52 protein-coding genes and 1 tRNA gene (1 of these 53 running past the window's edge) are annotated in these 57,239 nt (G+C 57.5%); 17 read left to right on the forward strand and 36 right to left on the reverse strand.

Going from position 1 to position 57,239, the window contains the following annotated elements:
- The first annotated feature begins 249 nt into the window (after positions 1–249).
- Positions 250–1,023 (forward strand): hypothetical protein, encoded by a 774-nt coding sequence (locus HZB29_07850; protein ID MBI5815510.1) that lies wholly within the window; start codon positions 250–252, stop codon positions 1,021–1,023.
- An 81-nt stretch (positions 1,024–1,104) separates the two neighbouring features.
- On the opposite strand, the gene HZB29_07855 is transcribed toward HZB29_07850, so the two are convergent.
- The 4 genes from HZB29_07855 to HZB29_07870 form a co-directional block, all read right to left on the reverse strand.
- Entirely contained in the window at positions 1,105–1,929 is an 825-nt protein-coding gene (locus tag HZB29_07855; GenBank protein ID MBI5815511.1) for an HD domain-containing protein, read from the reverse strand.
- Between the two features lie 69 nt (positions 1,930–1,998).
- The gene (gene proB / locus HZB29_07860) at positions 1,999–3,147 is read right to left on the reverse strand and encodes a glutamate 5-kinase (GenBank protein ID MBI5815512.1); all 1,149 of its coding nucleotides are present in this window, start codon (positions 3,145–3,147) and stop codon (positions 1,999–2,001) included.
- On the reverse strand, positions 3,144–4,157 hold the full coding sequence (gene trpD / locus HZB29_07865; protein MBI5815513.1) for an anthranilate phosphoribosyltransferase: 1,014 nt from the start codon (positions 4,155–4,157) through the stop codon (positions 3,144–3,146). Before trpD ends, proB begins: the two co-directional genes overlap by 4 nt.
- A 57-nt stretch (positions 4,158–4,214) precedes the next feature.
- Positions 4,215–4,778, reverse strand: a complete 564-nt coding sequence (locus HZB29_07870) for an aminodeoxychorismate/anthranilate synthase component II (GenBank protein MBI5815514.1) — start codon at positions 4,776–4,778, stop codon at positions 4,215–4,217.
- 105 nt (positions 4,779–4,883) lie between these two features.
- Here HZB29_07870 and HZB29_07875 point away from each other — a divergent pair, with 105 nt between their 5' ends.
- The 3 genes from HZB29_07875 (at position 4,884) to HZB29_07885 (ending at position 8,534) form a co-directional block, all read left to right on the forward strand.
- The gene (locus HZB29_07875) at positions 4,884–5,474 is read left to right on the forward strand and encodes a class I SAM-dependent methyltransferase (protein MBI5815515.1); all 591 of its coding nucleotides are present in this window, start codon (positions 4,884–4,886) and stop codon (positions 5,472–5,474) included.
- Between the two features lie 9 nt (positions 5,475–5,483).
- Positions 5,484–7,688, forward strand: a complete 2,205-nt coding sequence (locus HZB29_07880; GenBank protein MBI5815516.1) for a PAS domain S-box protein — start codon at positions 5,484–5,486, stop codon at positions 7,686–7,688.
- An 81-nt stretch (positions 7,689–7,769) separates the two neighbouring features.
- A complete protein-coding gene (locus HZB29_07885) occupies positions 7,770–8,534 on the forward strand; it encodes a slipin family protein (protein MBI5815517.1) in 765 nt (254 codons plus the stop codon).
- A gap of 64 nt (positions 8,535–8,598) precedes the next feature.
- Here HZB29_07885 and HZB29_07890 read toward each other — a convergent pair whose 3' ends face one another.
- Both HZB29_07890 and HZB29_07895 read right to left on the reverse strand, forming a co-directional pair.
- Positions 8,599–9,024 carry a hypothetical protein gene (locus HZB29_07890; GenBank protein ID MBI5815518.1) on the reverse strand — a complete coding sequence of 142 codons (426 nt, stop codon included), beginning with the start codon at positions 9,022–9,024 and terminating at the stop codon, positions 8,599–8,601.
- On the reverse strand, positions 9,021–10,871 hold the full coding sequence (locus HZB29_07895) for a YgiQ family radical SAM protein (GenBank protein ID MBI5815519.1): 1,851 nt from the start codon (positions 10,869–10,871) through the stop codon (positions 9,021–9,023). The genes HZB29_07890 and HZB29_07895 overlap by 4 nt, the downstream gene beginning before the upstream one ends.
- Before the next feature lie 210 nt (positions 10,872–11,081).
- Here HZB29_07895 and gatC point away from each other — a divergent pair, with 210 nt between their 5' ends.
- Entirely contained in the window at positions 11,082–11,369 is a 288-nt protein-coding gene (gene gatC, locus HZB29_07900; protein ID MBI5815520.1) for an Asp-tRNA(Asn)/Glu-tRNA(Gln) amidotransferase subunit GatC, read from the forward strand.
- Between the two features lie 6 nt (positions 11,370–11,375).
- Positions 11,376–12,836: an Asp-tRNA(Asn)/Glu-tRNA(Gln) amidotransferase subunit GatA gene (gene gatA, locus HZB29_07905; GenBank protein ID MBI5815521.1), complete on the forward strand. Its 1,461-nt coding sequence runs from the start codon at positions 11,376–11,378 to the stop codon at positions 12,834–12,836.
- On the opposite strand, the gene hemL is transcribed toward gatA, so the two are convergent.
- From hemL to HZB29_07930, 5 genes are all read right to left on the reverse strand, one after another.
- Positions 12,831–14,111, reverse strand: a complete 1,281-nt coding sequence (gene hemL / locus HZB29_07910; GenBank protein MBI5815522.1) for a glutamate-1-semialdehyde 2,1-aminomutase — start codon at positions 14,109–14,111, stop codon at positions 12,831–12,833. The two genes, gatA and hemL, sit on opposite strands and share 6 nt — an antisense overlap.
- Positions 14,112–14,130: 19 nt before the next feature.
- Positions 14,131–15,000: an S-methyl-5'-thioadenosine phosphorylase gene (gene mtnP / locus HZB29_07915; protein ID MBI5815523.1), complete on the reverse strand. Its 870-nt coding sequence runs from the start codon at positions 14,998–15,000 to the stop codon at positions 14,131–14,133.
- Between the two features lie 123 nt (positions 15,001–15,123).
- A complete protein-coding gene (locus tag HZB29_07920; GenBank protein ID MBI5815524.1) occupies positions 15,124–16,971 on the reverse strand; it encodes a PAS domain-containing sensor histidine kinase in 1,848 nt (615 codons plus the stop codon).
- Complete coding sequence (locus HZB29_07925; protein ID MBI5815525.1) at positions 16,964–17,518, reverse strand: hypothetical protein; 555 nt, start codon at positions 17,516–17,518, stop codon at positions 16,964–16,966. Before HZB29_07925 ends, HZB29_07920 begins: the two co-directional genes overlap by 8 nt.
- A gap of 376 nt (positions 17,519–17,894) precedes the next feature.
- On the reverse strand, positions 17,895–18,578 hold the full coding sequence (locus HZB29_07930) for a DedA family protein (GenBank protein ID MBI5815526.1): 684 nt from the start codon (positions 18,576–18,578) through the stop codon (positions 17,895–17,897).
- A gap of 167 nt (positions 18,579–18,745) precedes the next feature.
- Between HZB29_07930 and HZB29_07935 the strand changes: the two genes are divergently transcribed.
- From HZB29_07935 to HZB29_07955, 5 genes are all read left to right on the forward strand, one after another.
- Positions 18,746–19,999 (forward strand): MFS transporter, encoded by a 1,254-nt coding sequence (locus HZB29_07935; protein ID MBI5815527.1) that lies wholly within the window; start codon positions 18,746–18,748, stop codon positions 19,997–19,999.
- Positions 20,000–20,017: 18 nt separating this feature from the next.
- Positions 20,018–21,127, forward strand: a complete 1,110-nt coding sequence (gene dprA, locus HZB29_07940; protein ID MBI5815528.1) for a DNA-protecting protein DprA — start codon at positions 20,018–20,020, stop codon at positions 21,125–21,127.
- A gap of 20 nt (positions 21,128–21,147) precedes the next feature.
- Complete coding sequence (gene topA / locus HZB29_07945; protein MBI5815529.1) at positions 21,148–23,418, forward strand: type I DNA topoisomerase; 2,271 nt, start codon at positions 21,148–21,150, stop codon at positions 23,416–23,418.
- Positions 23,379–24,743 (forward strand): methylenetetrahydrofolate--tRNA-(uracil(54)-C(5))-methyltransferase (FADH(2)-oxidizing) TrmFO, encoded by a 1,365-nt coding sequence (gene trmFO, locus HZB29_07950; GenBank protein ID MBI5815530.1) that lies wholly within the window; start codon positions 23,379–23,381, stop codon positions 24,741–24,743. Before topA ends, trmFO begins: the two co-directional genes overlap by 40 nt.
- A gap of 274 nt (positions 24,744–25,017) precedes the next feature.
- Positions 25,018–25,347 carry a type II toxin-antitoxin system HicB family antitoxin gene (locus tag HZB29_07955; GenBank protein ID MBI5815531.1) on the forward strand — a complete coding sequence of 110 codons (330 nt, stop codon included), beginning with the start codon at positions 25,018–25,020 and terminating at the stop codon, positions 25,345–25,347.
- A gap of 49 nt (positions 25,348–25,396) precedes the next feature.
- Here the strand turns inward: HZB29_07955 and smpB are convergent, their stop codons facing one another.
- The 20 genes from smpB to HZB29_08055 all read right to left on the reverse strand — a co-directional run bounded on the left by smpB (position 25,397) and on the right by HZB29_08055 (position 47,413).
- Entirely contained in the window at positions 25,397–25,897 is a 501-nt protein-coding gene (smpB, locus tag HZB29_07960) for an SsrA-binding protein SmpB (protein ID MBI5815532.1), read from the reverse strand.
- A 6-nt stretch (positions 25,898–25,903) separates the two neighbouring features.
- On the reverse strand, positions 25,904–26,212 hold the full coding sequence (locus HZB29_07965) for a phosphoribosyl-ATP diphosphatase (GenBank protein ID MBI5815533.1): 309 nt from the start codon (positions 26,210–26,212) through the stop codon (positions 25,904–25,906).
- Positions 26,205–26,984, reverse strand: coding sequence for an imidazole glycerol phosphate synthase subunit HisF (hisF, locus tag HZB29_07970; protein ID MBI5815534.1), 780 nt, complete (start codon positions 26,982–26,984; stop codon positions 26,205–26,207). The genes HZB29_07965 and hisF overlap by 8 nt, the downstream gene beginning before the upstream one ends.
- Positions 26,981–27,715, reverse strand: coding sequence for a 1-(5-phosphoribosyl)-5-[(5-phosphoribosylamino)methylideneamino]imidazole-4-carboxamide isomerase (gene hisA, locus HZB29_07975; GenBank protein MBI5815535.1), 735 nt, complete (start codon positions 27,713–27,715; stop codon positions 26,981–26,983). Before hisA ends, hisF begins: the two co-directional genes overlap by 4 nt.
- Before the next feature lie 87 nt (positions 27,716–27,802).
- The gene (gene ispD / locus HZB29_07980) at positions 27,803–28,504 is read right to left on the reverse strand and encodes a 2-C-methyl-D-erythritol 4-phosphate cytidylyltransferase (GenBank protein MBI5815536.1); all 702 of its coding nucleotides are present in this window, start codon (positions 28,502–28,504) and stop codon (positions 27,803–27,805) included.
- Positions 28,501–31,452, reverse strand: coding sequence for a DEAD/DEAH box helicase (locus tag HZB29_07985; protein MBI5815537.1), 2,952 nt, complete (start codon positions 31,450–31,452; stop codon positions 28,501–28,503). The genes ispD and HZB29_07985 overlap by 4 nt, the downstream gene beginning before the upstream one ends.
- Position 31,453: 1 nt before the next feature.
- On the reverse strand, positions 31,454–32,521 hold the full coding sequence (aroC, locus tag HZB29_07990; protein MBI5815538.1) for a chorismate synthase: 1,068 nt from the start codon (positions 32,519–32,521) through the stop codon (positions 31,454–31,456).
- 2 nt (positions 32,522–32,523) lie between these two features.
- A complete protein-coding gene (locus tag HZB29_07995) occupies positions 32,524–33,090 on the reverse strand; it encodes a hypothetical protein (protein ID MBI5815539.1) in 567 nt (188 codons plus the stop codon).
- Between the two features lie 37 nt (positions 33,091–33,127).
- Positions 33,128–34,603 (reverse strand): glycosyltransferase family 39 protein, encoded by a 1,476-nt coding sequence (locus HZB29_08000; GenBank protein ID MBI5815540.1) that lies wholly within the window; start codon positions 34,601–34,603, stop codon positions 33,128–33,130.
- A 2-nt stretch (positions 34,604–34,605) separates the two neighbouring features.
- Complete coding sequence (gene sppA / locus HZB29_08005) at positions 34,606–35,526, reverse strand: signal peptide peptidase SppA (protein ID MBI5815541.1); 921 nt, start codon at positions 35,524–35,526, stop codon at positions 34,606–34,608.
- A 50-nt stretch (positions 35,527–35,576) separates the two neighbouring features.
- The gene (locus HZB29_08010; protein MBI5815542.1) at positions 35,577–37,367 is read right to left on the reverse strand and encodes a 30S ribosomal protein S1; all 1,791 of its coding nucleotides are present in this window, start codon (positions 37,365–37,367) and stop codon (positions 35,577–35,579) included.
- A 56-nt stretch (positions 37,368–37,423) separates the two neighbouring features.
- Positions 37,424–38,128 carry a (d)CMP kinase gene (locus HZB29_08015; GenBank protein ID MBI5815543.1) on the reverse strand — a complete coding sequence of 235 codons (705 nt, stop codon included), beginning with the start codon at positions 38,126–38,128 and terminating at the stop codon, positions 37,424–37,426.
- A gap of 93 nt (positions 38,129–38,221) precedes the next feature.
- Positions 38,222–38,794 carry a transposase gene (locus HZB29_08020; GenBank protein MBI5815544.1) on the reverse strand — a complete coding sequence of 191 codons (573 nt, stop codon included), beginning with the start codon at positions 38,792–38,794 and terminating at the stop codon, positions 38,222–38,224.
- Between the two features lie 43 nt (positions 38,795–38,837).
- Positions 38,838–39,626 (reverse strand): GIY-YIG nuclease family protein, encoded by a 789-nt coding sequence (locus HZB29_08025; protein MBI5815545.1) that lies wholly within the window; start codon positions 39,624–39,626, stop codon positions 38,838–38,840.
- A 33-nt stretch (positions 39,627–39,659) separates the two neighbouring features.
- A complete protein-coding gene (locus HZB29_08030) occupies positions 39,660–40,505 on the reverse strand; it encodes a prephenate dehydrogenase/arogenate dehydrogenase family protein (protein ID MBI5815546.1) in 846 nt (281 codons plus the stop codon).
- Positions 40,506–40,541: 36 nt separating this feature from the next.
- Complete coding sequence (gene pheA / locus HZB29_08035) at positions 40,542–41,612, reverse strand: prephenate dehydratase (protein MBI5815547.1); 1,071 nt, start codon at positions 41,610–41,612, stop codon at positions 40,542–40,544.
- A 63-nt stretch (positions 41,613–41,675) separates the two neighbouring features.
- The gene (locus HZB29_08040; GenBank protein MBI5815548.1) at positions 41,676–42,332 is read right to left on the reverse strand and encodes an outer membrane lipoprotein carrier protein LolA; all 657 of its coding nucleotides are present in this window, start codon (positions 42,330–42,332) and stop codon (positions 41,676–41,678) included.
- Between the two features lie 59 nt (positions 42,333–42,391).
- Entirely contained in the window at positions 42,392–43,030 is a 639-nt protein-coding gene (gene purN, locus HZB29_08045) for a phosphoribosylglycinamide formyltransferase (GenBank protein MBI5815549.1), read from the reverse strand.
- Positions 43,017–45,071, reverse strand: a complete 2,055-nt coding sequence (gene lpxC / locus HZB29_08050; protein MBI5815550.1) for a UDP-3-O-[3-hydroxymyristoyl] N-acetylglucosamine deacetylase — start codon at positions 45,069–45,071, stop codon at positions 43,017–43,019. Before lpxC ends, purN begins: the two co-directional genes overlap by 14 nt.
- Before the next feature lie 14 nt (positions 45,072–45,085).
- A complete protein-coding gene (locus HZB29_08055; GenBank protein ID MBI5815551.1) occupies positions 45,086–47,413 on the reverse strand; it encodes a HAMP domain-containing protein in 2,328 nt (775 codons plus the stop codon).
- Between the two features lie 997 nt (positions 47,414–48,410).
- Here HZB29_08055 and HZB29_08060 point away from each other — a divergent pair.
- From HZB29_08060 to HZB29_08075, 4 genes are read left to right on the forward strand one after another with little or no spacing between them, the layout of a single operon-like run.
- The gene (locus HZB29_08060; protein MBI5815552.1) at positions 48,411–49,007 is read left to right on the forward strand and encodes a YkgJ family cysteine cluster protein; all 597 of its coding nucleotides are present in this window, start codon (positions 48,411–48,413) and stop codon (positions 49,005–49,007) included.
- Between the two features lies 1 nt (position 49,008).
- Positions 49,009–50,307, forward strand: a complete 1,299-nt coding sequence (gene mtaB / locus HZB29_08065; GenBank protein MBI5815553.1) for a tRNA (N(6)-L-threonylcarbamoyladenosine(37)-C(2))-methylthiotransferase MtaB — start codon at positions 49,009–49,011, stop codon at positions 50,305–50,307.
- Position 50,308: 1 nt separating this feature from the next.
- The gene (locus HZB29_08070; GenBank protein MBI5815554.1) at positions 50,309–51,112 is read left to right on the forward strand and encodes an SAM-dependent chlorinase/fluorinase; all 804 of its coding nucleotides are present in this window, start codon (positions 50,309–50,311) and stop codon (positions 51,110–51,112) included.
- Entirely contained in the window at positions 51,069–52,289 is a 1,221-nt protein-coding gene (locus HZB29_08075; protein ID MBI5815555.1) for an MltA domain-containing protein, read from the forward strand. Before HZB29_08070 ends, HZB29_08075 begins: the two co-directional genes overlap by 44 nt.
- A 4-nt stretch (positions 52,290–52,293) precedes the next feature.
- Here HZB29_08075 and HZB29_08080 read toward each other — a convergent pair whose 3' ends face one another.
- The gene (locus HZB29_08080) at positions 52,294–52,956 is read right to left on the reverse strand and encodes a hypothetical protein (protein ID MBI5815556.1); all 663 of its coding nucleotides are present in this window, start codon (positions 52,954–52,956) and stop codon (positions 52,294–52,296) included.
- Positions 52,957–53,115: 159 nt separating this feature from the next.
- Here HZB29_08080 and HZB29_08085 point away from each other — a divergent pair.
- Positions 53,116–53,192 (forward strand) — tRNA-Pro (locus HZB29_08085).
- Positions 53,193–53,195: 3 nt separating this feature from the next.
- Here the strand turns inward: HZB29_08085 and HZB29_08090 are convergent.
- The 3 genes from HZB29_08090 to HZB29_08100 form a co-directional block, all read right to left on the reverse strand.
- Positions 53,196–54,491: a TolC family protein gene (locus tag HZB29_08090; GenBank protein ID MBI5815557.1), complete on the reverse strand. Its 1,296-nt coding sequence runs from the start codon at positions 54,489–54,491 to the stop codon at positions 53,196–53,198.
- 131 nt (positions 54,492–54,622) lie between these two features.
- Complete coding sequence (nirK, locus tag HZB29_08095) at positions 54,623–55,654, reverse strand: nitrite reductase, copper-containing (protein MBI5815558.1); 1,032 nt, start codon at positions 55,652–55,654, stop codon at positions 54,623–54,625.
- Positions 55,655–55,714: 60 nt separating this feature from the next.
- Positions 55,715–56,191 (reverse strand): c-type cytochrome, encoded by a 477-nt coding sequence (locus tag HZB29_08100; protein ID MBI5815559.1) that lies wholly within the window; start codon positions 56,189–56,191, stop codon positions 55,715–55,717.
- Between the two features lie 272 nt (positions 56,192–56,463).
- Between HZB29_08100 and HZB29_08105 the strand changes: the two genes are divergently transcribed.
- Positions 56,464–56,757: an acylphosphatase gene (locus HZB29_08105; GenBank protein ID MBI5815560.1), complete on the forward strand. Its 294-nt coding sequence runs from the start codon at positions 56,464–56,466 to the stop codon at positions 56,755–56,757.
- A 233-nt stretch (positions 56,758–56,990) separates the two neighbouring features.
- Here HZB29_08105 and HZB29_08110 read toward each other — a convergent pair whose 3' ends face one another.
- A protein-coding gene (locus tag HZB29_08110; protein ID MBI5815561.1) for a response regulator transcription factor crosses the window boundary here: on the reverse strand, positions 56,991–57,239 show its end. It continues 459 nt past the right edge of the window; only the last 249 of its 708 coding nucleotides appear in the window; its start codon lies off the right edge, out of view — the gene reads right to left on this strand; the stop codon is at positions 56,991–56,993.

Consider the following 57,239-nt stretch of genomic DNA (forward strand, 5'->3'; position numbering starts at 1 on the left):
AATCCATTCTTCCCTTGCCAGTTTTCCCGTTACCGTTTACTCTTTTCATGTGACCTCCTTGCTTTCCGTTGTTTTCGTTCAAAAACATGGTAGCAGGTGAGGTCATACCTTCGTTTCAACTAAGTTTAGGACACTTTCCCGCGCATTTCACAAATAATAGTTTTCCTTTGATCTCAAGCGATTCGGCAGTTTATGTTATGGTACATCTTTGAATAACAAATCGATATTAACAACTATTCGGGTCAGGCAATGAAAAAGATTCTTGGAGTATTGACGGTCATTTTTGTGCTTGGATTCTCCGGAGCAGCTGACGCAACGCCTTCCACTCAAATCTGGATACCATCCACCGATATCCAGGGATTTCTTGTCCCGCATTTTGGAGTTGACACTTACAATACTCTCGGCGAAAAATCCATCCCGAACGGCGGCAAGGGGTTCAACACGATAAACTACGGCCTGACAGTGGGCATTTCGCCTCCCGGCATTTCCGATAAAATTGGAATCGAGGTGGGCGTTGATTACCGTGATGTTTCCGGCGACAGCGAAAACCCCTGGTACTGGAACGCCAAGCTTGGACTGGCCGAAGGGGCGTTTGGAGATATTTCGCCCGCCATTGCCGTCGGCGCGTACGACATGGGGAACAAAGACGGCGTAAATGATTACAACATCGTATACGGTCTTGTGGCCAGGACATTCGGCGAGTTGGGACGTCTTAGCGTGGGAGGTTTTTCCGGCAATGACAAACTGCTGCTCGACGGAGAGGGGAAAAAGGATAACTCCGGCGTTCTGGCCTCGTGGGACAAGGCAATCAACGACAAGTGGTGGGTTGCGGCCGACTACATGGGCGGCAAAAGCGGATACGGAGCGCTAACGCTGGGCTTCTGTTATTATATATTGCCTTCGACCAGCTTTATCGTCGGCTACGATATTTATAATAACAGCGACATCAAGCCGACCCTGACTTTCCAGTTGGACATAAATTTCGACGGCTTGACGCATCCGCATCACGCTCATAAAGACTAAACGCCGCAGCTTGTGGCGCGCCGGAAATGACCCAAGGTAAAAACATCCTTTCCTGCGCGCTTCATAAAATGCATTCCAGGTTTATTCCCAGGCTATGCTCCTGCCGTATTTTTCCGGGTCTTGCAAAAAAGCGTTTTTGCACGCCTCCGAACAAAAATGAAATGTTTTCTTTCCTGTGATGGCGTATATCTTCCTGACGCCGGGCATGCCGCACACCGGATCGAGCATTTGAGATCCCATCCCGGCTTCATATCTTAAGAACAGGTCCACGATGCTCGGATCAAACTGCTTGCCGCTGTTTTCAACCAGTATTTGACGCGCCCGCTCGGGGGTGAGCGCCTTGCGGTAAGCGCGGTCTGAAGTCATCGCGTCATACGCGTCAATTACCGAAATAATCCGTGCGCCTATAGGTATGGCCTCGCCAGCCAAACCGTCTGGATAACCTCCGCCGCCGTACGCCTCATGGTGATGGCGGATGATGGTTGCCGCCTTTTTCAATCCCCTGATGGATTTAAGGGCGTCCGCCCCGAGAGCGGGATGCGCCTTTATAAGGGCAAACTCGTTTTCATCAAGTTTGCCCGGCTTTTTCAAAACGCTGTCCGGCACGCCGACTTTGCCTATGTCGTGAAGAGCTCCGGCGGCGGCGAGATCGTTTAGCCCGCTTCTTGAAAGTTCCAGCCAAGCGCCTATTTGGCTTGAGGCGCCCCGCACACGGGCGCAATGCCCCTCGGTGTAGCCGTCTTTAAGTTCGATCAAGGACGACAGGGAGATCAGCATTCCCATGAATTCTTCATCCTTTTCCCGTGACAGGCGAAAAAGAAACATGGCCAGGCCAGCCAGCGCTATCGCAAGAAGCGCCTCTGATATGACAAGCAGGTGCATTACTGTTTCAGTGTCCGCCAGCATGACCACCTTCTTTTGGAAAAGTCAGCGTTTTTTCCGGAAATAATCAGGGTTTGATTATATTGCGCAGGTTTAACCGCAAAAAGCCATGTCATCCCTATGGATTATTTCGTCGTACGCTTTATAGCCCAATAAATTTTCTATCTGGTTCGAGCGCGCACCCTTTATCCTCTCAATCTCTCTCGACGGGTAATTAACAAGCCCTTTGGCGAACTTTTCGCCGTCCGGCCCAAAAATGTTCACCGCCTCGCCCGCATCGAAATCCCCCGCCACTTTCGTTATGCCGGACGCCAGCAGGCTGCGCCCTTTTTTCAGGATCGCCTCCTTCGCCCCGGCGTCCACATGGATTTCCCCGGATGACTTGAGGGTGAACTCTATCCAGTGCCGCTTGCTGTCGAGCCTGTCTTCATGGGGGGAAAAGAACGTCCCCACCGGCTTCCCGGCCAACGCCGCAAGCAGGGAGCCTGTGACTGTCCCCGGCAATATGATAGTGGGGGTCCCGAACCGGGCCGCTTCCGCCGCGGCGCGCACCTTGGAGGCCATCCCTCCTAACCCTGTCCGTGACGACGAATCACCGGCGACTGAGAGGATGGATTCGTCCACCTCTTCCACGAAATCTATCCTGGCCGCGTTCTTGTCCTTGCGCGGGTCGGCCTGGTATAGACCGTCCACGTCGGACAGCACCGCCAGAAGGTCCGCCTCCACAAGGTTTGTGACGCGGGCTGAAAGCGTGTCATTGTCGCCGAACTTTATCTCGTCCACCGCCACGGTGTCATTCTCGTTTATTACCGGGACAACCCCCAGGTCGAACATGGCGTTCATGGTGTTGCGGGAGTTTATGAAACGCTTCCTGTCCGAAAGATCGTCATGGGTCAAAAGCGCCTGCCCCGCCTTCACCCCGTGCGCCGCCAGATGGCGCGCCCACAGCGCGATAAGGCTCCCCTGCCCCAGCGCGGCGGCGGCCTGCTTGACCGGGATGGAAAGGCCGTGGCGAGGCACGTTGAGCATTTTGGCCCCTATGGCCACGGCGCCGGAGGTCACCACCGCCACCTTGCGCCCGCCTTTGGAAATATCCGCCACCTGCCGGGCGATCTCCTCAATCACGGCGTCGTCCACCGTGGTATATCCCCCGCCGGTAAGCACTCCGCTGCCGATCTTCACAACTATCCGCCTGGCTTGCGAAAGGAGCTTTAAGCGCCGCTCCGCCTGATCAGGCGTCATGCTCCGCACACCTTCACGAGCGCATCCAGCTTTCCCGCGGCGGCCCCGGAATCTATCGATTTTTCGGCCAACGCAATGGCGTCATCGATGAATTTTGACAGCCCCCCGGCGCAAATCACCGCCGCCGCGTTGAGTATGGTGATGTCCCGGTGCGCCCCCTTCTGGCCGGCGAGCACGTCGCGGGTGATCCTGGCGTTATGCTCCGCGTCCCCCCCCTTGATGGAATCCGGGTGGTGGATCGGCATGCCGAACTGCTCCGGGGTGACGGTGAATGTCTTCACGCGGCCATCTTTTAGCATGGCCACGTCGGTGGCGGTGGTGACGGTTATTTCGTCCAGCCCGTCGTGGCCGTGGACCACGAAAACATGGACCGCCCCAAGCTTGGAAAGCACGAGGGCTATCGGCTCCACCAGTTTGCGGTCATATACACCGATCACCTGGTTTTTGGCCCCCGCAGGGTTCGTCAAAGGCCCCAGCAGGTTGAATATGGTGCGCACGCCGATGTCCCTGCGGGCCGGCATCACGTATTTCATTGCGCTGTGCATCAGCGGGGCGAAAAGAAAACCGATGCCGACTTGCGCCAGGCACTTCTCCACTTTGGCCTGCTCGGCCTCCACGTTCACCCCCAGCGCCTTCAATACGTCCGCCGAGCCGGATCTGGACGATATGGCCCTGTTTCCGTGCTTTGCAACGGTCAATCCCGCTCCAGCCGCCACGAAGGCGGCAGTGGTGGAGATGTTGAAAGTGTGCGCCCCGTCGCCGCCTGTGCCGCAGGTGTCCACCACAATTCCGGAGCCTGCGTTGACCTTCAGCGCTTTCTCCCGCATCACCCGGGCCGCGCCGGCGATTTCCTCCACCGTCTCCCCTTTCATCCGAAGGGCGGTCAGCAGCGAGGCGATTTGCGCGTCCGAAGCCCCCCCGGTCATGATCTGTCCCATGACCGCGGCCATTTCGTTTTCCGTAAGGCCGTTGCGTTCGATTACTTTTGCGATGGCGTCCTTTATGGTCATTTCAATTTTCTTCCGATATTGTCCAGGTAATAATAATCAAAATGCGGCTGTCCCGCCCTAAAAAGAGAGGAAATTCCTCAATAAATCCTTCCCCACTTCCGTCATGATGGACTCGGGATGGAACTGCACCCCCTCCATCGGGGCGGTCTTGTGGCGTATCCCCATGATCTCCCCGTCCTCCGACCGGGCGGTTATCTTGAACACGGACGGCAGGCTGGCCTCCTCCGCCACCAGCGAATGGTAACGGGTGGCGGTGAACGGGTTCTTTATCCCTTTGTATATCCCCTCGCCGTCGTGATGTATCTGGCTGGTCTTGCCGTGCATCAGGGTCTTGGCCTTGATGATGCGCCCGCCAAACGCCGCCGCCATGGACTGGTGCCCAAGGCATACCCCCAGGATGGGAAGTTTACCCCCGAACTCCTTGATAACTTCCATGGATATCCCCGCCTCGTTGGGGGTCTTGGGCCCGGGGGATATGACGATCCGCGAAGGCGCCATCGCCTCTATCTGGCCGATTGAAAGCGCGTCGTTTCGCGAAACGTTCACCTCCTCGCCCAGTTCGATGAGATATTGGGCCAGGTTGTAGGTGAACGAGTCATAATTGTCTATAAGCAAAAGCATCCTGCACACTCCGAAAAGTCACGCTGGATAGTATATGACTTAAGCGGTACAATTAAAAGTCGTGGAGGATGCTTTTTCGTTCCATAACATCACATTCTGGTCAATATGCATGACAATGGCGGCGGCCACGGCGCGCACGTGTTCGATCCCAAAAGCTGGATGAAGCTTGAATCGCCCGAGCGGCGGGCGAAAATGGACCCTGAAAAGCTGGCGGATATCATGGGATTGACAGGCGAAGATGTTGCGCTCGACATCGGTTGCGGGACCGGATTTTTCGCCCAGTCCGTGGCGCCGCGCGTTAAAAACTATTATGGAGTGGACATTTCCGAAGATCTGCTCGATGTGTTCCGCTCCAAAATACGGGACGGGGTGATGGGGAATGTGGTCCTGAAAACCGGGAACGCCACGGCCATGCCTGTTGAAAGCGGCTGTTGCAGCCTGGCCTTTCATGTGACGCTGTTCCATGAAATAGAGTCTCCGGAGGTTTTCCACGCAGAGATACGGCGGGTCTTAAAGCCCGGCGGCAGGCTTTTCGCGGTGGACTGGCACGCCCGGGACACAGGATGGGGGCCGCCTGTGGACCATCGGCGCTCCGTGGAGAGCGCCATAAAGCTGATGACGGACGGAGGTTTCGCCATTCTCAAGGAACATGGAATATACAAGGACCATTATGTCCTTGAGGCGGCGGTCCGGTGACGGTGGACCATGAAAGACGATAATTCCGGCGTGGACAAGACCCGCGAAAAAGAAGAGCTGGCCAAGGTCTATAAAAGGCGCGTCACTCCCGTCCGGCTGACGCTGATCACCGCCATGCTCATATTCCTGTGCGAAGCGCTGGTGATGCTGATCCTTCATTTCATCCCGAAAGTGACCGGGATGCTGGAGGCCATGATAGACTCCACGTTGCTCACCTCCACGATGCTTCCGGCCCTTTATTTCCTTTTCTACCGCCCGATGATGCGCCACCTTTTCGAAATCGAGAATTTTGAAAGGGAACTGGTAAAAAGCCATGAAAGCATGGAAAACGCCCAGATCGCCGCCGACTTCGGCGTATGGGAATGGGACGTGAAAAGCGGGGGGCTGTTCTTGTCCAAAGGAGCCCTGCGGCTGGCGGGGCGGACCGAGGAAATCCTGAAAAAAGGCTTTGAGGGATACATCTCGTGTGTCCATCCACTGGATGCGGAATTCGTCCGCAAATCGTTCATGGAGCTTGCGAGCCGGGGAAAGACCCTGGAGATAGAGTACAGGCTTTTACTCCCGGACAAGACGGAGCGCGTGGTCCGCCACAAGGCCGAAGTCGCCGCGGAATCCGAAGGTTCGGCGGAAAAAGTCACTGGCGCCATACAGGACATTTCGGAACGCGCCAAGGCCGAAAGTGAAATGAACCGCCTTGCGATGGCGGTCAACCAGGCGGCGGAGACGATTGTCATCACGGACACGGCCGGAGCCATCCAATACGTAAATCCCGCTTTCGAGAGGATCACCGGATACACGAAAAACGAGGCTTTGGGCAGGAATCCGAGGATATTAAAAAGCGGCAAACACGAAGACAAGTTCTACCGGGACCTGTGGAGCGCCATAACGGCTGGCAAGGTGTGGAAGGGGCGCATCATCAACAAGAAAAAGAACGGAGAGCTTTACGAAGACGAGGCGGTCATCTCCCCCTTGTTCGACCACAGCGGCAGGATCGTGAATTTCGTCGCGGTCAAAAGGGACATATCCAGGGAAGTGGAGCTTGAAAAGCGGATCCGCCGTTCACAGAAAATGGAGGCGATAGGATCGCTGGCAGGGGGCATAGCCCATGATTTTAACAACATACTTTCCTCCATAATCGGCTACACGGAAATGGCCATGGAGGACGTCAAGCCCGGCTCGCCGGCCAGGGAAGACCTGCTCGAAGTGCTAAAGGCCGGGAAAAGGGCCAGGGAACTGGTGAACCAGATTCTTATCTTCAGCAGGAAGGGCGAACGGGAGAAAAAGCCGCTTAGCCTTTACATTGCGGTGAAAGAGGCGCTCAAGCTGTTCAAGGCGTACGTCGCGCCGCCGATAAAAATAGCGGAGAACATAGACAGCGCCTCGGGGGTGATAATGGCCGATCCCACCCAGCTAAACCAGGTGATAATGAACCTGCTCACAAACGCAAGCCATGCGATGAAGACAGGCGGCGGAACGCTTAGCGTGGGGGTGCGGCGGACCGAGCTTTCGGAAGATTTCAACACGCCGGGGGGCGATTACATAAAACCCGGCTCATATATCCTCATTACTGTCGCGGACACCGGCCATGGGATAAAAAAAGATGACCTGGACCGCATATTCGAGCCTTTTTTCACCACCAAGGCGGTGGGGGAGGGGACCGGGCTGGGGCTGGCCATCGTCCACGGCATCGTCACCGGCATGGACGGCGCCATTATAGTGGAAAGCGAGTTCGGAAAAGGCTCCGAGTTCAAGGTGTTCCTGCCGCGCGTGGAGGAGAAAGCGGAGACTGAGGAAACGATCATCGGCGGCGAACGCGCCAGAGGGGGCCAAGAGAGGCTTTTGGTGGTGGACGACGAGGAGTCGGTGGCCAAGTTCCTTAAAAGGGCGCTCACCATGATAGGGTACACCGTGGAGGCGGTCACAAGCCCGGCCGAAGCGCTGGAATTGCTCAAGCGTGGCGGCGATGAGTTCGACCTTATCATCACCGACCACGCCATGCCGGAAATGAACGGCGAGATGATGCTTGAACGCATAAGGGAAATGGGAGTGGAGACACCGGCGATAATCCTCACGGGAGTAAGCGCCAATGTCAGCGTGGAGCGGGCCGCGGCCCTGAAGGTCAGCGAGGTGGTCAACAAACCCGTGCTCACCCGGGAACTTGCCGAAGTGGTCCGCAAGACGCTGGACGTGCGCAAGGGGGCCGGAGCCGCGTGACGGCCGCCGGACGCTCCGGCGGGATATAATGTGTGTGAACGCCGCCATCGGCGGAACGTGGTCAATTAAAGGGAGGTCATCATGTCAGGTTTCTTGACTGTGTCGGTCGTTTTCCTGGTCCTTGTGATTTCGTCGTTCCGCATACTCAATGAATACGAGCGCGGCGTCATATTCCGCCTTGGGCGGTATTACAAGGTCAAAGGCCCCGGGCTGATCGTCGTTTGGCCGGTGATAGACAAAATGGCGAAAATGTCCCTTCGCCTTGTCACCATGGACGTGCCCCCGCAGGACATCATCACCAGGGACAACGTTTCGGTCAAGGTCAACGCCGTGGTCTATTTCCGCGTGATGGAGCCGGACAAGGCGGTGATCCACGTAGAGGACTTTTATCACGCCACCGGGCAATTGGCGCAGACCACTCTACGCTCCATCCTTGGCCAGGTGGAACTGGACGAACTTCTGGCCAGCCGGGACAAGATAAACCACGAAATACAGATCATCCTGGACAAGCGGACGGATCCGTGGGGGATAAAGGTGGCCAACGTGGAGGTCAAGCATGTGGACCTGCCGGTGGAAATGCAGCGGGCCATGGCCAAGCAGGCGGAAGCGGAAAGGGAACGGCGCGCCAAGGTGATCAATTCAGACGGTGAATTCCAGGCCGCCCAGAAGCTGGCGGACGCGGCGGAGATAATCACGAAGCATCCTGCGGCCCTCACGTTGCGCTATCTGCAGACGATCCGCGAAATGTCGGCGGAACATTCAACGAACACCATAATCCCCCTGCCGATGGACTTTCTGCAGCCGTTCATGAAAGCCATAACGCGGTATGGCGAGCAAAAAGAGTGATAGCGCGGGGATATGATCCACGGCCGCAGGCCGCAGGGGAACTATAGCCGGGAATCGGACGCCGTCAGGCGCCCAACATCCTTGTCAATAAACCTTTGCGCTCCTCCGGCTTCTTTTTTTTCAGCGATTCAATCTCCCCGGCGGAAGGCTTGACGCGTGACAGTACCCACCATGGATCCGGCGACGCCGTTGCGGAGCATCCCCCGCCACAGCTGGACGGGTCATAAGTTTTTATCATGCGGGGGGATTCGGGCGTATGGACGTATGTGTACGGGTACGCGATGTTGATCATCCGGCGCGCCTTCACTTCGGCGTGGAGTCCCCGCAGCAACTCCGCCGCCTTGCCAGCGTCAATCGCCTCCACCAAGCCTTGCGTGAAATTGACAGCGGTCCAATCCCCTTCCAGCGATTCGGCCAGTGAAATATAACCCTCTTCGCTTAATATCCCTTCAAGCCTGCCCGTAAAAAGCTCAGTAAATTCCGCGCTCATTTACGCCCTTTCCATCCTTTTCCGGTTTTGGACACTTTCCGCCCGGCGCCTCCCGGACTGCCATAACCGATCAGCTTGCCGTGGCCGTGGCCGATCAGGTCCTCCCTGCCCGCCGCCCTTAACGCCTCGCGGACCGCGTCGGCGTTTTCCGGCTTGAAATACTGCATCAAGGCACGTTGCAAGGCCCGCTCCCGGCCTCCCTTGGCCACCTTTACTTCGCGGCCCGTCATAGGATCAGTCCCGGTATAGTACATGTCCGCCGCAAGGGTCATGGGGGCCGGAATGAAGTCCTGCACCTGCCGTGGCCTGATTCCGTTCTTTTTAAGGTATAGCGCCATCTCCACCGCCTCAGAAAGCCCGCAGCCGGGATGGGCGGAGATGAAATAGGGGATGATATATTGTTCCAGCCTGGCCTTCGCCGACTCATCCATGAACCTGCTTTTGAACCTGTCGAACGTTTCAATGGAGGGCTTCCGCATGAGGGCCAAAGCGTCCGGGTCGCAATGTTCCGGCGCCACCTTCAACTGGCCGGATACGTGATGGCCCGCAAGTTCCTTTATATATTCCGGCGAAAGGTTCGCAAGGTCGTACCGCACGCCCGAGGAGACGAACACTTTCTTTACCCCCTTGACAGAGCGGGCCTTCCTTAGCATTTCGATCTGCGGCCCGTGGTCCAATCCCAATCGTTTGCACACGTCGGGATGCACGCAGGAAATCCGCTTGCACACCCGCTCCACCTCAGGCTCCCGGCACCTAAGCCTGTACATGTTGGCGGTGGGCCCGCCGATGTCCGACACGTATCCGGTGAACCCTTTCATGTGCGTCATTTTTTCCACCTCCGCCACGATGGACCCTTCGGAACGGCTCTGGATCGCCCGCCCCTGATGGACGGTGAGCGCGCAGAACGAACACCCGCCAAAACATCCCCTCATGGCGGTGACGGAGAACCGTATCATCTCGAAGGCCGGGATGGGCTTTTTATGGCAAGGGTGCGGCGCCCGCATGAACGGCAACGCGTACACCGCGTCCAGCTCATCGGTGGACAGAGGGAGCGCGGGCGGATTGACCTTCACATACCTGGCGCCGTGTTTCTGCGCCAGTGTCTGGGCGCATCCCGGATTCTGGTTAAGATGGATCATTTTAGCGGCGCGGGCATATTTGGACTTGTCCTCGTTTACCTCCTCGAACGCCGGGATAGTGACGGCCCCTTCCCCAAGTTCCTTGCGCTCCTCGGCGGAAATCATCACCGCCGTCCCGCGGATGTCCTTTATATCCTTGATTCCGGCGCCCGCGCGCATGGCTTCCACAATCTCTTTAAGCGGACTCTCCGCCATGCCATACACAAGGATGTCCGCCTTGGAGTCCTGCAAAACGGAACGGCGCGGCCTGTCGTCCCAGTAGTCGTAATGGGCGAACCGGCGTAAAGACGCTTCCAGCCCGCCGATCACTATTTTTGCGTTGGCGAATGCCTGGCGTATCTTGTTGCAATATGCGATCACGGCGCGCGGCGGGCGAAGTCCGGCCATTCCACCTTCCGCGTAAGCGTCGTCGGACCGGGGCTTTTTAAGCGCCGTCTGGCGCATCATCATCGAATCCAGGTTGCCGGAAGTGACACCGAAGAACAATGCCGGCTCGCCGAGTTTCTTAAAATCGTCCGGCCGGGCCGGGTCCGGCGCCGGGATAACGCCCACCTTGAGCCCCAGCGACTCCAGATAGCGTCCCACCACCGCCGCGCCAAAGGAAGGGTGGTCCACATAAGCGTCGCCGGTGACCAGGATCACATCAAGGCGGTCCCATCCGCGTGCGTTTGCCTCTTTGAGGGATGTGGGAAGAAACTGTCCGTCCATGATTCAATTATGACACACGTGGCGTGGCGCTATTTAAAGCAAATGGCCTGCGCCGCCGCTGAAATGCGCGCGATTGACTTTGCTATCGGCCGAAAATAGGTTATATTACTTTGTTTTAACATGGAGATGAAAAATGGCTAGCCCGACAAGAAGAAAGAAGCTCAAAAGGCGCTGGAGAAGCAAAAAGGCCACCCACAAGAGGTAAGCTAAATGGCTTTGTCTAAAGACGAGGTGCGCCACGTGGCCAACCTGGCCCGGATGGAGCTTGCCGAGGCGGATGAAGAGAGGTTTGGCGGCCAGTTGTCGTTCATTCTGGACTATATCGGCCAACTTAACGAACTGGACACATCCAAAACCGCGCCCACGTCCCACGCGCTGGACATCACCAACGTGTTCAGGGATGACGCGCACGGCCGCCCCTTCGGCGATGGCGTTTGGGACTCCAACGCCCCGTCCGCCGATCACGGCCATTTCCGCGTCCCCAAAGTGCTGGACTGACATAACATGACAGACATCTGCGCCCTTACGCTTCACGAGCTTTCCGCCTTGCTGGAAAAAGGCGAGGTCACAAGCGAGCAGGCGACAAAAGCTTACCTGGGCCGGATAGCCGCCCATGATAAAACGCTCAACTCATACGTCACGGTGGACGCCGAGGGAGCCATGAAGCAGGCCGCCGAAGCGGATGCGCGGCGGGCCAAGGGCGGACGCGGGCCGTTGCTTGGCGTTCCGCTGGGCATCAAGGACGTGATGGCGACCAAAGGGCTTCGCACCACCTGCTCGTCAAAAATGCTGGAGAACTTCATCCCGCCATACGACGCGTTCGTGATAAAAAAACTAAAGCAGGCCGGCGCGGTGATATTGGGCAAGACGAACATGGACGAGTTTGCCATGGGATCGTCCACGGAGAACAGCCATTTTGGCGCGACGAAGAACCCGTGGGACATTTCCAAAATACCGGGCGGCTCGTCCGGGGGATCGGCGGCGGCGGTGTCGGCCGATCTTTGCGCCGCCTCGCTCGGGTCGGACACGGGGGGCTCCATCCGCCAGCCGGCGTCGCTTTGCGGGATAGTGGGCCTTAAGCCGACCTATGGAAGGGTCTCGCGGTTCGGGCTGGTGGCCTTCGCCTCGTCGCTCGACCAGATAGGGCCGATGACAAAGGACGTGCGCGACTGCGCGATGATGATGAACGCAATCGCCGGGCACGACGATATGGACTCCACCAGCGCCAACGCCCCCGTTCCGGATCACACCGCGGGGCTCGATGACGGCGTAAAGGGGCTCACCATCGGGGTGCCGAAGGAATATTTCGTCGAAGGCATGGATCCCGCCGTGGAACAATCGGTCCGCTCCGCCATAAAGGCGTTGGAGCAGGCGGGGGCGGCCGTTAAAGAAGTGTCCCTCCCCCACACCAAGTACGGCGTGCCCGCATACTATGTGCTGGCTCCGGCGGAAGCGTCGTCCAACCTTGCCCGTTACGACGGGGTGAAATACGGTTACAGGGCGGAAAGTTCCGCGGGCCTTGCCGGCATGTACAAGAAAACGCGGGCGGAAGGATTTGGCCCGGAGGTCAAGCGGCGCATCATGTTGGGGACATATGCCCTTTCGTCCGGCTATTACGACGCGTATTATCTGAAGGCCCAAAAAGTCCGCACACTGATCAAGGACGATTTTATGAACGCATTCAGGGAAGTGTCTGTGATAGTGGCGCCCACCGCCCCAACGGCGGCCTTTGGAATAGGGGAGAAGGCGGACGATCCACTCCAGATGTACCTTTCCGACATTTTTACCATCAACTGCAACCTGGCCGGCATTCCGGGGATATCCGTCCCGTGCGGATTTACCCCCGCCGGGCTGCCTGTGGGCCTGCAGGTATTCGGCGGATTTTTCGCCGAGCCGCTGCTCCTGCGCGTGGCGCGGGCGGTGGAAAAGCTCTCCGGCGCCGCAGGAAAGAAACCTTCCCTATAAAGTCTTAAAGGCCCGTTCCGCCGCGTCCAGCGTTTTGGCGATGTCCTCTTTGGTGTGGGCCAGCGACATGAAGCCCGCCTCAAATTGCGACGGCGCCAGGTACACACCTGATTCGAGCATCTTCGCGAAATAACGGCCGAACTTCGCCGTGTCGCAGGTCTTGGCGCTTTTGTAATCGTAAACTTCCGGGGCGTCCGTGAAGAACATGGAGAACATGGAGCCCACCCGGTTGAACACAGCCTTCACCCCCGCTTTTTTGGCCAGGCTTTCAAGCCCGGAGCAAAGTTCGTTTGAAAGGGACTCCAGTTTTTCGTAAACGCCCGGTTCATTCAATATCTTCAGTGTCTCGATTCCGGCGGCCATCGCCAGCGGATTGCCCGAAAGGGTTCCCGCCTGGTAAATCGGCCCGGCTGGGGCGATCTTCTCCATTATCTCCCGTTTGCCGCCATAGGCCCCCACAGGCAGGCCGCCGCCAATCACCTTGCCCATGGTGGTCATGTCCGGAGTTATTTTATAGCGTTCCTGCGCGCCCCCGAGCGCCACGCGAAAGCCGGTCATCACCTCGTCGAATATCAGAACGGCGCCGTATTTGGAGCAAAGCTCCCGCACTCCTTGAAGGTAACCAGGCTTGGGGACGAGCACTCCCATGTTCCCCACCACAGGCTCTATTATCACGCACGCGATTTTGTCACCGTCCGCCTTGAAAGCTTTCTCCAGCGAATCAAGATCGTTGAACGGAAGCGATTTGGTAAGCTGCGCCAGCGCCTTGGGCACACCCGGCGAATCGGGCAATCCCAAAGTCTCCACCCCGGAGCCGGCCTGGGTCAAAAGCGAGTCGCCATGGCCGTGATAGCAGCCGTCGAACTTGACGATGATGTCCCGCCCGGTAAAGCCCCGCGCGGCGCGGATGGCGCTTAACGTGGCCTCGGTGCCGGAATTTACCATGCGCACCATATCCACCGACGGCATGGCGGCGATCACCATTTCAGCGAGAGTTATTTCACGCTCCGTCGGCGCGCCGAAGCTCGTCCCGTCCGCCAGCGCCGCGGCGATGGCCGCGTTCACCCTCGGATGGGCGTGGCCGGCTATCATCGGCCCCCAGGAGCCGACGTAATCGACATATTCCTTGCCGTCCGCGTCGTATATCTTCGATCCCGCCGCTTTATTTATGAACAGGGGATTGCCTCCAACGGCGCGGAACGCCCTCACAGGGCTGTTGACCCCGCCGGGGATGAGTTTTTTCGCCTTTTCGAAAAGCCTGGCCGATTCGCCCATCGTAAAAACCGCTTCCTTCCTAAGAAATGTACTTGCCGATTATCAGGTCAAGGTCCCGCTTGGTCTTGTCCGGTATCATAGCCGGATTGGTCATGATCCCGTGCCGGAGCGCGTCCTTGCAGCCGCAGGTCCGTTCCGCGGCGATCATGGGGACGGCGGCCCTTATCGCCGCCTTGGAGTTTGCCACGTTCTTGTTCATGGTGGCGATCACCTGCTCCACAGTCACTATCTCGTCGTGCCAGCAGTCGTAGTCGGTGGCCAGGGCGATGGTCGCGTAGCATATCTCCGCCTCACGGGCCAGCTTGGCCTCCTGCAGGTTCGTCATGCCGATCACCTCCGCCCCCCAGGAGCGGTACAGATGCGATTCGGCCTTCGTGGAGAACAGCGGCCCTTCCATGCAGACGTACGTGCCGCCTTTGTGGGATTTCCAGCCGATTGTATTGGTGGCCTTGTAAAGGACGTCCGATAGATGCGGGCACACGGGGTCGGCGAAGGCGACATGGGCCACAACGCCGTTCCCGAAAAACGTGTCCGCCCTTTTTCCCCTGGTCCTGTCTATGAACTGGTCCACCACCACGGCGTGGCCCGGCTCTATCTCAAGCTTTAAAGATCCGACGGCGGAAACGGATATGATCCGCGTGACCCCCAGCTTTTTCATCCCCCAAATGTTTGCCCGGAAGTTAAGCTCGGAGGGAAGGATGCGGTGCCCCCGGCCGTGGCGCGGGAGAAAGGCCATTTCAACGCCGTTGAGCCTGCCTGTCACAAAATCGTCGGAAGGATCGCCAAAGGGAGTGCGGACACGCTCGGTGCGCACGTCCGTAAGACCCTCCATCTCGTAAAGCCCGCTGCCGCCTATAACGCCTATAGTCATTATTCCAAGCTCCTTCATGGATGTGCCCGCTGCGTGATGTTGCGCGCGGGTGTTTGTTCATGGGGATTTAATATCTCACAACGGCGCGGGCTCTTCAAGAGAAGGCTCCATGCGCCTGGCGGCGATGGGGCCGGAGAAGAGTTATCGCCTGTCGAACACAAGGTCTGGCATGGCGATGTAGAAGACGCTTCCCTTTTCAGGCTGTGTTTCCACCAGTATCTCCCCGCCGTGGGCCCGGATGATTTCGTGGCACAGCGGAAGCCCAAGCCCGCTCCCCTTTTCGCCCCCCGTGCCGATGGTGGTGGTCTTTATCTCCATACTGAAAAGGTGGGGGAGCAGTTTTTCGCTTATGCCCACTCCGGAGTCTTTCACCGCCACCACTCCCTTCCCGTTCCCCGGGGCAAACACGGTCACCTCGCTTCCGTTTTTGGAGAACTTGATCGCGTTGGACATGATGTTGGACAGCACTTCGTAGAAAAGATGAGGGTCCGCGTATGTGACCGTCTTTTTGGGCACTTCGTTGACAAGGCGCACCCCTTTTTTCTCCGCCACAGGGTTCACCTTCTCGATCACGTCCTGGGCCATGTGATGGCAGTCCATCAACTCCAGGTTCAGCTTTATAGACCCGCTCTGCAGGCGGCTGAGGCTCAGCAGTTCGTCTATCATCCCCACCATCTGTTCGATTATCTGGTTGATGGAGGTGATCTGCTCGGCGATCTTGGGGGGCTGGGAAACGCCGAAATTGATCTTCATGAGCTCCGTGATGAAACGTATGGACTGCAACGGCGATTTAAGGTCGTGCGAGACCAGCGACACGAACCTGTCCTTTATCTTGGTTGCCTCCTCGGCCCGTTCCTTGGCCACCCGCAGTTCATGGGTGCGCTTGGCGACCATCTCCTCGAGTTTCACGTGGGAATCCCGCAGTATTTCCTCGGCCGCCTTGCGCTCGGAAATGTCCGTGGAAATGCCGCACACGGCGTATATTTTCCCCTCATGGGAGCGGATGGGGAATTTGATGGTAAGGTACGTGGCCGGCTGCCCGTCATTGAACGGGGCCGTTTCCTCGAATTCTATCGGCCCCCCGCTCCGGATGGACTCGTGGTCCGAAAGAATGATCCTGTCCGCCATCTCCTTTGGCAGGAAGTCGTGCGGGGTCTTTCCTATCACTTCCGGGGCGCTTGCGCTGAATATCTTTTCCCACTGCCTGTTGACCAGCAGGAATTTGCCTTCCAGGTCCCTCATATATATGGCGGAAATGGTGTTGTCCGTCATCGCCTGGAGCCGCTCTTCGGTCGCCCTCTCCGATTTCCATGCGGAGTCCAGCCTCTTGAAAAGGTCGGTCATTGCGATGGCCACCTGGCTGATCTCGCCGGTCAGGTATCCTTTCACCGGCGGGAGGGAGGCCAGCCCGGCGAAGTTGACGCTGGACAACCCGTCTGCAAGGGAAGCCAGCGGCCGCAACAGCATGTTCACAAGAAGGTAAAAGCCGAACGCGCCCCCGGCGATCAAAAGAAGGATATAAAGAAGGTTTTTCCTGGCGTCTTCCACCAGGCGCTTGTAAAGATAATCGTTGTAAACGACGGCGATTTCGCCGCGCAGGTCCTGTGTGGCCTGGGAATAGAAAGGAGCGCTCACCACGAAGGAGCGCGAGGCGGCCGGGTCGTTCTTCTCGCTTAATGCCTGCCCGTCCACGGTGGATACGTCTATGCCGAGAAAAAGTTTCTTCCCTGTGACCGGATCGGTCATCAGCATCAGCCGCTTGATCGTGCGCTCTATGGCGCCTGGATCATTCTCCTCCAGGGAAGCCTCCACCATGTGCGTGGCGTACATCATGATGACTTCGGCCTTGGCCTGTTCGCTTGTCCTGATGGACGGGATGATGGAGAACTGCCAGTAAAGCAGCACACCAAGGGCCAGCGCCAGCCCCATCAGGGCCACAGAGGAGGGCAGCAGGATCGTCAGGCGGCTTGCAATCCGGAATCTACTCATAGACGCTGGAGAATTTCAGGACCGTTTTGTTGATCTGCAGGTGCGATTTGGCCAGGGTGTTCTTGTTGAAATAAGGCTCCACCTTGATCTTGATCAGCACGCTGGCGGTTGCGCCGCGCGGGACATCGTCGTCATAGGGGGAGAAAAGGATAATCCCGTTCTCCACGGCGCACCCCAGCGCCTTCTGGAACAGCTGGTCGTTCAGTTTTTCCGTGAGCATCATGGCGGTGTATCCCGCGCATGAAGGCTTGTTGTCCAGCGTGATCTCCACAGGGAACCCGCTTATGTTCGCCAGGCGTTTTTTAAGGTATTTGCCGGCTTTCTCGGCGGTCTCCTTCTTGTCACCGTATAAAAGCAGCAGCTTGACCGCGCCGCCGGGCGAGACCTTTTTCGCCAGTTCCTGGTCCACCGATACGATTCTCGGGAAAACGTCCAAGGAAATCCACAGGCGTTCTTCCTCCACATCCCCGGCATAGGAACTGGCAGCCATGCGGGTGAAAATCATGATTACCCAGAAGGCGGCGAGAAATACTGCTTTTTTCCGCATCGGTTATATTTTTATCAGGAGGGCCGTCCAGGATTGATAATACGCCGCGATGCGCATATAGTTCAATCCGTTGGTGTCAGGGGGGGTGGAAACGGACCCTTGGCGGATGTCAACGTTCATAAAAACATTCGTCATCAAGGCAAAGCCATCCATCATCTGGAACTCTCCGAAACCACACAGACTGCTTTCTTTTCGGATAAGCGGCTTTCCCCCTGGGCCGGCCGGCTGATTTCCGTTATCAGGCCGACAAGTTTTATTATACCAGAATTTGCAAGCAATGAAACCATACTCGCTGAATAAAAAAATATTTTTTCGCCATTTAAGGCCGGTCAGCGCGTTTCCCGCGGCTGTCCGCCTGGAAAAATGGAAAAGCTTTTCAATTCATATCCTTCTCGTCAACCTTCCCGGCCTCGCCGGAGCTTCTTTGCGCAAGCCTGGACTGTGTGAAATGGTAAACGCCGGGCGTGATGGACATGACTATGATCGCCATTATCACCAGGGTGAAGTTGCTCTTGACCACCGGGATATTGCCGAAAAAGTAGCCGCCGAAGACAAACAGCGCCACCCACGAAATGGCCCCTGTCACGTTAAAGGCCAGAAACCTCCCATAGCTCATTTTGCCGATGCCGGCCACGAATGGGGCGAAAGTGCGTATCACAGGCATGAACCTGGCGATGATTATGGTCTTTCCGCCGTGGCGCTCGAAAAAGTCCCGGGTCTTGATGAGGTTTTTGGTGTTTATCACCCATGAATTTTCCTTCTGGAACACTTTCGGGCCGACGTAATATCCCACCCAGTAGTTCACGAAATCCCCCAGGATGGCCGCGATGACAAGAAGCCCCGCCATCATGTAAACGTTGAAATGGCCCAGCGCGGCGAAGGCGCCTATGGCGAAAAGCAGGGAGTCCCCCGGAAGCAACGGGGCCACCACAAGGCCCGTTTCCATGAAGATGATCGTGAAAAAGATCACATAGGTCCAGTTCCCGTATAGATCAATGAGAAAACCTATGTGCTTGTCCAGATGCAAGACAACGTCAACAAGCCACTTTATGTAGTCCATGTGCCGGAAAAGTTCCTTTTAAATAGATGACATATTTTGGTGGGAACCGCCGCGCCAAGGTAATGACCCCCCGGTTTTACAAACCCTCCGGATTGAATTATACTGGCCGCGCTGTGCCGGCGCAATGAATCGCTTTTGGCGCCATTGAACTTCAAACGGGACGCGCAATGAATTTTTCCGCAAACGGCGAAGGGGCAAACTTCCAAAACTCCGTCAAAGTGTTCAGCGTGCCGGTCATCGTGGCCTCCCTCGGCTATTTCGTGGACATATACGACCTGATCCTGTTCAGCATCGTCCGGGTGCCGAGCCTGAAAGAGCTGGGGCTGGACGGGAAGGACCTGCTTAACGAAGGTGTGTTCCTGCTGAATATGCAGATGGGCGGGATGCTCACAGGCGGATTGATCTGGGGTGTGATGGGGGATAAAAGAGGGCGGCTGACCGTCCTTTTCGGCTCCATATTCCTGTATTCGCTGGCCAACCTGGCCAACGGTTTTGTGCATTCGTTGGAAGGCTACGCCGCCTGGCGGTTTATCGCCGGGGTGGGGCTGGCCGGGGAGCTGGGCGCGGGGGTGACGCTGGTGCTCGAGACTCTCCCCAAAGAGACGCGGGGCTACGGCACAATGGTGATAGCCTCGGTGGGTGTGGCTGGGGCGGTGCTGGCCAACTTTGTGGCGAAAAATTTCGACTGGCGCGCCGCGTTCTTCATCGGCGCCGGGCTTGGCATGGCGTTGCTGGTGTTGAGGGTTAGCGTGTACGAATCAGGCATGTTCCGCGCCATGGAGGCCTCCGGCGCCCGCAGGGGGGACTTTTTCAGCCTGTTCACATCGAAGGACCGTTTCTGGCGGTATATGAATTCCATCCTGATCGGCCTGCCGCTATGGTTTGCCGTCGGTGTGCTGATAACATTCGCCCCGGAATTCGCCAAGGCGATGAATATCGCCGGGGACGTGAGCGCCGGGAACGCCGTGATGTACTGTTATATCGGCCTTATATTCGGCGATTTCGCCAGCGGATTCTTGAGCCAGTACATCGGCAGCAGGAAAAAAGTGGTGCTGGCCTTCCAGCTTCTGGCCATGGTGATCATCGGATATTACCTTTCGATGAACGGCCAGTCCGCCAGCCACTTCTATACCGTATGCGTGGTCCTGGGATTCGCCATAGGGTACTGGGCGGTTTTCATCACGGTGGCGGCGGAGCAGTTCGGGTCCAACCTGCGGGCCACGGTGGCCTCCACCGTCCCGAATTTCATCCGTGGGACGGTGATTCCCATCACGTTCTCCTTCAAACTGCTCAAAGACATCGTGGGGATAACCGGGGCGGCCGCCATTGTGGGATGTGTGTGCGTGGCCTTGTCGCTGGCAGCCTTGTGGAGGCTGGAAGAGACTTACCACAAAGACCTGAACTTCATAGAGATCGATTAAAAACTTAAACGCCGTGTTATGACCGATGACGAGCGCCTTTACCGGATAGCCCTTAACGCCGTGCCTTTCATCGGGCCGATGATATATCACAGGCTTGTGGCGGCGTTCGGATCCGCCGGGGATGTGTTCCGCGCCCAACCTGATTCTTTGAAGGGGGTTGAAGGGGTCTACGAGAATCTGGCCCGCAAGATAGTCCAGGCAAATCCTTTGAAGACCGCCGCAAGGGAGGTGGAACTCGCCCAGAAAACCGGAGTCACCATAGTTTTGCTCGGCGAGGAGTGTTATCCCGTCCCGCTAAGGAACGCCTATTCGCCCCCTCCCGTTCTATATATAAAGGGGAAATGGGAGGAGGCGGACACCGTGTCCATCGCGGTGGTGGGCACAAGGCGCCCCACGGCCTATGGCAAGCTGATGGCCGAGCGGCTGGTGGAAGGATTGACGAAGGCCGGGCTGACGGTGGTGTCCGGCCTGGCGCGGGGGGTGGACGCCATAGCGCACCGCGCCGCCATCGCGGCGGGTGGGAGGACTGTGGCCGCCCTCGGCTGCGGCGTGAACATCATCTATCCGCCGGAGCACAGGGAGCTGCAGGAATCCATTTGCGGCCACGGCGCCGTGGTCAGCCAGTTCCCTTTCGCCGCCGCGCCGGACAAAATGAATTTCCCGATGCGAAACAGGATCATATCCGGCCTTTCGCTGGGGACGCTTGTGATAGAGGCGGCGGAAAAAAGCGGGGCGCTGATCACCGCCTACGCGGCAATTGACGACAACCGAGACGTGTTCGCGCTCCCCGGCCCGGTCAACTCCCAGAACAGCGCCGGGACCAACAAACTCATCAAGCGCGGCCACGCAAAGCTTGTGCAGGGAGTGGAGGACATCCTCGATGAACTGCCGGATTACGTCCGCTCGGCGATGGCAAGCCGCCAGGCGAGTCTGCCGCTTGAAACGGAGGAAAAAATCGAAGGGGAGGAGCTCATGGTGATTGAAGCGATGGGCCCGGAGGCGCTGCATATCGATATCATAAGCCAGATGTGCGGTTTGCCATCGAATATGGTATCTGCTATACTCCTGACCCTTGAACTCAAAGGCAAGGTAAAACAGATGCCCGGCAAGTTGTTCATAGCCGGTTAAACAGGTTGGATTGTCCTACGATGGGTAAAGGTCTTGTTGTGGTGGAGTCGCCGGCGAAGGCGACGACTCTGAAAAGATATCTGGGCAAGGACATGGACGTTCTGGCGTCCATGGGGCATATAAAGAACCTTCCCAAGTCCAAGCTCGGGGTGGACATAGAGAACGGCTACAAGCCCGAATTCGTGACCATCAAGGGGAAGGCGAAGGTTTTAAAGGAACTCAAGGACGCCGCAAAGCGCGTTGACACCATATACCTGGCGCCCGACCCGGACCGGGAAGGGGAGGCCATCGCCGCCCATCTGGCCGACGAGATCGGCGGCAAAGGCAAGAAGATATACCGCGTCCTGTTCAACGAAATAACCAAGAAGGCGGTGCAGGCCGCGATAAACAATCCCGGCGAAATAGACACCGACAAGGTGAACGCCCAGATGGCCCGGCGCATACTCGACAGGCTTGTGGGCTACAAGATATCGCCGCTGCTTTGGGAGAAAGTCCGCAAGGGGCTATCGGCCGGCAGGGTGCAGTCCGTGGCGCTGCGGATAATCGTGGAGAGGGAAAATGAGATAAAGGCCTTCGTCGCCAAGGAATACTGGACGATAGAAGGCTCCGCCCAGAGCAAGACGCCGCCGCCGTTCGAGGTGAAGCTCGCCCAGTACAAGGGTGAGAAGATAGAGATTGATAACGGCGAGCGCGCCGAGGAGGCCGTCAACGCCATCCGGGCCGCGGCGCTTGTCATCTCCAAAGTCGAAAAGAAAGAGCGCAGGCGCAATCCGTTCGCCCCGTTCATAACTTCCACGCTGCAGCAGGACGCCAGCAAAAAGCTCCGGTACAACGCGAAACGGACCATGTCCGTGGCGCAGAAGCTTTATGAAGGGATGAACATCGGGGACGAAGGCCCGACTGGTCTGATAACGTACATGAGGACGGACTCCACCCGGATTTCGGAAGAGGCCGTGGCCGAGGCGCGCAAGTTCGTGCTGCGGGAGTATGGGCAGGACTATCTGCCGGCCCAGCCGAACATTTACCGCACCAGCAAGTCCGCCCAGGACGCGCACGAGGCCATCCGCCCCACTTCGGTGGAGCGCACGCCCGAGTCGGTGAAAAAATTCCTGGGCAAGGAAGACCTGGCCCTGTACGAGCTTATATGGAAACGGTTCGTCGCCTGCCAGATGGCCCAGGCGGTGTTCGACGTCACCGGGGTGGACATCACCGCCGGAGATTACACCCTGCGCGCCACAGGCTCGATCATGAAATTCGCCGGGTTCCTGAAAGTTTACGAGGAGACCCGCGAACAGACTAACGGCGAAGCGGTGGACGACCAGGACAAGCGGCTTCCGGCGGACCTGGCGGAGGGTCAGACGGTGAACCTGGCCGATATAAAACCGCTCCAGCATTTCACCCAACCGCCGCCGCGATACACTGAAGCTTCGCTCATCCGCGAGTTGGAGGAGAAGGGGATCGGACGGCCCTCCACATACGCCGGGATAGTCAGCGTGATCCAGGAGCGCGAATATTGCTCCATCGAGGACCGCAAGCTCGTCCCGGCGGAGCTGGGGATGCTCGTCTCCGGGCTTCTTGTGGAAAATTTCCCGGACATACTCAACGTGGAATTCACCGCGCAGATGGAAGGGGAATTAGACCAGGTGGAGGAGGGGAAGAAACGGTGGACGTCGGCGCTCGACGATTTTTACCGCCCCTTCGAGGCGGACCTGGAAAAGGCCAAAAAGAACATGCGCAACGTGAAGGCGGAGGCGGAGAAGACCGACCACGTCTGCGACAAGTGCGGAAAGCCGATGGTGATAAAGTTCGGCAGGTTCGGAAGGTTTCTGGCCTGTTCGGGCTATCCGGAATGCAAGAACACCATGAAGCTGGACAAGGACGGCTCCGCCGTGGCAAAGCCCGAGGCCCCGCCAGACGAGCCGACGGACCTGAAGTGTGAAAAATGCGGGTCCCCCATGGTGATAAAGACCGGAAGGTTCGGCCGCTACATAGCGTGCGCGCGCTACCCGGAGTGCAAGACCACAAAGCAGATCGGCATCGGCGTGAAATGCCCGCGCGAAGGTTGCGGCGGGGAGCTTGTCCGCAAGCGCACGAAGACCGGCAAGAATTTCTACGGCTGCGGCAACTATCCGAAGTGCGACTTTGCCACATGGGACGAGCCTGTGGCGGAAAAATGCCCGGACTGTGGCCATCCGTTCCTGGTGAAAAAGATACTCAAATCAGGCGAATTCCTAAAATGCCCGAATAAGGAATGCGGCTTCAAGAAAGATATGGAGCCCCAGACCGCCTAGCGGCTGTTATCGGAGGCGGGCTGGCCGGCTCCGAGGCGGCGTGGGTCCTGGCCCGCGCATTGGGGGATCGCGGCCGGGTGGACCTTTTCGAGATGCGCCCGGGCAGGATGACCCCGGCCCATTCCACAGCATCGCTGGCGGAGCTTGTATGCTCCAACTCCCTCAAGTCCGAATTGCTATCCACCCCTGCGGGGCTTCTCAAGGCCGACCTGCTTAAACTCGGTTCACCGCTTATGGCCCAAGCCCTGAAATGCCGCGTCCCGGCGGGAAGGGCGCTGGCGGTGGACAGGATCAAGCTTGGCGAGACGGTGACGCAGTCCATCGGCGCGCAACCGGGTATCCGTTTGATACGCGAAGAGGCCGCGGACATTCCGGAAGGATACGATACTGTGATAATCGCCACCGGCCCGCTCACCTCCGGCGCGATGGCGGAAAAACTCAAAGGGCTCATCGGCCAGGAGAGCCTTTACTTCTACGATGCGATAGCGCCGATTGTGGAGACCGGCTCCATAGACATGTCCATCGCGTTCACACAGGACAGGTATGGGGATGATGAAAGCGGCGATTACCTGAACCTGCCGATGGAACGGGACGAATACGAAACGTTCGTCGCCCGGTTACTTTCGGCGCAGACCGTGGCGTTGCGGGAGTTTGAGAAAAAATATTATTTCGAAGGGTGCCTGCCCGTAGAGGAGATCGCCAGCCGTGGGCGCGATGCGCTGGCGTTCGGGCCGCTAAAGCCGGTGGGATTGCGCGACCCTCGCACGGGAAACCGCCCATACGCCGCCGTCCAGCTTCGCAAGGAGAACGAGGCGGGAGACGCCATGAACATGGTCGGGTTCCAGACCAAGCTGACTTATCCGGAGCAGGAAAGGGTTTTTAGGACAATACCCGGCATGGCCAACGCAAGATTCCTGCGGCACGGATCGCTCCACCGCAACACATACATCAATTCACCGCGGACGCTCAACGCGGACATGTCGTTGAAAAGCGCTCCGGGGATTTTTCTCGCCGGGCAGATCACGGGGGTGGAAGGGTATGTGGAGTCCATCGCCATGGGGCACATGGCGGCGCTGTCCGCCGCCGCCCGGCTTTTGGGGCGGCCATTCACGCCGCCGCCGCCCGCCACCACGTTAGGCGCGCTTCTCGGCCACATAACAGATCCGGCCCGGGCGGAAACATTCCAGCCGGCCAACATGAACTTCTCCCTGTTCCCGCCGATAGATGATGAGGGGAAAGGGCGCAAGCTGCGCCGCGCCATGATACTGGAACGGGCGGGGAAGGAGATGGAGGAGTGGATGGCGGGCCGTGAAGACGTTGACTGATGATATCAATAGTGATACCATTTGTTTATGGCGAGGATAGCGGGCATATTGCATGAAATGCGGAATAACCCCGCCGGTGTCCGTTACAAAACATTGTGCATGGTATGCGATTTTTATTTTGGCAAGCCCCGGAATTCTGGCGGCAGCCACAGGATTTATAAGACCCCGTGGATTGGCGACCCAAGGGTGAATGTCCAAAACGACAACGGCCGCGCAAAGGTGTATCAGGTGCGGCAGGTGTTAAAAGCCGTCGGGCGTTTGGAGATGGAGCGGAATGAAGGTTAAAGACCCTTACACATACCGAATATCGTGGTCTGCGGAGGACCGTGAATATGTGGGGCTTTGTGTCGAGTTCCCGTCGCTAAGCTGGCTTGCCAAAACGCAGGAGGCGGCGCTTGCGGGAGTCCGCGAACTGGTCAAAAAAGTGGTGGGCGACATGGCCCGTTCCGGCGAACAAATCCCGGAGCCAATCTCGACAAAGTCCTATAGCGGCAAATTTATCGTGCGCGTGCCGCCGGAGGTGCACAGGCAGCTTGCGATGGAGGCCATGGAAGAAGGAGTGAGCCTGAACAGGCTTGTCAGCGCCAAACTTGCGCACAACTAATTCAGAACTATTGCAATAAATGGGAGATGTGCAAATGTGTTTTTCATTTCTATTTCCTCATCGCCCGGTCCATCTCCCGCTGCGCGTCGCGGCTCTTGATGTCCTCCCGCTTGTCATAAAGCTTTTTCCCCTTGCCCACGCCAAGCTCGATTTTTACGAGCCCTTTCTTGAAATAAAGTTTCAGCGGCACAAGGGCCAGCCCTTTTTCGGCGGTGGACTCGGTCAGCTTTTTTATCTGGCGATGGTGCAACAGCAGCTTGCGGTTCCTCATCGGGTCGTAATCGGCCACGAAAGTGTTGCGGCTTTCATAGGGCGTTATGTGCATCCCCATAAGCCACACCTCACCTTTGTGCACCCGGGCGAAGGCGTCCTTCATCTGAACCTTGCCGCCCCGGATGGACTTCACCTCGGCGCCGGTGAGGGCGACCCCCGCCTCCAGCGACTCCAGGATGTGATAGTTGTGGCGGGCGTTCCTGTTCTGGATGGATGGAAGGGGCCTGCCCTCCCTTTTTCCGCCGCCGGACGGCTTTCCGTGTTTACCGCCAGCCATGGCGCCTCATTCCTTTTCGCGAAGGCCCGTCTTGCCGAAGCGCGATTGCAGCTCGGCCAGAACGTCGTCCACCGGGATGTCCTTTTGCGCCAGCGCCACGATGGAGTGGAACCACATGTCCGCCGTCTCGTAAACGATCTGACCCCGGTCCCCGGTCTTGTGCGCCAATATGGTCTCCACCGCCTCCTCGCCAACCTTTTCGAGTATCTTGTCCTCCCCCTTGGCGTAGAGGCTTGCCACATAGGAGCTTTTCGGGTCGGCTTTCTTTCGCTCCACCGCCACGGCGTAGATTTGCTTTATGATGTCGTCATTCATGGCTTTCCACAAGACGCACAGGCGTCCCCCTTTCATGCAGATAGCGTTTGGCCTCGCCTATTGTGTATTCGCGGAAATGGAATATGGACGCCGCCAGCACAGCGTCAGCCCCCCCCTCGTTCAGCCCTTCGTACATGTGCTCGAGCGTCCCCACGCCGCCGGAGGCGATCACAGGTATCGTCACGGCGCGGCTTACCGCTCCGGTCAACCCGATGTCATACCCTTGTTTCGTCCCGTCGGCGTCCATGGAGGTGAGCAATATTTCGCCCGCCCCGAGGTTTTCCATTTTTACGGCCCATTCCACCGCGTCGTGCCCCGTGGGGGTCCTGCCGCCATGGATGAACACTTCCCAGCCTTCGGCCCCCTGCCTTCGTTTGGCGTCTATCGCCACCACGATGCACTGGCTTCCGAACTTTTGCGCGGCGTCGCGCACGAACTCCGGGTTTTTCACCGCGGCCGTGTTTATGGCCACCTTGTCCGCCCCGGCGCGCAGAAGGCTGTGTATGTCGTCCAGTGTCCGCACTCCCCCGCCCACGGTGAGGGGCATGAACACCTGTTCGGCGGCGCCTGCCACAACGTCCAGGATGATGTCACGTTTTTCATGGGATGCGGTGATGTCCAGGAAAGTTAGCTCGTCGGCCCCCTGCTCGTCGTACATCCGGGCGATTTCCACAGGGTCGCCCGCGTCCCGCAGGTTCAAAAACTTCACCCCTTTCACCACACGTCCTTCTGTGACGTCCAGACAAGGGATTATTCTTTTCTTTAGCGTCATGGCGCCTCCTTCCGGCAAATGGCGATGGCCTCTGTAAGGTCGAGGGTCTCCTCGTAGATCGCCTTGCCTATGATCATCGCCGAAACGCCGAATTTCTCCAGCTTTTTGATGGAATGAACGTCTTCGATGGTGGTCACGCCGCCGGACGCGGTGACCGGGATGTCCACCGCGGAAGCGAAGATTTTCAGCCCCTCGAGGTTTGGCCCTTCCAGCATGCCGTCGCGCGAGATGTCCGTGTATATGATGCCGGACACACCCATGGCCGCGAACCGTTCGGCCAGGGCCACGGGGTCCGCGTCCACCGTCTCCAGCCACCCTTTAGTGGCAGGCTTCCCGTTTTTCACGTCTATGCCCACAAGGATGCGGTCGGGATGCGCGTCGGCCGCGGCCAACGCCAGGTCCGGATTCTCTATGGCCGCCGTCCCCAGGATCACCTGCGATACTCCAAGGTCAAGATACTCGGTTACAGCCTGTACGGAACGTATGCCGCCACCTATTTCCACCGGAATCCCCGCCGCGTCCACAATGGCCCTGATGGCCGCCTTGTTCACTGGTTTGCCAGCCTTGGCTCCGTCCAGGTCCACAAGGTGAAGTCCCTCGGCCCCCATGTCCGCCCATTTGAGCGCAAATTCCGCCGGGTTGTCTGAATACACCTTCTTCTTGCGGAAATCGCCCTTCGTCAGGCGCACAACCTTGCCGTCCATAAGGTCGATGGCTGGCAGTATCCTCATGTCACACTCCAAATTGGTCAATCGCATATGATAAGGCAATGCGGCTTGATAAATCCAGCGTGGAGCGTGCGCCGGATCAGCCCGGAGTCATCCCGCCATTGCCGCGGTGAATGCCTCCGCCATTTTGATGTCTTCCGGCGAAGTGATCTTGATGTTCATCTCGCTCCCCTCGACTGTCCACACGGCAGCGCCGATGCGTTCGGCCAGGGTGGACTCGTCCGGCGCGGTGAATCCATCGCGGGCCGCCGCCTCCACCGCTTTTTGAAAAACTTCCCGTCCGAAAGCCTGCGGCGTCTGTATGCGCACCGCCCCTTCGCGCTCCATGGCCCCGGCGATTACGCCACCAACAGTCTTTTTCAACGTGTCCTTCACAAATATGGCCGCCACGGCCGCGCCGCGCCCGGCCGCCATCGCCACCGTGCGTTCGATTATTTCGCCTGTCACGAATGGCCGCACTCCGTCGTGGGTCATGATGATTTGCGCGTCATGCGACACTGCGGCGAATCCCCGGATCACCGACTCCTGCCGTGTCGCTCCCCCTTCCACCACAGCGCTGACCTTGGAAATGCCGTGCCGGGCGATGATTTCGTTTTTGACGAATTCGATTTCCCCGGCCGGAGCCACGACTATTATTTCATCAATTGCGGGAGAGGCGCACAGCTCCGAGAGTGTCCATGCAAGCACAGGCCTTCCGCGAAGGCTCATGAACTGTTTTTTCACATCCCCCCCCATCCGTATCCCGGATCCGGCCGATGGGACGATTACGGCTGTCTTTGGCCCCTTGGTCAAAACTTTATCCTCCGTTTCGGCCGCGTGTCCTCCCCGGCCTTTGCGATAATCTTTTCCAGGTCCCAGTCCAGCGCAAGCCGCGCGAGTTCGCCGCTTTTCATCCGGTACACTAGCCGCCGGTTCTCCAGTCCGTATTCGAAAAGCTCCTTGGTCACCGCCACGTCCCCCTCGCAGTATTCGGCCACCTGCTCGTGTTTCCCCTCCGCCCACCATTTGAGCGACTGCAGCCCGTCCGCCGTCTTCCCCTTGCCAAGCGTGGCGGTGGCCAGATGGTCCAGGCTCAGGCGGAAACCGAGCCTTGTGTGAACGTCCAGCAATATATCAAACGACTTCACCTCGCGGGCAAGCTCAATGTCCGTGTACGCGGCAAGTACCCCGTAATCGAATTTCACATGGTTAAATCCCACCACCAGGTCGGCGGACAAAAGTTTTTCCACCAACGCGGCGGCGTCCTTTTCCCAATACCGGATATTGCGTTTCTCGCGGGAGTCGTACACCACCGCCACCGCCAGCCGCATCTTGTCCAGCTTGTCCCATCCACCAACATCCCCGGCGCTTTTCTGCGTTTCGATGTCAAAGAACAGTATCCGCCGTTCCGGGGCCGGGTCGTAATATGTGATCCCGGGGGCGGCCTGTTCCACTTTGGCGGCGGGTTCGATCCCGGGAGCAGGTTCCGCCGTCTCTTCTTTCACAGTCTTTTTCACTCCGGTAAAGTACGATAAAAGTATCCGGGCCGCCTTCTTGTCCAGCGGCTTGTTGCCGGAGCCGCATTTGGGCGAATGGATGCACGAGGGGCACCCTTCTTCGCAGGGGCATTCTTTGAGCAGTTTGTACGCCGCCTCCCACAGCCCCTCCACTTTGCCGTATCCCGCCTCGCAAAGCCCCACTCCGCCCGGATATCCATCGTAGAAGAACACGGCGCTCTTGCCAAGGGCCGGATACATCGGATAGGAGATGCCGCCTATATCGTCCCTGTCGCACAGGGCGAAAAGGGGGAAAAGGGATATGGCGGCGTGTTCGAAGGCGTGGATGCCTCCCATGAATCCCAGTTGCCTGCGTTCCACGTCCATTCGCGCCTGCTCGCCGATCTCGATCCAGAACCCGACGGTCTCAAACTCCGTCACCGGCATGTCCAGGTCAACAACGCCCAGGGACTCCTGTCCGAATATGGAGCGTTTCTCATAGCCTGTCACCTGTTCTTTCACCTTCAGCCGGCCCAGGCATATCTTAAAGCCGTTCACTTCTTTGGAATCGAGGACCTTTAATATATCGGTCTCTTTTTCGGAGCGCGGCCGGGTGTAATATCGCTCCTCCATCGGGGCCACATGGACGGCCCGTTTTTGCAGGTCCAGCTTTGTGACGATATATTGCCGCCCCATGTGAAGGTAAACGGATCCCTCATGCCCCTCGGTGAACACCCGCGACCCTCCGAGGCTGCCGATGATCTTTTCACCCCCCTCGGCGAATATTGTGAAACTGCCGCCGACGGAGCGGATATCCACGTCGCGATGCGGATTTTTGCGGGGGCAAAGCCACTTGCCCGATTCCATGGACATGGCGATGAGCCGGTCTTTCTCCATTTGCGCGAACAGCGCGGCCCGTTTCCCAGGTTCGAAATACGGGTCATCGGAGCCGATTGGAAGCTCCATTGCTGCGCACGGGATGTGGCCTCTCAAGATATACTCGTTGTCCGGGTCTATCACCGCCGCCTCGAAGCCCCGGCGGAAAAAGTCCTCTGGATTCCTGACAAAATGCTGGTCGAGCGCGTCCTGCTGGGCCACAAGCAGTATCAGGAACTCGTTTGCCCCGCGCCCCACACGCCCGCCGCGCTGCCATGTGTTTATGATAGTGCCGGGATAGCCGACGAGCACGCATACGTCCAGCCCGCCGATGTCCACCCCCATCTCCAAAGCGGAAGTGGTTATCACGCCGTCCATCTTGCCGGAAAACAGGTCTTCCTCTATCTTTCGCCGTTCGGCGGGGAGGAATCCGGCGCGGTAATTGCCGATCCTGCCGGCAAGGAGCGGATCGGCCTGTATGGTCCATGTGTATATAAGCTCGGTGATCTTGCGGGCCTTTGTGAACGCGATAGTCTTCAAACCGGAGTTTACCGATGCGCGAACCAGCTTCGAAGCGTCGGTGTACGGGCTCCCCTCCGTGTTGTAGAAAACAAAATGCCCGCCGGGGCGGGGCGCGCCGGACTTGTCCACCACGGCAAAATCCCGCCCGGTGAGGGTTTTGGCGAACGCTCCGGGATTGTTTATCGTGGCCGAAGAGAGAATGAACCTCGGTGAAGCGCCATAGCTTGCGGCGATGCGTAGGAGCCTGCGGAACACCTGGGCCACATGGCCCCCGAAAACCCCCCTGTAAGTGTGCGCCTCGTCCACAATCACATATTTGAGCTTTTTGAAAAACTCCTCCCACTTGCCATGGTATGGGAGGATTGAAAGATGGAGCATGTCCGGATTGGTGAAGATCGCCCTGGGCATGAGCGACATGATTTTGCGCCGCACATGGGGCCGCACGTCCCCGTCGAACACTTCGGCTGGGGAAAGGCCGGGCAACCCCTCCACCGTGCCGTTAAAGGAGTTAATCTGGTCGCGCGCCAGCGCCTTTAACGGGAAAAGGAACAACGCCGTGGACTCATTGCCCGTCAAAAGCTCATGGATCACCGGCGCCGCGTAGCATAACGTTTTGCCCGATGCGGTGGGGGTGGAGACGATGACGTCCTTGCCATCGAGCGCCGCTTCGATGGCCTGCGCCTGGTGGGAGTACACATTCTCAAGCCCGCGTGAAACAAGCCTTTCGCGAAGTTTTGGGTGGAGCCTGTCCGGCAACGCGGCCATGTTCGCGGCGACAGGGGGGATGTGGCGGTGATGGACGATGTTCGCGCCGATGTCCCGGCGGTTTTTAAGCTCTTCTATGAAAGAGGAAACCGGAATCGCCATTTCATACGCGTGCCGAGCGGTTGCGCAGGACGTGGTCGGCTATCACAAGGCACATCATCGCCTCGGCCACGGGCACGGCGCGGGGGACGACGCATGGGTCGTGCCGCCCTTCCACGCTCACAACGGTGTTATCGCCCCCAGCTGTCACGGTCATCTGCTCTTTTAATATGGACGGGGTCGGTTTGACGGCGATGCGCGCCACGATGGCGTTTCCGTTTGTGATACCCCCGTCGATTCCTCCGCTGTTGTTGGTGAGGAACATCTGTTCGCCATCCACCATCCGCATCTGGTCGTTGTTCTGCGAGCCGCGCAGCGACGCCGCGGAGAAGCCAAGGCCCACTTCCACCCCCTTCACGGCGTTTATGGACATGAGCGCACGGGCCAGGTCCGCGTCGAACCTGTCGAACACAGGCTCGCCAAGCCCGGCGGGGACCCCAGTGGCCACAACCTGTATGATACCGCCCACAGAATCGCCATCCTTGCGCGCGGAAAGTATCTGCTCGATCATTTCATCGGCCGCATCCGGGTCGGCGCAACGCACCTCATTGCTCTCGATGGCGGCGCGGTCGAACTTTTTTGCGTTGACGCCGTTTATCATCGTCGTGTGGGCGCAAACGTCTATTCCCATCGTGGATAGGAACGCCCGGGCGATGGCCCCTCCGGCCACGCGGCAGGCGGTCTCCCTCGCGGAGGACCTTCCACCCCCGCGATGGTCCCGCAAACCGTATTTGGCGGTGTATGTGAAATCGGCGTGGCCGGGGCGGAAAATGTTTTTTATGGCGTCATAGGCGGAGGAGTCCGCGTCCTTGTTTTCGATCAAAACGCTTATGGGCGCGCCGGTGGTCTTCCCGTCGAACACGCCGGAGAGTATTTTGCATTTGTCCGGCTCGCCGCGCTTTGTGGTGACCTTGCCCAGGCCTGGCCGCCGCCTGTCCAACTGCGCCTGTATGATTTCTTCGCTTAAGGCAAGCCCCGCCGGGCATCCGTCCACAACGGCTCCGATGGCCGGGCCGTGGGATTCCCCCCAGGTGGTAAGCCGGAACTGGACGCCGATAGTGTTCCCCGCCATTGTCAGCTTGCCATGGAAACGGCGCCGCCGCCGGTCTTGTTTTTTAGCGCCGCCACAATTTCATTCACAACACCGTCAATCGGACGGTCTGTGTTGTCCACCGTGATCTCCGCGTGCCGCCGGTAAACAGGTGTGCGATCTTCGTAATATTTCTCGAATGAGTTGCGTGGGTCCGTTGGGTCGAAAAACGCCGGTATGCCGTTTTTCATTATTCTGCTGAAAAGGGTCTCTTTCTCCACAGAAAGATGGACCATTATCCCCTTTTTAAGGACCGCGCCGGACTCTTCCATGTTCATCAACGTCCCCCCGCCCAAGGATATCACCGCATAAGAGGACTCGAAAGCCTCCCGCACCGCTTCCATCTCCAGTTTCTTGAAATATTCCGCGCCGTATTTTTTATATATCTCGCGGCAGTTTAGCGGCTCGTCCTTTAATATCTCGTGGAGCCCTTCGATTATGGCGTCTGTATCGCTGTATTCAAGCCCCAGTTTTGCCGCCAGCGCGCGGCCGACAACAGTCTTCCCGCTCCCCTTAAAGCCGATGAGGATCACAGGTCCGGGGATTTTCATTTTACCGCCGCGATGTTTGATAAACGTGGCCGGGCCGTCATATTTCCACAAGTCCGCCCTGGTAATTGTAGCATCTATAAATGGAAAATTCCCTTATCAATTCGCCATCCCGCTCTATGCGCACCACCCCTGCCGGCTCCACCCGCTCAAATCCACCGCGTATTTTGTCCAGTTCTATCCGTTCCGTCTCCTCCAGGTACACCGCGTTGCGCCCGATCAGCTTTTCCACGGGGCCAAGATAGCCAAACCGCCCCTTGCCGGTCATCATGAACGCTTCCGGCCTGCCGGGGGTGTAATATGCCATCAGGCTTGATATCTGGTAGCGCTGGGTGAGCACAAAGGCGCCCTCGCCCAGCGTGGACAATTCTTTGGCGGCTTGGTTCCCCAATACGCTCCAGCCGTAAATCCTCCTGCTTAATTCCCGTTTCTGCGGCATGGGGAGCGCCGGATCCACGATCTGAGCATGTATGTACACAGTGAACACCGCCATCAACACAAGCGCCGCCGCGTAACCTTTTTCCACCAGCCGCCCCTTTCGGATCTGCGCGAAACTCCCGGCGTACCGTTGGACGAAGCCGGGCGCCGCCGTCAACGCCGCCAGGTACGCCACCACCGCCCAGTTTCCCTCCATCCGGGCCTTAAAGCTGTTTACGGTGAAAAACAGGAGCAGCGGCAGCGTCATGAACGATATGTAAAGGAAGTCGTCCCGTTTTTCGCGCAGCCCCATCTTCGCCATTCCCACGCCGGTCCACAGCGCCAGAAAAAATCCGGCCACCCCGAAAAGCCCCACCTGCCCGCCCCAGAATTCCGCGAAATTCATCCATGCCGGCGCGCCGGCTTCCGAGAATCCGTGGGAAAACTGGAAGCGGAACGAAGTCCAATCGTGGGTGTGGTTCCAGTAAATCACCGGAGAGAAGATGATTATGGAAAGCGCGAAGGCCATGTATGGCTCCCGCCGGAACAGCCAGTGCCGGTTCTCCGCCGAATACAGGATGAACAGGAAAAGCGCCGGGGCGAAAAGGGCGGCGGTGTATTTAGAAAGAAGCGCCAGCCCGTAGAAAAAACCGGTGGCGTACCAGTGGCGCGGCTCCTGGGTGTCTATGAGCTTGTGTCCGTAATAGACCGACCCGAGCCAGAAGAACATAAGCGGGCTGTCCGGGGTGATTATGACAGCGCCGACGGACGTTATGGGGACAATGTTAATCAGAAGCGCAGCGCCGAGCCCCGCCCGTTTGTCGTTGAAAATCCCGCGGGCCGTTTCATAAGCGAACCACGTAGCCCCGGATGCGAGCAGCGCCGCCGCCAGCCGCACGAACCTTTCCGAATCGGCCAGCGATGTGAAAACGGCGATAAGCCATGCCACCATCGGTGGATGGTCGTAATAGCCCATTTGCGGATGGAGCGACCACAGCCAGTAATACGGCTCGTCCAGCGACAGCTCGAACAGCCCGGAATACCAGACCCTGAATATGGTGAGCGCGAGGAGGGATACGAGAAAACCGGCCCGGCCCACGTTTAGAACGCCGGCCAGAGAAAATAAAGCCCCGGCGGCGGGAAAAGGCGGTTGAACGATATCGCGCTGTCGTAATCTTCGTCCATGCCGTCCCCCATCAGACGGCGCAGCAATCCCTTGTCCTTTTCATCCTCAACCGTCTCGGGCTTGCCTTCGATCCCGCCGAGCCTGGCGGCCAGGGCGAGCGCGTCCTCAAAATCGCCTATCTGGTCCACAAGTTTCACCTTGTGCGCCTGGCGGCCGGTGTATATCCTGCCGTCGGCAAGCTTTCGCACTTCGTCCACAGGCATTTTGCGCCCAGCGGCCACGTCTTCCACGAACTGCTCGTAGGTGTCGTCCACCACCCCCTGGATAAGCTCCTGGTCCTCGCTTGTGAAGGGGCGGTGCGGAGAGCCAACGTCCTTGAACTTGCCGCTCTTGACCACAGTGGCGCCAAGCCCGATCTTTTTCATCAGCTCATGGGTGGACGAGAACATTATTATCACGCCGATGGATCCTGTTATCGTGCCGGGATTGGCCACTATCTTCGAGCACGGCGCCGCGGCGTAATACCCGCCGGAGGCGGCAAGCGCCCCCATGGAGGCCACCACCGGCTTTTTGGCCATGGCGCGCCTCACTGCTGAGTGAATCTCCTGGGATGGCGCCACAACGCCACCGGGACTGTTGATTTTGAGCACGATGGCCCGGACGGAATTGTCCTCGGACCACTTGTCCAACTGGCGGTTCACCTCGCGGCTGTCAATTATCACTCCGCCAAGGCGCACCACCGCGACCTTGTCCCGCGAGAAAGCCGTCACCTTCGCCGGAGACGATCCCTTCCCGCCGGAGAGCATTTTAACGGAGGCGAAGAACAGCCCCCCCATCACCAAAAAAAACAGGACCACCGCAAGGGCCGCGCTGCGATTCCTTCCGGATGGTCCCATTCTCTAACTCCCGTTACGAATATGTTCTGGCCGGGAACGTTTCTTCAGGATCAAGCCTGCTGGCCTTCACCCTCCTCCATTCCATCGGCGGAGTCGTCAACGTTCTGGTCATCGGCGTCACCGCCGGCGGCCGCCTCTTCCATCGCCTTAAGCTCCCTTTCCACTTCCTCCGGGGAAAGCCCTTCGAGGAACGCCTTGATGGAAAGGCCGATCTTGCGGTTGGGCGCGTCCACCTTTATCACCTTGGCGGTGACGTCCTGGCCCACCTTCACCGCCTTGCGGGGATTGGCCACCCGGTTGGTGGAAAGCTGTGAAACGTGGATGAGCCCCTCTATGCCGCTTTCGATCTCGGCGAACGCCCCGAAGTTGGTGACCTTCGTGATCACACCCTTCACCTCGGCGCCCACGGGGAACTTGCCTTCCACGGAACCCCACGGATCCTGCTCAAGCTGCTTTAGCCCCAGCGAAAGCCTCTCGTTCTCCCTGTCCACCGAAAGCACCATGCAGCGGACCTTGTCCCGCTTCTTGAGTATCTCGGAGGGATGCTTTATCTTCTGCGTCCAGCTCATATCGGAAATGTGGATCAGACCGTCCACCCCTTCCTCAAGCTCCACGAACGCCCCGAAGTCCGCCAGATTCCGTATCCGTCCCTCCACGCTGGAGCCCACCGGATATTTCTCGTCTATCGTGTCCCAGGGATTGGCCTCGATCTGCTTCATGCCAAGCGAGATGCGTTTCTTCTCCCTGTCTATGGAAAGAACAACGGCCTCCACCTGGTCGCCGATGTTCACCACTTTCGCCGGGTGGCGGATGTGCTTGTTCCATGTCATCTCGGAGATGTGGACGAGCCCTTCGATGCCTTCTTCCAGCTCGATGAAGGCGCCGTAGTCCGCTATGGACACCACCCTGCCGCTCACGCGGGAAGTGGGCTTGTATTTGTCCTCCGCCTTCATCCACGGATCCGCGGTCATCTGCTTTAAGCCAAGCGAAACGCGCTCCGTGGTCTTGTCGAACTTTAGCACCATCACCTTCACGCTGTCGCCGATGGAGAACACCTCGGAAGGATGGTTCACCCGGCCCCAGGACATGTCCGTGATGTGGAGCAGGCCGTCTATGCCGCCCAAATCTATGAAAGCGCCGTAATCGGTGATGTTCTTCACTATGCCTTCCACCACCTTGCCCTCCTCCAGCTGGCCCAAAGCGGCTTCCTTGGAGATCTTGCGCTCTTCTTCGAGCATCACGCGGCGGGAAAGAACTATGTTCCCCCGCTTTTTGTTCATCTTTATGATCTTGAACTTGTATTTCTCGCCGATGAGCCTGTCCAGGTTCTTTATCGGGCGAAGGTCGATCTGCGAGCCGGGCAGGAACGCCTTGAGCCCGATGTCCACCGTCAAGCCGCCTTTTATCTTGGAGGTGACAATGCCTTCCACCACCCCGTCCGCGTCGTACACCTTGGCCATCTCGTCCCAAACCCGGATCTTGTTGGCCTTGTCCTTGGACAGGATAAGCCTCCCCTCGTGGTCCTCCACGCTTTCAAGCAGGGCCTCCACCGTGTCGCCAAGCTTTAGCGACGCGGCCTGGGCGCCGAACTCATGGAGCGGGATCACCCCCTCGCTCTTGAGCCCCGCGTCGATCACCACAAAAGAGTCGGTCTTGTTGATGATCACGCCATGGACCACTTCCCCTTCCTTGTAAGAGCCCATGGTGCTCTCCAGAAGGGCGTTGAACTCCTCCTCGGTCATCCGGTCCGTGTCGGCGGAGCCCAGGGCGGCGTCCGCCACGGCGGCGTCCGCGTAGTCGTCGGCGTTGATACGGCTGTGTGATTTTGCTTTCGCTGTCATAAAAAAATGAAAATGTCCTTCCTCACGTTATTTTCACGGCCCCATACGGGAACGCGTCAGGCATGGCCACCAAGCCTGAAAAGGATAATTTGTAACATTTTTTGCAAAACTTCGTCAATACTCAAATGGCTGGTGTCGATTTCCATGGCGTCCGCCGCCTTTGCCAAGGGGGCCTCCGCCCGGCCGGAGTCTATGGCGTCCCGCTCCCTTAAGTTGGCCAGCACTTCGCCGTGGTTTAGCCTGTGCCCCTGTGTTTCCATCTCTTTAAGGCGCCGGTACGCGCGCACCCTGTCATCGGCGACAAGGAAAAACTTGAAATCCGCGTCCGGGAAAACATTCGTCCCGATGTCGCGCCCCTCCATCACAATCCGCCCATGGCGCCCCATTTCACGCTGGAGCGCCACCATTTTGTCACGCACTGGCTTTTGGGCGGCCACTATCGAAACGGAGGCGTTCACGTCCGGCCGGCGGATGCGTTCGGAAAAATCCGCGCCGTCCACAAAGGTTTTCTGGACGGCTCCATCGCGATGGAAAGTGATTTTGATTGATTCGGCGATCCGGCCCACAGCGTATTCATCTTTCGGGTCAACCCCAGAGTCCAGCGCCTTTGCGGTGACCGAGCGGTACATGGCGCCAGTGTCTATGTACACCCCGCCGATTTTTTCCGCCAGCAGCTTGGCCAGGGTTGATTTTCCGGACCCCGCCGGCCCGTCAATTGCCGCCACAAGGCGGGAGGGGAGGGGAGTATTATCGGCGGTCATCAGGAATGCATGTCGCGAAGGTTGGATATGATGAAATGTACGGGCACGGCGCGCCGTGCCCTATAATTATGGATACAGATTTTTTATCCAGTATCATGACATCCATGTTTCCGGATATTTGTTTTCCACACCCTGATATTCAGGGTTTTCTCTGTCCAAATGCCAGTTTGCGGAGTTGTCCATAATATACTGGCGGATTTTGTTCAGGGATTTATTATTTCTGATGATGTGCTCATAATAGTTGCGATGCCAGACAACGTATTCAGGCGATTTCAGCATTTCCCGTGCACGCCTGGTAACAGCCGATTTGAAAGACCTGACAATTGTCGGGATTGAATTACCAGTGGGCCTGCCGAAACTTTCTTCTGTACGGGCACGGCGCGCCGTGCCCTTGCAACGATCTTCAATAAACAATATCCCGTGAAAATGATTCGGCATCACAACAAACGTGTCCAACTTTACGTTTTTCCTGATATGCGCAGTCTTGAGCCATTCATCTTTTACAATTCCGCCGATTGGGCTTAATCCCATCTCGTTGTTTAGGATTTCCCCAAACAGCCGCATTCCATAAAACGAACAAATTGTTATGAAATAGTTGCCCGGTGTCGAGTAATCAAATTCTTTCAACCGGATTGATTTGCGGTTGGGTGCGTTATTCTCATCCATAGGGCGATTATTATGAGGGCACGGCGCGCCGTGCCCGTACAATTCATCTAAGAACTTTCTCCAGTGAATGTATTTCTTTCTTATGTTCTCTGACAATATCGAGCAATATCCGGTTTATATCACCATCAAGAGGAACTTTGCCTTTAACGCGGTTGCCTTTTGTATGGTGAATATTCAGGAGCAACGTTTCAATGTCCTTTAAATACTTGACATGCTTGATTCTGAAAATGACGAATTCATTCCATTTATTGGCGTGCCGATCTTTTAAATGATGATTTATTCTGGTTCGAAGGTTATTGGTCAGCCCAACATAATAAAGGGCGTCATTGTTATATAACGCATAAATTCCAGCATATCCTTGCATGATTTCGTTAAGTTTCGATTTAAAAACCGGGTTCTCAAGGATTTTAAAAGGCAGCTTTTTTGTCATTCCTTTAATAAGAGCGCCCTTGCGGCTTTTGCCCACCCTTTTCTCTTTATTTACTTCTTTCCGCCTATTTCGTCCCGCACTGTTCTTGAGATGATTTTTGTACCAGCCAATATTCCCCGCCTTGGTTTTCCCCCCGAATATTTTCCTGCACAGCGCGGCGAGTTCTTTGTTACTTCCATCCCAACCTGATTTCAATTGGCAGATGACAAATTCTCCAACACCCTTATCGAAATCAAGACCATGCTCACGTTTAAGATGCCTTAAATGGACAAGGACAAGTCCTCTTGGCAATGAAGTGGACTGGCTGATTGTATCAACATCATTGATGCCGTTTAAAATGCACGCATCAATTATTCCACCCTGTGTGGCAACGCCATGGTTGAATACATTGCGCTCGCTCATTATTTCCTGTTAACGTAAAAACCTGGTTTATTACTATACACGCTTTCCTTCCATCCCCTTTCTCACCCCAGCTATCTTATCCAGCCGTTTCTCTAAACTATCAAAATCGCCGCCAGCAATCATTTGTTTCAACTCCCCAAGGCTCTTCTCATACTTCCCCACCGCTTCCAAAATCATCTCCCGGTTCATCGAAAATATGTCGCGCCACATGGCAGGGTGGGAAGCGGCGATCCTCGTGGTGTCGCGGAACCCCCCCGCCACGAACCGGCGGATGGCGCCCTCCTTGTCCGCGCCATCGAGCGTGTCCACCAGCGCATAGGCCGCCAAGTGCGGCAGATGGCTAATCAATGCAAGGGCCTCGTCGTGATCTTCCGGCGTCATTTCCACCACGATGGAGCCCACGCTCTCCCACATCTTCCGCACCTTTAAAAGCGCCTCCGGATCGGTGTTTTGAGTGGGTGTAAGTACCGTGTACCTGTTTTTGTATAAAGTGGAAAACGCCGCGTCCGGCCCGGATTTTTCCGTCCCGGCGATTGGGTGGCCTCCAACAAACCTTACATGCTTTGGAAGTTTCTCGTCCAGTTCGCGAACGATGGCGCCTTTGACGGATCCGCCGTCGGTGATAATGCATCCGTCGGGAAGATGCGGGGCCACAGACAGGCATAACGGGATGATGGATTCCACCGGCGCGGCGGCGAAAAAAAGATCGGCCCCTTTTACCGCTTCATTATGATCCTGGCTCGCCTCGTCTATGATTTTTAGTGCCAGCGCCTTGCCCAGCGTCTCCCTGCTTCTGCCAAGGCCAACGACGGTCTTGAAAATCCCCGCATCTTTTCCGGCCAGCGCCAGCGATCCGCCGATAAGCCCAACGCCTGCCATGACGGCCCGGTTGAAAAGGTGAGCCAAAGTAAGCTCCTACGCTTTCGCGTTGGGATACGATCCCAGCGATTTGAAGAACGTCGTCTGCCCCTTCATCTTTGAAAGGGTCCATTTCACGTCAGCGTCGTCCATATGGCCGTCGAAATCTATGAAGAAAACATATTCCCATCCGGCCAGTTTGCGCGGGCGCGACTGTATCTTGGAGAGGTTTATCTTTTTCGCGGCGAAAGGTTTCAGGATTTTGTTGAGCGCGCCCACCGAGTCCTTTATCGAAAACACTATGGATGTCTTGTCGGTTCCGCTGCGTGGCGCCTTGTCCAGCGAAATGACGAAAAACCGCGTCTGGTTCCCCGGCATGTCCTCTAACTTCTCCGCCAGGACGTCCAGGCCGTATATCGCCGCCGCCTCAACCGAGCCGATGGCCGCGCCGTTCTTGTCCTTCTTGGCCTTTACCGCCGCTTCGGACGATGACGCGGTCTCTATCACCTTCACTTTAGGCAGGTTCATCGCCACCCACTTGCGGCACTGGGCCAGCGGCATGTAGTGCGTGTAAAGGGTCTTGACCGCCCGCATATCCCCGGCGGGCGAAAGCAGGTTGTGATGCACGTCCAGGTACAATTCTCCGAAAATGTTCACCTGGCTTTCTATCAGAAGCTCCATAGTCTGGCCGATTGCGCCCTCAATGGTGTTCTCAATGGGGACGACCCCGAAATCACAGGTGCTTTTCTCCACGTTTTTGAAAACGGAGTCGATCCCCGGCTCCAGCGAATAGGACGAAGAGGAGCCGAAAAGCCTTATCGCCGCCAGATGGCTGAACGTGCCGGCAGGGCCCAGGCAGGCCACCTTTATCTCTTTTTCCACCGAGCGGGTCGCCGAGAAAATCTCGCGGAACACCCCGCGCAGCGCCTCCGGCGAAAGGGGGCCGCCATTTAGCTGGCCCACCCTTTTGAGTATTTCATTTTCCCTGGCGGGGATGAACACAGGCGATCCCGATTTTTTCTTTATCGCCGCGATCTTTTGGGCCAGTGACGCCCGCTTGTTTAGCAGACCGACGAGCTTTTCGTCTATCGCGTCGATTTCCTTGCGGATTCCGGAGATGTCTTTCATGCTACGCCCATGTTGTTACATCGCGCATCGTAAACCAATTCGGGGTAAAGGTTCAACCTAAGTTCACTCCGCTCCGGGCACCTTGTTCATGGCCTTCACCGGCGCCCCTTCAGGCGGGGTGAAGGTGAATATGGAGGGATCGGGGCTGGCGGAGCGGTCCTCTTTTGAGAAGGTTATCCTGTTCTTGTTGCCCACATAGTCCACCATCAGCAGTTCAACGATGTCAAAGCTTGTGGCGTCCACTGTCAGAAGCATCGCCTTCACTCCCGGCTGGGGTGTTTTGGGGACGAGCTTGAGCCGGACAACGTCGTTCATCTTGTCCATTTTCCCCTGGGGCGCCACGGAGGTCTCGAAAAGCTCCCGCATGGTCTGTTTGCCGGCCAGGAAAAGCGCGGGCGATTTTTCGCTTAAAAAACCCTCGATTTTTTCGTAATAGGCCACGTTCTCTTCCGGATCGTAAAACCACAGCTTCTCACCGTCGGCCACGAGGATACGTCCTTTCGGAGAGTCATATTTCCACAGCATACGGGCAGGCTTAAGCATGGACATCTTTCCCTTGTGGACCGATGTCTTGCCAAAACCCTTGCTTTCAAACTCCTGGGTGAATCTGGCGGTCATCCCAAGGGTGTCGTCGAAAGATTTCTGGATTTTGCCGATTATCCCCGCCGTTTTTTCGCTGTCTGCGGCGGCGGATGGTTGAGATATAAATATTATGGCCACCAGCGTTGATAAGAGTGGGAATAGGCTAATTCCGCGCAAGCGTGCCATGGGGCCGGATTTCATCTCGCCCCTGAGGCCGTCCGGCCAGCCATACGGGGCGGCACGAGCCCATCGGCGATCATCTGGATGGCCTTCGGATAAAGTTTGTGTTCCTGTTCGAGTATCCTTGCCGAGAGCGTCTCCAACGTGTCCCCCGCCAGCACTTCCACCGCCGCCTGGGCGATGATCGGCCCGGTGTCCACCCCCTCGTCCACGAAATGCACCGTGCAGCCGGTGATCTTCACCCCGTGGTCGAACGCCTGTTTTTGCGCGTCCAGCCCCGGGAAAGAGGGGAGCAGCGCCGGATGTATGTTGATCACCCTGCCCGGAAAGCGGGTGAGGAACGCAGGAGAGATGATGCGCATGAAACCGGCCAGGCAAACAAGCTGCGCCCCGCTTTGCTCCACAGCGCCCGCCAACGCGGAGTCGAAAGCCTCCCTGGACGCAAAACCCCTGCGTTCTATTACAACGGACGGAATGCCGCTTAGTTTTGCCCTTTCGAGCGCGTAAGCTTCGGGATTGTCGGTAAGCACCAGCGTCATTTGCGCGTTGATGGCCCCCTCCTCGCACGCGTTGATTATCGCCTGGAGGTTGGAGCCTCTTCCCGACGCCAGCGCCGCCAGTTTAAGCGGGGGCTTTTGAGGGCTATCTGCCGCCATCCGCCGCAACCGCTTCTTCCATCCGCTCGCGTATTTTCTGGATGATCGCCACGTTCTGGGAGTGGCCGCTCTTTCTGGCGGTGAACTTGCCGCGGATAGGCCGCCCCAGCAGGTACAGGTCTCCTATCAGGTCGAGTATCTTGTGCCGCGCCGGCTCGTTTGGGAACCTAAGCGGGGTGTTCACGATCTTCTCGTCGTCTATCAGGATGAAGTTGGAAAGTTTGCCCCCTCCGGCCAGCCCCGCCTCTTCCAGCTTTTTGATGTCCCGGACGAATCCGAAGGTGCGGGCCGGGGCGATGGTCTCTTTGTAATGCGCGCCGGACTCATAGACGTATCTGTGTTCCTGCCGTCCGATGGGCTGGGGATAGTCCAGGAAATAGTCCACCTCGAACACCGGCGCAGGCTCCACGCGCAGGTATGGCCCCTCTTCGGGGTCGCCAACGCTCACCTCGCCTGTGATCACGATTTCGTCCACATACCCTTCCTGCTCCTCCACGCCGCTGTCTTCGATAAGCTGGCAGAAATCTATGGCCGAACCGTCCATGATGGGGGCCTCGTCGCCGATCTTTATGAGCAGGTTGGTTATCCTGTAGCTGTGCAGGGCGGACATTATGTGCTCTATCGTCTTGATCGTCACAAGCCCGTTGGAAAGGGTCGTGGCGTATTCCGTGGAGCGCACATTTTCCAGGAGCGCGGGGACGCGAAGCCCCGTGCTTATGTCCCCGAACACGATCCCGGAGTTGGGCGGCAGAGGCGAAAGTATCATCCCGGTCTTGATCCCGGAATGAAGCCCGTGGCCGCATAGCACCACGGAGTTTTTCAAGGTTCTTTGGCGCGACAGGCCGGACTTGCGCCCTTCCGCGGAGCCGCCGGACAAGATGTTCCCCCCCGAAGGGTGATGGGATCCGGCGCCATCGGCGTTCTGTGAGGGCATCAGAAGTTGCTTGCGGCCCAGCGTCTCCCCTTCGCACAAGGCGGCCGCCTGCTCCACAATGCCTTTAAGCTCCTTGATATTGCCGGAAAGAGGCATGGACAAAATCTCGTTCATCGCCTCTTTGTCCACACCTTCTATGTTCTTGCCGTATTCGTCGCAATATTCCTCCACGAACCGCTCGACAAAGGCGGGTATGTCCTCCCTCCTGCCGCGCAACGGCCAAAGCCTTATCACGGCGCCGCCGAGAACGGAGAGCAGCTCTTCCCATGGCTTGCCGCCCCCCTTTAGCTCCTCGAAACTTTTTTCCGACGAAGCGATGAACACCGGCGCTTCCCCGTCCCCGGCCTGCATGTTCTCGATGACCTGGAGAAGCCCCGCTGCCATTTCAGGGCTCAGTTTGTCTATCTTGTTGAAGAAAAGCGACCCGCCCTCGGCCGCACCGGACCATGCCGAGTCCTTGTCATGCCCCCCGGCTTCCGCCAGGTCCTCTTCCGTCAGGGAGTCACAGGCTATTTCAACGAAAGGCTTGTCCCTGCGCGAAGACAGGTTATGTATCATCCTTGCGGCGAATTTCTTTCCCAACCCCGCCTCGCCGCATATAATCACCCCTCCCGGCCGTTGCGAAGCTTCCCTGATTAGCCTTCTGGCCTCTCTGGCCGCCCTGGACGATCCGATGAACCTTCCTTCGAACAGGCCGGCGTTGGAAAAAAGCTGCGCCCCGCCGTTCCTTCTCCGGCTCCTGCGGCTTCTCAGGGCTTTGCCCACGGTGCGAAGCATCGAATCCAGCGAAAATGGTTTTTCGATAAAATCGAAGGCGCCGATCTTTGTGGCCTTCACGGCGGTCTCGATGGCGCCATGCCCGCTCATCATCACCACTTCCGTGTCGGCGTCTATGTTCTTGAGTATCTTCAGGGTCTGCAGGCCGTCGAGCCCCGGCATCCAGATGTCCAGCAGCACAAGGTCCGGCGTGACGGACTGTATCATGCGCAGCGCCGTCTCCCCGTCCGCGGCGCACTCCACGTCATACCCCTCGTCCGTGAGGATGTCCTTTATGGCGCCCCTGATGTTTTCCTCGTCGTCAACGACGACTATGCGTCCTTTTTTCATATCCAGTGATTTTATCACCCTTCGTTGGGTAACTCGATAGTAAACACGGCGCCGGACGGCTTGTTGGGGGAGGCCTTGATTGTCCCGCCGTGGTCCTCCACCACCCGGCTGGCTATGGCCAGCCCAAGCCCGGCGCCCTTGGGCTTGGTGGAATAATACGGGGTGAATATCTTTTCCAGGTTGTCCCCATCTATCCCCCTGCCCGTGTCCGACACTTCCACCATCACCCGCTCCCCGGCCACGTTCATCCTGGTGAGTATTTTGACCGCGCCTTCGCCGTTTATGGCGTCCATGGCGTTTTCCACGAGGTTTATGAAGACGCGGCGCATCTGTTCCGGGTCCATGCGCACAAGCTGGATGGACGGGTCCAGTTCTGTCTTGACGGCCACGCCGGGGCGGGTGTCCCTGTAAAGCTTCACCACGTCCAGGATGATGTCGTTTAGCATGGCCGGCTCGGGCCGCAGCTCGAACACTTTCATGTCCGCCTTCCTCGGGCTTGGCCCGGCGGCGTCCGTCATCTTGGCCATGGCCGAGAATTTTTCCACCAATCTCTTAAGCTCGTCCACTTCCTGGATGATCGAATTGGTGGCGTCGTCGAACACTTTTGGGAAATCCTCCGCCTTCTGCTGGAACTTGCGGCGCAGCCTCTGCGCGTTCAACTGGATGGGGGTGAGCGGATTTTTTATCTCGTGGGCCACGATCCTGGCCATCTCCCTCCACGCCATGGCCCTCTGGGCCGCGATCAGGTGGGTAAGGTCGTCGAACACTATCACGGCGCCGATGTACCTGCCGTCCTGGTCCTTTAGCATGGAAATACTCAGCTTGAGCGTCTTTCGCGCCCCGTTGAGCGACGCTTCCAGCTCGCTTTCAAGGGTGCGCCCGCCCGTCTGCCCCATGTTCCGGATCATCCTGCGCACAGGCTCATGGAGCGATTCGTCGAACACCTTGCGGTACGGCTTGCCCAGCGCCTTATCCGGGCTCACGCCGAACATGGAGGCGGCGTATGCGTTAATGGTGGTGACGGAGCCCCCCTTGTCAATGGACACCACCCCGCCCCCCACGTTCTCGAGCACAGCCTCTATGTACTCCCCCCGGTGGTGAAGCTCGATGTTGGACTGCACAAGGTTCCTGTTGGCCTCTTCAAGCTGAGCCTTGGAGCCTTTCAGGTCCTTCGTCATTTTGTTGAACGAGTCGATAAGCTGCCCCACCTCGTCGTTTTTTACCTTGGCGTCTATCCGAACGTCCAGGTTCCCTCCCGCCACCGCCTCGGCCGCCTCCGAAAGGGCCTTTAGCGGCACAGTGATCCCACGGGCCAGGTAAAACCCTATCCAGATAGACGAGAAGATGATCACCAACGCCACCAGCGCCAGCGTCATCTGGTAGGATATCTTGATTATCTCTTTCTTGATTTTAAGCTGCTTGTAGTCCTCAAAGGCGTTGCTGATGGACTGCGCCCGGTCCAAAAGCCCGCGGGACACCTCCTTGCCAACCAGCACCACCCCCTTCACCTGCGCCGGCGAAAGTTCGTCGGGCACCGGCGCCATGGAGATGATCATGTTCCGCCCCACCTTGTCGTCCACCGCAGTAACTTTTTCTCCCAAGGCCAGCTTCGCCAGCAATTCGGTCTTCTCCCCGAGGGAGAAGGAGGCTTCCGATCCCGGTTTTAGCGCCTCGGCGGCAAGCTGGAAATTGCCGTCGTAAATCTGGATCATCTCCACGTTATATTCGCGCAGCTTCTGCCGCAAAAGCCGGTTGAGGTTTTTTAACGAGGTCTCGTTCATCAGCCCCCGCATGTCCAGCAGGCTGGCCATGTATTCGGCGTTGGCGGTGGTGGCGTTCTCCGCGTCGCTGTAAAGGCTTTCGGCCACCTGGAGCGACTCGTGGAGCGTTTTTTCAATCTTTGTGTTCAGCCACTTGTCCACTGTGTCGCCGATAAGTTCCGAGGCCACGGTGAACATCAGCGCCGCCGGCACAAGCGTCATCGCAAGGAAAAGGATCACAAGCTTGGTCTGGAACTTAGACCCCGCTATCTTCCACCTGCGCTCCATGTATAGCTTTATCAGGTTCCTGAACACAAGCAACACCATGACCACCAGCAGGATCACGTTGAGGTTGAGGACGAGCGCCACCGCGATGTCGTTGGAAATCGGCGTGTCCACCGAAGAGTCCCTCAGAAGGATCGCAAAGATCGTGAGCAGGACGAACAGGGCGGTAAAGCCTATTATCACGAAGCGGGTGTTCTTTTTGCGGCGGGCCACGTTGTCCGCCGGGGAGAGGTGGTCGTATTTCACCGGCGCCACCATCCATTTGAACAGGCCTATGACCTTCCTTAACCAGGACATCGGATAAATCCTTTTTGGCCCGCCGGCATGCTGATAAATGACATATCTGGACATTATACAACCTTGCGGCCTCCGATGGGCCGTCTGGACGCGGGAATGGAGGCCAACTGTGGGAGCCACGGGCCTCGCGCCAGTCACACAACAATTGCGCAAGTCATAACCAGAACGGGAGAGATAAAAGAGAAATGTGTATTTTATTGACACTAACCGCCAGAACTGCTTATTATTTAATTCATTTGGAATTATTTGTTTTCTATTCACTACCGTTCCGGCTGGGGGCTGTGTAAATGATACAGGCTATCAGGCAGACTGGTGTCCGGCGTTTGCTTGTTTGTTTTTCCATTCTTGCCCTGGCGCCAATCATAATTCAAGCATGCAGTTCCTCCGGTGGCGGTTCTTCTTCTTCGGCCAGCGATTCTTCGGGAGAATCATCAAGCGGATCAACTTCGCCGGGCAGCTCGACTTCGGGAGGTTCCACTTCGGGTGGAACGGCGGAGCCAACGCCAGACTACACATCCAACACCATGGAGATGGTGGCCGCCACAGCCGCAAATTATGAGAACCATTATTGCGAGGTCACTATTGAATGGACTTTGCCGCCGGACTGGGCTCAGCAGGGGAATGAGACCGAAAGCTTTATCATTTATTATGGCGAAGGGTGGGCGATGTATCCCTCCACTACGGTCAACAATGTATGGCGCGGCGCGACGGTATATACCGTGATTAATTTGACGCCTAGCGTGGAATATTGCTTCAGGATATCACAATACAAGCCACAGACCGGGGAGTCCCATCCCAGCAACCCGGTTTGCGCCACCCCGATGCCTAATCCGTCCGGGCCTTGCAACTAGGCCGGACAGGACCGCATCCGCGTCTCTTTCCGTTTTTTCAATGACGCCTAACCGGCGAAATTCTTTATACGTGTTTTCAAGCGACGCCTCCATGTTCAATTCGGGCCTCTGATGAGGTAAAATGAATATTTTGGATTTGTACGGTGATGAATAACGTGGATGGAAACAGCTTCGCTCCCAGGCTTGTGGAGCGTTTTGCGCGTAACTGCGAAGTTTCGCGGGAGAATATCATAGGCGCTCATTGGCGGGAGATTGTGTGCATGAGCTGCGGCGGATGCTGTTTCTCCCCCGTGATCCCCATATCGCGGGAGGATTTCAGCCTGTTTTACGAAAGGCTGGACATCGGGCTTTCGAAGGACCGGTTCGCGCAGATGTTTCTTCAGGATCCAGCCGCCGCAAGCCCCAGCCTGTATATCGACACCGGGCGGCACAAGGGACGGTGCATGTTCCTTTCAAAAAAGGATTGTTTCGAGTGCGGAGTTTGGGACAGGAGGCCGGATGTGTGCCGGGACTTTTTTTGCCGCGAAATAGTGAATTTTGAGAAAAGCCTGGAATCGGGTGAAATCGCCAAAGATGGAAATTTCATGGAAAATGTCCTCCGTTTGAAGGAAAGAGTCGTGGAAATGCTGGACCTGGCGGCGTTTGAAAAGGAAATGATGACATATTCCATGGCTGCGGCCGGCGGGCCGGCGCCGAGCTATTTTGAGAAAAACCGCGAGATTTTTGGAAGAAGGAACGTTTGAAGTGATCAAGCCCCGTAAAGTGTCGTTCGAGACCCTTGGATGCCGGTACAACAGGTTTGAATCGGCGGAAATGGCCTATGAACTGGAGAACGCCGGGTTCGCCGCGGCGGGGGAGGGGGAAACGTCCGACATCGTGGTGATAAACACCTGCTCTGTCACCAGTAAAAGCGCCGCCCGTTGCCGCGCAGCCATACGCCAGGCCCGGGCGCAAAATCCGGGCGCGGTGGTGGTGGTGGCCGGATGCTATTCGCAGACGAACCCGGCCGAGGCCGCAGCCGAGGAGGGGGTGGGGCTTGTGCTGGGCAACGTGGAGAAATTCGAGCTTGCCAACGCTTTGAAGGAAATCGGCGATGGGGGGGCTCCGGCCAAAGTGATGGTCGGCAGCGGGACCCGGCCTGATTACCTGCCGGTGCGTCCGGTCACATCCCTTGAAGGGCGCACGAACGCTTACATAAAGGCCCAGTCCGGCTGCGATGAGGAATGTTCTTTTTGCGTAGTGAGGATCGCCCGGGGCAAAAGCGTCAGCGCACGGCCGGACGACGTTGTGGCGCAGGTGAGGCTTATGGCCGGAAAAGGAGTGCGCGAGGTTGTATTCACCGGTATAAACCTGGGGCAATTCGGCGGCGGAACCGGCCTTTGCGGACTGATTAAAAGGACGCTGGACGAGACATCAACAGAGCGGGTGCGGCTTTCGAGCATCAATCCGCAGCATGTGACGGACGAATTGATCGAGCTGATGGCCAGTTCCCCCAGGATTTGCCGTCACCTTCATATACCGCTGCAAAACGGTTCGGACCGGATCCTTGCTGCCATGCGGCGGCCTTATACATCTGGGATGTACGAGACATTGCTTGGAAAGCTCGCGAAAGCCATTCCTGGCATTGGAATCGGCGCGGATGTGATGGTGGGATTCCCCGGCGAGACCGAAGAGGATTTTAACGCCACATATTCATTGATAGAACGCTCGCCGTTGATGATGCTTCACGTGTTCACATATTCCCCCAGGGAGGGGACGGAAGCTTACAGCATGAAAGGAAGGCCGCCAAAAAAAGAAGCCAAGGCGCGCGCAGCCATGCTCAAAAAACTATCTGGCCAGAAACGGGCCGAGGCCGGGGAAAAACAGGTTGGCGGGACGCTGGACGCGCTCGTGGAGAACACAAGGGACGCGGCGGGAAACCTCAAGGGTTTTTCGGACAATTATTTCCCTGTTACGTTCAAGGGGCCCGACTCGCTGATGAGCGCCATCGTCCCGGTGAAAATAATCTCGGCTGGCGCGGACGGCCTTTCCGGCGCCGTGTAGCATGCCCCCCATCGTCACCCTCACCACCGATTTCGGCCTTTCCGATCCGTTCGTGGGAGTGATGAAAGGGGTGATGCTGTCAATCAACCCTTCCATAACTTTAGTGGACATCACCCACGAGATAAACCCGCAGGACGTGCGCCAGGCGGTGTATGTCATCGGCTCCGCGTTCGAATATTTCCCCAAGGGGACGATACACCTTTGCGTGGTGGATCCCGGCGTCGGCTCCGAGCGTAAAGCAGTCGCGTTCGAGGCGGGGGGGCAATATTTTATTGGGCCGGACAACGGAGTGTTCACCGAGGTCTTGCGCAGGACAAAGGTTTCGGCTTCGCATGAAATAACCAATCCCAGCGTGATTCTTCCAAACCAATCCGCGACATTTCACGGGCGTGATGTGTTCGCCCCGGCGGCGGCGCATCTTGCAAAGGGAACACCGTTGAACTCCTTTGGCCCCCCGGCTGAAAATTTAATGTCCATGGACCTGCCGTGGGAAATGCGCCCCGCGCCGGATCTCGTCGTGGGCGAGGTGATATACATTGACCATTTCGGCAACGCCATAACGAACATCACCCGGTCGCTTGTGGAGCGGGCGGCGCGCGAGATGGACGGCGCGCAGGTCAGGATCGGGTTTGAAAACGGCGCCATTGACGGGGTGCTTTCCAATTACTCCGAAGCGGATGAAGAAATGAGCGCATGCGCCGTGTTCGGAAGCTGGGACACTCTGGAGATATTCGTCAGGAACGGGGACGCGGCGTTCATTCATGGACTGGAAGTGGGGGATGAAGTCCAAATACGTTTCTCTTAGCCTTGCCGCGGCCACGCTGCTTATGGCGCCGTCATGCGCCACAAGGCCGCCGTTTGCGCGGGTGGAACAGGCGCCATCGCTTGTGATGTCCGATCCGCCGGAGTTTCTGCAGGACGATATTGACGCGCCATCTTTCGCCAACGCCGCCGCCGAATCCAAAAAATATCTGGCCGCCAACAATGGCGCATCCATTCGATTTGGATCGCGGACCGTCACATCGGAGGATATAGCCGGGTCCATAGACCGCCTGGCGCAGATCGTCGCTGATGTGAAAGACCCCGCTGCCCGCAAAAAACTTATAGCGGCAGAGTTTGATTTCTATTCGATCAACACCGGCCGCGAAAGAGGGGCGGCGCTGGTCACCGGCTATTACCAGCCGGCCCTTCGCGCAAGCAGGACAAAGACGGATGCTTACAAATACCCGGTTTACCGCCGCCCGGACGATCTGGTGAATGTTGACCTGGGGCTGTTCGACGACCGGCTCAAGGGCAAAAGGATTTCTGGGCGGGTGGAGGTGCAGAGCTTGCTGCCTTACTACGATAGAAGGAACATCGACAGAGAGAACAAACTTGAGGGGAGGGGACTGGAGATAGTGTGGGTGGACGATCCGGTGGCCCTGTTCTTTCTCCATGTGCAAGGTTCGGGGATAGTGGAGCTGGACGGCGGTTCGCGGATATTCGTCAATTTCGCGGCGGGGAACGGAAGGGATTACAAGTCCATCGGCAAAGCGCTTATCGCCGAAGGGGCTATCGGCGAAAATGAAATGTCGCTCCAGGCGATCCGTTCATGGCTTGCGGCCCATACGGATCAGATGGAGCGGATTCTGGATTCCAATCCCAGCTACGTCTTTTTCCGCGAGATGGACGACGGGCCATATGGCTCCACAGGGGCGCGTCTTGTGGCCGGGCGTTCCGCCGCGTTCGATCCGGCGTATTTTCCATCGGGCGCCGTGGCGTATGTGGTATTCGACGCGCCTGTGGTGGCGGACGGCCAGGTGACGGGATGGGAAAAAACAGGCCGCTTCGTATTCAGCCACGACAAGGGAGCCGCCATCAAAGGCCCCGGCAGGATGGATTTGTTCATGGGCGCGGGGCCGGAAGCGGAGGCCGCAGCCGGTGTCATGAAGCAAAAGGGGAGCCTGTTTTTCCCCCTTATGAAGAAGACCGGCGGCCAGTGACCGTTTAGACCGCCACTCCCTCTTTCACCGCCAGATGGGCTATGCAAGACTGCGCCCCGGTGGCGATGGCGGTCTGCAGCGAATATTCCACTTCGCCATTCAAGGCGGTGATGAACGCCTTGAGCCATGCGTTTGTAAGCTTACACATATGGCCTATGTCCACGCTGGTGTATTCCCAGTTCTGGATATGGTTGCACGCGCTGTGCGTGTAATCGAGCTTCGACCTGCCGTTCAAGGCCACCTGCGCACCCGGATCGCACGGCATCCCTTCCAATTGATAGTCGGAGACATACTGGTAGACGGCCTCCAGGCTGTCCGGCTTTATCCCTTTGGCCTTCACTGCGTTCAACGCTTCGGCCCGGGCGTGCTCCTCGGCGGCCTGAAGGACGATGTCGAACTTGCCGCCGGCCAGCTCGACAAGACGCGCCTCGAATACCTGCACCTTGGCGATAAGCCCGGTGAGGAACTGGTGGATCGGGTTGAAGCCCACAAGCTCGTCCAGGTCCTGCCCCGCCAGTTTCTGCCCGTAATCCGCCACGGCTTTTTGAACCTCGCCCGCGTCCACTCCGTTTTTCTCAAGCGCGGCGGCTATGGCCATCGCGCGCGACTCGATGATGGTTATCTTGTTGAACATCCAGTAATGAATTGGGCCCAAAAACGCGCTCATCAGCTTCTCCCGTAAAACATGGTCAATATGCGGTCATTCATCATTTATAGCGCCATAAAGGACTCGCCGCTATAACTTTGGTCATAGGGGCGCCTTAAAATTTATTGAAAACCACACGCCGGGGGATTATACTTGCGTACTTGGTTCTTCAAGTCAAGTCGGGATGTGGCTCAGCCTGGTAGAGCACTCGCTTCGGGAGCGAGGGGTCGGAGGTTCAAATCCTCTCATCCCGACCAAATTTATTTTTTCCCCTCTCCTGTTGAAATTACCTCCCCGGTAAGCGAATCAATTTCGGCGGCTATGGACCGGAGCCGATACCGTGATTCTTCCAGCGCAAGCCGATATTCGAGCGCGGTTCGCGCGCTCGACAACGCCGCCATGAAATCTGTTTTGCCCATACGGTAGGAGACCATCGCGCTGGACACCGCCATCTGAGCTTGGGGCAGAATTGCGGTGGTGTACAACGTTATGGCTTCAAACTCCTTTTCCATGCTCACCACCGCTTTTGACAGGGCCACGCGCGTTTCGTGGACGACGTGGCGTTTTTTCTCGAAGATCTCCCCCAGGCCAGCAAGCGCCCCGGCCACATATTGGTCCTGTTTCTCCGCGTGCCATAGCGGCAGGCTTGCGGCCGCTTTTAGCTGTATCTGGTCCGATCTTTCCGAAGGAGGCCCATCTTCCTGCAGATAACCGGCTGAGAACGAAAAGTTAAGCCCGGATTCCGCCCGTTCTTTTTCCACGGCCCTCCTGGCCTTTTCCACCTCCATCTCCGCCAGACGGATTTTGGGCGAGTTTTTTTCCCCTTTTTCCCATGCCTTGTAAAAATCAGGAGCTTCCGGCGTGACGATCACTCCCTCGGGCAGGGTGAATTCCAGCCTTTCGCTCCGGCCAAGCAGCCTGTTTATGCTTATCCGGGCAAGATCGCGCCGCTCCACCAGCCGGATATTCCTTTCGCGCAACATGCTTTTTTCAAGTTGAGCCTGGATTACGTTGGTCTGGCTTTCCTTGCCGGCCACATAACGGCCGCTTGCCGCAAGCACGACCTGATCGAGTATCAACTCGCTTTGCGACACGGTTTCAATCGCCTTGCCAAGGAAGTAAAACTCGTAAACGCTCTTTTTAAGCTCCGTTAACAGATCTGCGATCATCACCTCTTTCTGGATTTTGCCGATAGCCAGATCGGTCAAGGCCATGTCGCGCATGGCGGATCTTTTCCTTAAGTTGGGGACCCCCTGGGTTATGGTGACAAATCTGCTCCGCGCCCCCAGCCGGTCCAGGTCAAAGCCGGCGGACGCCGGGGACTGTGCGCCGATTTCAGCCACAGGATCATCCCATGCCATCCTCGCCTCTGGAATCGGCTCCAGGGATTCGATCCGTTTGCGTTGGGCGCTAAGGTCAAGATAATTGGATTTAAGCTCCTCGTTGAGCGCGGCCCATCCGTCCTCCGCCTGCGCGACGGATTTTCCGGTGGAAAGCGCTATCAATGAGCAAGCGATGAGCGATGCGGCCGCAGCGGTTCCCCTGAAAATATTCATGGCGCAGTATTCCGGATTTCATTCCATTGTACGCCAAAACGCGGAGGCGGGCAGGCGGCCGGAATTCAAGGCCCCTTCTTGCGCGAAGACGGGGCCTTGAGCAAACAATTACGCTGGAAGCGGATGCGCCCTCAATGGCCCCCCGGCGCGCCCAGCTTGATGACTTTGAGTACGTCGGGATTCTCCTCGCCTCCCGCGGAGAGTATCGCCACCGCTCCTTTGTCTATAGCCCTGAAGATCGCATGGTCAACAATAATATAGTCGGCCTTGGTGTTGATCTTCATCTCCACTATGGCGGAGCCCCCCGGAGGCACCACAGTGGTCTGGATATTCCTGTGGGGTTCCGAACCGATCGCCCCTTCGGGATACACCACGTCGAATATCTCGCCTATCACGTGGAAAGCGGAGGTGAGGTTCGGCCCGCCGTTGCCGACAAACAGCCGGACTGTTTCGCCCACTTTAGTTTCCATTTTGCCGGCGCTTCCAAACGCGTTAAAAAGGATATACTCCGGCTGCTCGGCCAGCGCCTTTTCCTTGGAGAAAGGCTGCAGCCCCTTGTCCCCCCTCTTGCCGGCGGGATAGAAGTCGCCCTGCATCACGTAATATTCCCTGTCCACCTTGGGCAGCCCTTTCTCAGGCTGTACGAGCACCAAGCCGTACATGCCGTTGGCCACATGGGTCGGAATATGCGGCGTGGCGCAATGATAAACGTAAAGTCCCGGGTTTAACGCCTTCCACGCGAATCCTGTCTGTCCTCCGGGAAGAGTCTGGCTCAGCTTTGCGGCTCCCCCCTGCCCGTTTACGGAGTGCAGGTCTATGGAATGGACATTCTTGCTGTCCGCGCTGTTCTTAAGGTGAAACTCCACAGTGTCGCCCACTCTCACCCGGAAGAAAGGCCCAGGCACCGTGCCGCCGAAAGTCCAGAACATGTAGTCCACCGCTTCGCCGGTCAGCGGGTGCTTTAACTGCCCCACTTTCTCCGACATCTCCAGATCCACAATTACTGTGGCGGGTTTGGAGCGGGTGATGGGTGGAGGAACCATCGGCGCGGTGGTCAACACCGCTTGCTCCCCGGCGGCTTGGGCGGCCCATGGGCCTCCGGTCACCGCAAATCCAGTCATAGCAAAAGCGAGAAAAGCTTTCTTCTTCCATCCGCTGATCATGTTAATGTCCCCCTATCAATACAGGTGAAACTGCCGGTTTCCACCATTGCCCGCTTTAAATTACCTGGAAGCGCCGTTTTTCCTCAAAGACCTGATAAAGCTTACCAACTGCCAGCATTCCTCCTGGCTTATCATGTCCCCGAAAGCCATCATGCCCATGTCCGTGCCTTGGGCTATAGACCAGTAAATTTCACCGTCCGTCCTGGCCTCATGCCACCCGTAATTGTCCTGCCCGGTGAAATCCCTGGGCGGAGGGTTGAACGATTCGGCAAGCTGTCCGTCGCCTTTCCCTTCGGCGCCATGGCAGCTTGCGCAGGCGCCTTTTCCCAGGTAAAGCTCCCTGCCTTTGGCGATGACGCCCGCATCTTGCGGCAAAGGATTTGTAAGCGCCTGGGCCTCGCCCATCTTGTCCGCCGGTACGCGCGGAGCGACCACGGCTTCGCGGCTCGGTTTTTCCGCAAACGCGGCTGAGCCGGGCAAAAAGAGTATGGATAAAACGCCGATGAAAAGAAATAAGAAGATGTTGTTGCGTGTCATAATACTCCCCCCATCCATTCATTTGCCGAAGGGGGGGAATGTATCGCCTGGCGGGTTGTTGGATTGGGCCAGGCAAAAACGCCGGGGAAAAAACATGTATAAGCTTTCCCCCTCTTGAAATCAACAGTAGCACGGGGGAAAGGAGAATAAAATGATATAAGTCATAAACGGATTTTAGAGAATAGCAATAAAAATATTACTTAAGCCCGCGCCATCCGCTCCGCCGCATCAATCGTTTGAAACCGCCGGGGCGGCTTTAGTAGAATAATCACATGGAAAACGTTAAGGCCAATGCGTTCGTCTCCGGCCTGGTGCAGGGAGTCTTTTTCCGTGCCACCACATCCGAGGAGGCCAACAGGATCGGCGGGCTTTCCGGCTGGGTGAGGAACCTTCCGGACGGCAGGGTGGAGGTGATGTGCGAGGGGCCCAAGGAGAAGGTGGAGCGGCTTGTCGCCTGGCTTTGGCATGGCCCCCCCATGGCGCGGGTGGACAATGTGGAGGTCAAATGGGGCGACGCCACCGGGGATTATCAGGGATTTTCCGTGGCGTACCGCAGGGGTTTTTGACCGGTTGCGTGGACATCCGTCCATTTTCCCCATCTAATCAATGCAGTTCACCGGCAATAAGTTCCGTTCGCCGAAAGCGTGTTGAGATAATTCCTGCATACTCCTATCTTATAGTTGAAGGGCGGTAAGCCCCCATAAGGAAGCGCCGAAGGCGCGGTTTCGCGGGACATATAAAAATAACCCGGCCGGGGAATGGGGATTTCCTGGAAGCGAAATCAGTCTTCGGCGTTTTTTTATTCTTCCAGTCCCAGCCTGGCCTTAAGCTCCTTGAAATATTTCCTCCCCACCGGAACCGGCTGCGCGCATCCTTCCACCACGGCAGAATACCTGCCGCCCGGCTCGATATGGACGCTTTTCACCGTGGACAGCCGGACAATGGCGCTTCTGTGGACCCGCATAAAATCCGCCGGGAGCCGCTTTTCAAGGAAGTCCATCCGCCTGGAGCATAGTTTTACGCCTCCCGCGCGCATGACAAGCTCGCT

The sequence above is a fragment of the Nitrospinota bacterium genome (assembly GCA_016235255.1).
Taxonomy (GTDB): domain Bacteria; phylum Nitrospinota_A; class UBA7883; order UBA7883; family JACRLM01; genus JACRLM01.

Excerpts from the sequence above, each read along its gene's own strand:
- HZB29_07850 (MBI5815510.1), top strand. The coding sequence starts at position 250 with ATGAAAAAGATTCTTGGAGTATTGACGGTCATTTTTGTGCTTGGATTC.
- HZB29_07855 (MBI5815511.1), bottom strand. The coding sequence starts at position 1,929 with ATGCTGGCGGACACTGAAACAGTAATGCACCTGCTTGTCATATCAGAG.
- proB (MBI5815512.1), bottom strand. The coding sequence starts at position 3,147 with ATGACGCCTGATCAGGCGGAGCGGCGCTTAAAGCTCCTTTCGCAAGCC.
- trpD (MBI5815513.1), bottom strand. The coding sequence starts at position 4,157 with ATGACCATAAAGGACGCCATCGCAAAAGTAATCGAACGCAACGGCCTT.
- HZB29_07870 (MBI5815514.1), bottom strand. The coding sequence starts at position 4,778 with ATGCTTTTGCTTATAGACAATTATGACTCGTTCACCTACAACCTGGCC.
- HZB29_07875 (MBI5815515.1), top strand. The coding sequence starts at position 4,884 with ATGCATGACAATGGCGGCGGCCACGGCGCGCACGTGTTCGATCCCAAA.
- HZB29_07880 (MBI5815516.1), top strand. The coding sequence starts at position 5,484 with ATGAAAGACGATAATTCCGGCGTGGACAAGACCCGCGAAAAAGAAGAG.
- HZB29_07885 (MBI5815517.1), top strand. The coding sequence starts at position 7,770 with ATGTCAGGTTTCTTGACTGTGTCGGTCGTTTTCCTGGTCCTTGTGATT.
- HZB29_07890 (MBI5815518.1), bottom strand. The coding sequence starts at position 9,024 with ATGAGCGCGGAATTTACTGAGCTTTTTACGGGCAGGCTTGAAGGGATA.
- HZB29_07895 (MBI5815519.1), bottom strand. The coding sequence starts at position 10,871 with ATGGACGGACAGTTTCTTCCCACATCCCTCAAAGAGGCAAACGCACGC.
- gatC (MBI5815520.1), top strand. The coding sequence starts at position 11,082 with ATGGCTTTGTCTAAAGACGAGGTGCGCCACGTGGCCAACCTGGCCCGG.
- gatA (MBI5815521.1), top strand. The coding sequence starts at position 11,376 with ATGACAGACATCTGCGCCCTTACGCTTCACGAGCTTTCCGCCTTGCTG.
- hemL (MBI5815522.1), bottom strand. The coding sequence starts at position 14,111 with ATGGGCGAATCGGCCAGGCTTTTCGAAAAGGCGAAAAAACTCATCCCC.
- mtnP (MBI5815523.1), bottom strand. The coding sequence starts at position 15,000 with ATGAAGGAGCTTGGAATAATGACTATAGGCGTTATAGGCGGCAGCGGG.
- HZB29_07920 (MBI5815524.1), bottom strand. The coding sequence starts at position 16,971 with ATGAGTAGATTCCGGATTGCAAGCCGCCTGACGATCCTGCTGCCCTCC.
- HZB29_07925 (MBI5815525.1), bottom strand. The coding sequence starts at position 17,518 with ATGCGGAAAAAAGCAGTATTTCTCGCCGCCTTCTGGGTAATCATGATT.
- HZB29_07930 (MBI5815526.1), bottom strand. The coding sequence starts at position 18,578 with ATGGACTACATAAAGTGGCTTGTTGACGTTGTCTTGCATCTGGACAAG.
- HZB29_07935 (MBI5815527.1), top strand. The coding sequence starts at position 18,746 with ATGAATTTTTCCGCAAACGGCGAAGGGGCAAACTTCCAAAACTCCGTC.
- dprA (MBI5815528.1), top strand. The coding sequence starts at position 20,018 with ATGACCGATGACGAGCGCCTTTACCGGATAGCCCTTAACGCCGTGCCT.
- topA (MBI5815529.1), top strand. The coding sequence starts at position 21,148 with ATGGGTAAAGGTCTTGTTGTGGTGGAGTCGCCGGCGAAGGCGACGACT.
- trmFO (MBI5815530.1), top strand. The coding sequence starts at position 23,379 with ATGCGGCTTCAAGAAAGATATGGAGCCCCAGACCGCCTAGCGGCTGTT.
- HZB29_07955 (MBI5815531.1), top strand. The coding sequence starts at position 25,018 with ATGAAGGTTAAAGACCCTTACACATACCGAATATCGTGGTCTGCGGAG.
- smpB (MBI5815532.1), bottom strand. The coding sequence starts at position 25,897 with ATGGCTGGCGGTAAACACGGAAAGCCGTCCGGCGGCGGAAAAAGGGAG.
- HZB29_07965 (MBI5815533.1), bottom strand. The coding sequence starts at position 26,212 with ATGAATGACGACATCATAAAGCAAATCTACGCCGTGGCGGTGGAGCGA.
- hisF (MBI5815534.1), bottom strand. The coding sequence starts at position 26,984 with ATGACGCTAAAGAAAAGAATAATCCCTTGTCTGGACGTCACAGAAGGA.
- hisA (MBI5815535.1), bottom strand. The coding sequence starts at position 27,715 with ATGAGGATACTGCCAGCCATCGACCTTATGGACGGCAAGGTTGTGCGC.
- HZB29_07985 (MBI5815537.1), bottom strand. The coding sequence starts at position 31,452 with ATGGCGATTCCGGTTTCCTCTTTCATAGAAGAGCTTAAAAACCGCCGG.
- aroC (MBI5815538.1), bottom strand. The coding sequence starts at position 32,521 with ATGGCGGGGAACACTATCGGCGTCCAGTTCCGGCTTACCACCTGGGGG.
- HZB29_07995 (MBI5815539.1), bottom strand. The coding sequence starts at position 33,090 with ATGAAAATCCCCGGACCTGTGATCCTCATCGGCTTTAAGGGGAGCGGG.
- sppA (MBI5815541.1), bottom strand. The coding sequence starts at position 35,526 with ATGGGACCATCCGGAAGGAATCGCAGCGCGGCCCTTGCGGTGGTCCTG.
- HZB29_08010 (MBI5815542.1), bottom strand. The coding sequence starts at position 37,367 with ATGACAGCGAAAGCAAAATCACACAGCCGTATCAACGCCGACGACTAC.
- HZB29_08015 (MBI5815543.1), bottom strand. The coding sequence starts at position 38,128 with ATGACCGCCGATAATACTCCCCTCCCCTCCCGCCTTGTGGCGGCAATT.
- HZB29_08020 (MBI5815544.1), bottom strand. The coding sequence starts at position 38,794 with ATGGATGAGAATAACGCACCCAACCGCAAATCAATCCGGTTGAAAGAA.
- HZB29_08025 (MBI5815545.1), bottom strand. The coding sequence starts at position 39,626 with ATGAGCGAGCGCAATGTATTCAACCATGGCGTTGCCACACAGGGTGGA.
- HZB29_08030 (MBI5815546.1), bottom strand. The coding sequence starts at position 40,505 with ATGGCAGGCGTTGGGCTTATCGGCGGATCGCTGGCGCTGGCCGGAAAA.
- pheA (MBI5815547.1), bottom strand. The coding sequence starts at position 41,612 with ATGAAAGACATCTCCGGAATCCGCAAGGAAATCGACGCGATAGACGAA.
- purN (MBI5815549.1), bottom strand. The coding sequence starts at position 43,030 with ATGGCGGCAGATAGCCCTCAAAAGCCCCCGCTTAAACTGGCGGCGCTG.
- lpxC (MBI5815550.1), bottom strand. The coding sequence starts at position 45,071 with ATGAAAAAAGGACGCATAGTCGTCGTTGACGACGAGGAAAACATCAGG.
- HZB29_08055 (MBI5815551.1), bottom strand. The coding sequence starts at position 47,413 with ATGTCCTGGTTAAGGAAGGTCATAGGCCTGTTCAAATGGATGGTGGCG.
- HZB29_08060 (MBI5815552.1), top strand. The coding sequence starts at position 48,411 with ATGAATAACGTGGATGGAAACAGCTTCGCTCCCAGGCTTGTGGAGCGT.
- HZB29_08070 (MBI5815554.1), top strand. The coding sequence starts at position 50,309 with ATGCCCCCCATCGTCACCCTCACCACCGATTTCGGCCTTTCCGATCCG.
- HZB29_08075 (MBI5815555.1), top strand. The coding sequence starts at position 51,069 with ATGGACTGGAAGTGGGGGATGAAGTCCAAATACGTTTCTCTTAGCCTT.
- HZB29_08080 (MBI5815556.1), bottom strand. The coding sequence starts at position 52,956 with ATGAGCGCGTTTTTGGGCCCAATTCATTACTGGATGTTCAACAAGATA.
- HZB29_08090 (MBI5815557.1), bottom strand. The coding sequence starts at position 54,491 with ATGAATATTTTCAGGGGAACCGCTGCGGCCGCATCGCTCATCGCTTGC.
- nirK (MBI5815558.1), bottom strand. The coding sequence starts at position 55,654 with ATGATCAGCGGATGGAAGAAGAAAGCTTTTCTCGCTTTTGCTATGACT.
- HZB29_08100 (MBI5815559.1), bottom strand. The coding sequence starts at position 56,191 with ATGACACGCAACAACATCTTCTTATTTCTTTTCATCGGCGTTTTATCC.
- HZB29_08105 (MBI5815560.1), top strand. The coding sequence starts at position 56,464 with ATGGAAAACGTTAAGGCCAATGCGTTCGTCTCCGGCCTGGTGCAGGGA.